The sequence below is a fragment of the Kribbella sp. genome (genome assembly GCF_035687465.1).
GTDB lineage: Bacteria > Actinomycetota > Actinomycetes > Propionibacteriales > Kribbellaceae > Kribbella.
In genome coordinates, this window is record NZ_DASRXP010000449.1 from 1 (window position 1) to 42,323 (window position 42,323).

Sequence of the window (42,323 nt, forward strand, 5' to 3'; positions counted from 1 at the left end):
GGCCTCGGCCTCGGGAGACGGCCGCCTTGGGGGCTCTGCGGGAGTGGTGCCGGGCTCGGACGAGGATTGTGCCGTCCGGGTTCACGATCCAGGTGCAGGTGCTTGATCCGGCCGCGCCGTCGTACCGGTTCGATCTGGAACCGCCGGAGGTCGACGACCCGCAGTACGGGGCTGAGTTGTTGAGTGAGTTGCTCGGTGAGCTGTGGCTGGCGGAGGCCGAGGACGTGCAGGGCGGTTGGTTGTTCGCGCGGATCGATGCGGCGGGGCGGACCTTGCGGATCGATCGGTGGTACGACCAGGTGCCGGACTGGTGGGACAACCCGATCGCGCCGCGGCTCGACGTCCAGGGGCTGGTCCGGCGGCTCTACCGGCGCGGGCCCGACTGGCAGCCGTCGTACCTGGAGAAGCTCTACATCACTGCGAGATAGCGGGACCGTCGAGGGAAGCGGTACGTCCTGCGAGATCGCTGGGTTGGTGTCCGGCGGCACGGGATAACGTTGTCAGCATGCTTCTCAGGATCTTCACCGAACCCCAGCAAGGTGCTTCCTACGACGATCTGCTCGCGGTCGCGCGCAAAACGGAGGAGTGCGGCTTCGACGCGTTCTTCCGTTCCGACCACTATCTGGTGATGGGCGACTCCGACGGGCTGCCCGGGCCGACGGACTCCTGGATCACGCTGGCCGGCCTGGCGCGGGAGACCAGCCGGATCAAGCTCGGCACGCTCGTCAGTTCGGCGACGTTCCGGAACCCGGGCGTACTGGCGATCAGCGTGGCCCAGGTGGACCAGATGAGTGGCGGTCGCGCCGAACTCGGGCTGGGCGCGGGGTGGTACGAGGCCGAGCACGCGGCGTACGGGCTGGACTTTCCGGACACGGTCGGGCGGTTCGAGCTGCTGAGTGAGCAGCTCGAGCTGATCACCGGGCTGTGGGACACGCCGGTGGGGGAGAAGTACAACTTCGCGGGCGAGCACTACCAGCTGAAGGATTCGCCGGCGCTGCCGAAGCCGGTGCAGCAGCCGCACCCGCCGATCATCGTCGGCGGCGCGGGCAAGAAGCGGACGCCCGCCCTCGCCGCGCAGTACGCGAGTGAATTCAACGCCGGGTTCAAGTCGATCGAGGAGACCGGCGTGCTGTTCGAGCGGGTGCGGGAGGCGTGCCGGGTGGCCGGCCGGGACCCGGGGACGCTGGCGCTCTCAGTGGCGAACACCGTTGTCGTGGGCAAGGACGACGCCGAGGTGCGGAGGCGGGCGGCGGCGATCGGGCGGGATGTCGATCAGATGGCGGACAACCCGCTGGTCGGTACTCCGGCCCAGGTGGTCGACCGGCTCGGGCAGTTGGCGGAGCTCGGCACGGACCGGTCCTATCTGCAGGTGATGGACCTGTCGGACCTGGACCACCTGGACCTGATCGCGTCCGAGATCCTGCCGCAGGTTTCCTGACCCGCTCCCTGCAGCGGCCCTGTTCGGGGTGCCGGAAGTGGCTCGATGTCGTGTATCTTGATGTCGAGAGAGTTTGGTGAGCGAGGTTAGGGCATCCTGACCTCGCGGCCGGGTGGGATGCTCGGCAGGATGTGCTTCAGCGGATACAGGACCGGATAGAGGAGCAGGTTGATGGCCAGCGTCGACAGCTTCGGTGCCAAGGGTGCACTCGAGGTCAGCGGACAGTCGTACGAGATCTTCAGGTTGGCGGGTATCGAAGGAGCCGAGACGCTCCCGTACTCCCTCAAGGTGCTGCTCGAGAACCTGCTGCGCACCGAGGACGGCGCGAACATCACCGCCGAGCACATCACCAAGCTGGGCAACTGGGATGCGAACGCGGTGCCCGACACCGAGATCCAGTTCACCCCGGCCCGGGTGATCATGCAGGACTTCACCGGCGTGCCGTGTGTGGTCGACCTCGCCACCATGCGCGAGGCAGTCGCCGAGCTGGGCGGTGACCCGGCCAAGATCAACCCGCTGGCGCCGGCCGAGCTGGTGATCGACCACTCGGTCATCACCGACGTCTTCGGCCGCGCGGACGCGTTCGAGCGCAACGTCGAGTTCGAGTACCAGCGCAACGGCGAGCGGTACCAGTTCCTCCGCTGGGGCCAGACCGCGTTCGACGACTTCAGGGTGGTGCCGCCGGGCACGGGCATCGTGCACCAGGTGAACATCGAGCACCTGGCCCGGACCGTGATGGTTCGTGACGGCGTGGCGTACCCCGACACCTGTGTCGGCACGGACAGTCACACCACGATGGTGAACGGCCTCGGCGTCCTGGGCTGGGGCGTCGGCGGTATCGAGGCCGAGGCGGCCATGCTCGGTCAGCCCGTCTCGATGCTGATCCCCAAGGTCGTCGGCTTCAAGCTGACCGGCTCGGTCCCCGCCGGCGCCACCGCGACCGACGTGGTGCTGACCATCACCCAGCAACTGCGCAAGCACGGCGTGGTCGGGAAGTTCGTCGAGTTCTACGGCGAGGGCGTCGGGGCGGTGCCGCTGGCGAACCGCGCCACCATCGGCAACATGAGCCCGGAGTTCGGTTCGACTTGCGCGATCTTCCCGATCGACGACATCACCCTGGACTACCTGCGGCTGACCGGTCGCTCGGACGCCGATGTCGCCCTGGTCGAGGCCTACGCCAAGGAGCAGGGCCTGTGGCACGACGTGTCGGTCGAGCCCCGCTTCTCGGAGTACCTCGAGCTGGATCTGTCCACCGTCGTCCCGTCGATCGCCGGCCCGAAGCGGCCGCAGGACCGGGTCTCGCTGTCCGAGGCCAAGGAGGCCTTCCGCGGCGCGCTGGACGACTACGCGACCGAGGAGCTCGAGGTCGACCCGTCGGAGACCGGTAGCTTCCCGGCCAGCGACGCGCCGAACGGCCACGGCAACGTGAACGACGAGCCGCACGTGCCGCACGGTGGCGCGGGCCGTCCGTCCAAGAAGACCAAGATCACCCTGAACGGCGCCGAGACCGAGCTCGACCACGGCCACGTGGTGATCGCCAGCATCACCTCCTGCACCAACACCTCGAACCCGTCCGTGATGATGGCGGCCGCGCTGCTCGCGAAGAACGCGGTCGACAAGGGTCTGTCGAGCAAGCCGTGGGTGAAGACGTCGCTGGCGCCGGGCTCGAAGGTCGTCACGGACTACTACGAGAAGGCCGGCGTCACGCCGTACCTGGACAAGCTGGGCTTCCAGCTGGTCGGCTACGGCTGCACCACCTGCATCGGCAACTCGGGCCCGCTGCCCGAGGAGGTCTCGGCCGGGGTCCAGGAGGCCGACCTGGCCGTCGTCTCGGTGCTGTCCGGCAACCGCAACTTCGAGGGCCGGATCAACCCGGACGTGAAGATGAACTACCTCGCCTCGCCGCCGCTGGTGATCGCCTACGCGCTGGCCGGGACGATGGACTTCGACTTCGAGACCGATGCCCTGGGCAAGGACACTGCTGGCAACGACGTGTTCCTGAAGGACATCTGGCCGGCTGCGGACGAGGTGGAGAAGGTGATCGCCTCCTCGATCAGCAAGGAGATGTTCACCAAGGACTACGCCGACGTGTTCGCCGGTGACGAGCGCTGGACGTCGCTGCCGACGCCCGAGGGCAAGACCTTCGCCTGGGATGCCGACTCGACGTACGTGCGCAAGCCTCCGTACTTCGACGGGATGGCCAAGGAGCCGTCGCCGGTCACCGACATCGCCGGCGCCCGGGTGCTCGCGAAGCTCGGCGACTCGGTCACCACGGACCACATCTCCCCGGCCGGTTCGATCAAGGCCGACGGCCCGGCCGGCAAGTACCTGGCCGAGCACGGCGTGGACCGCAAGGACTTCAACTCGTACGGCTCGCGCCGCGGCAACCATGAGGTGATGATCCGGGGCACGTTCGCCAACATCCGGCTGCGCAACCAGATCGCACCGGGCACCGAGGGCGGCTTCACCCGCGACTTCACCAAGGACGACGCGCCGGTCACGAGCATCTACGAGGCCGCCGAGTCGTACGCCGAAGCCGGTACGCCGCTGGTGATCCTGGCCGGCAAGGAGTACGGCTCCGGCTCTTCCCGTGACTGGGCAGCGAAGGGTACTGCGCTCCTTGGGGCGAAGGCGGTCATCACCGAGTCGTTCGAGCGGATCCACCGGTCGAACCTGATCGGCATGGGCGTGCTGCCGCTGCAGTACCCCGAGGGCGAGAACGCGGAGTCCCTGGGCCTGACGGGCGAGGAGACCTTCGACATCACCGGAGTCACGGCGCTGAACGACGGCGACGTTCCCCGCACGGTGCACGTGAAGGTCACCGGCACGGACGGTTCGGTCAAGGAGTTCGACGCGGTGGTCCGGATCGACACTCCCGGCGAGGCGGACTACTACCGCAACGGCGGCATCCTGCAGTACGTGTTGCGCTCGCTGATCGCCAACTGACCTACAGAGAGGCCGCCTACAGCGTGGAGTTACACATCCTGCTGTTAGGCGGTCTTTCTATTGTCATCGCGGCACTCGTGCAGGGGACGCTCGGGCTCGGACTGTCGCTGGTAGCGGCTCCCGTGGTCGCGCTGCTCGATCCGTCCTTGATGCCGGGCGGGATGCTCGTGCTCGGCATGGTGATGCCGGCAATGACGCTGGCGCACGAGTGGCGTCACGTCGCGTGGAACCAGGCCAGCTGGCTCACCGGCGCAAGGGTGGTCACCACTCCGCTCGGTGTGCTGGTGCTCGGCTGGCTGTCGGCCCGGGCGATCGGGGCTGTCGTCGGTGTGGTCGTGCTGGCTGCTGTCTGCCTGACCGCCTGGCGGTTGGAGGTCCGGGCCACCCGGCGGAACCTGGTGATCGCGGGTGCGGTCGCCGGTGTCTCGGCGACTGCCGCGTCGATCGGTGGGCCGCCGGCCGCGGTGGTTTTACAGCACGAGCAGGGCTCCCGCTTGCGGGCCACACTGGCTGCGTTCTTCCTGATCGGCTCGATCGTTTCGCTCGCAGCGCTGGCGATTGGTGGCCAGTTGACCGGCCACCAGTTGCTGTACGGCGCTACGTGGGTCCCGGCGTTGGCGGTCGGCTTCGGACTCGCAGTTCCGCTGCAGAAGCGGCTCCGAGGGCCTCGGCTTCGTCAGGCCGTCCTGCTGCTGGCCGCGCTGTCGTCTGTGGCGGTCATCCTGCGCTCGGTCCTCTAGGCAGGGCCGGGGCGACACCCGTAGTAGGTGCCGCCCCGGCTTGTCAGTTTGCTACGTGCTCAGGTGCCGGACAGCGGGTAGATCCGCTTCAGGAGCTCGTAGTCGTAGATGTTCGGGCGTAGCGAGATGTAGGTACCCGATTTCAGACAGCTCCCGCTGGCAGTGTTGTGGTGAAGGGACAGCGCGTGGCCGAGTTCGTGGCAGGTGACGGTGCGGTGCTCGTTGGCCGTCAGCGAGTAGCTGTCGTTCAGCCGGACGGTGACCGGGCCCTGGGTGCCAGGTGCCCAAGTGGTCTGGCCGTACCAGTCGTTGATGCCATAGCGTCCGTTGTAGACGTTGACACAGTGCCTGCCGCTTGGGCAGCCCGCGGTGTACCAGCGGTAATAGGAGTCGATGCCGACTGCTTCGTTCCAGACGTTCACCGCAGCATTGACCGGCCAGGCCGACGATGTGTGGTCGAGGAAGTAGACCTGCGGGTCACGGAAGCCGCCGTAGTTCCAGCGGCGGTCGCACCACTGGTGGGCGGTGCCGAAGCTGAGACAGGCGACCAGCAGGCCCTGCTTCTGGTTGGGCTGTGTGGTGGGCGGCTCCTGTCCCTTGTCGAGTACTCCGGTGACCCCGCTGCGGCGGAGCTTGTCCCGGAGCTGATCCGGTGTCACTCCCTTGGCCGGGTCGTAGATCGTCACGCTGACCGTGCCGTCCTTGGCCTTGCTGGTGACGTAGACGGTGTCGCTGTGATCGTCGTCGGCGGCCGCCGCAGCGTGGCGGGCCGCACTCAGGTTGGCCGCCTGGACGCTCTGATCGTTCACTGACTGGGCGTTGCTGCTGGTGGTCAGGGCCACGACGGCCATCCCTCCAGCGGCGAGTACTGCGGTGACGCGTACTGCTTGCCTCATCTGGTTCCCCTCAACACACTGGCCGCTCGACACGCGGCTTCGCACCGAGGTTAGGAATCGCCACTGTCACCGCGCTGCCCGTACTTCACCCGTAGTTGTCGGTGCTTTACTTCGGGCATGGCCGACGAGAGGCATCCGCGTGAAGTGATCAGTGCCGCCTGTGCGGAGCACGGCGAGGACGAGGTGATCGACCTGTGCATCGCGTTGATGACCGGTCGGATCTCCGGCCAGGAGGCTTTCGGACCGGAGGCGGTGAGAGTCCGCTGGATCGCTCCGGACATGGGTGGGTGGAAGTACGACGATCCGGTCAATCACTACTGGGTTCGGGTGTGGGCGGCCAGGGCGTTCCTCTACGTCTGGCGAGACGACGTGGTCGATGCGCTGCTCGTGGCAGCGGACGATTCGCATTGGCGGGTGCGGGAACACGTTGCCCGGATCACGGCTCAACGTGAGCTCGGGCAATTGGTGGACGCGTTGCTGCCGATGCTCGACTACGAACTCCCTCGCGTCCGAGTGGTCGCCGTACGGGCTGTCGGTGCGGCGGGGGAGTACGAGCATGTGGCGGCGATCGAGGAGCTCAGGGACGATCCGGATGCCGCCGTTCGCGCCGCGGTCGAGCGTGCGCTGGAGAGGCTGGAGCGCAGGCTCGACCGCGAGCTGACCTGATTGCTTAACAGGCCGGTTGCCAGGAGTTGCAGGTCAGCGTGGTCTTGAAGGTGCTCGCCGAGTCGTTCTGATAGGGAATCTTGCCTGCGAGCAGGTTCTGCACGGTGTTGCGGGTGAAGTTGCCGGTGCCGGTGACTCCCGACCTGATCAAGATGCCCTGCTGGGCCGGACGGTCGATCACGTTGTTCGTCAGAGTCACGTTGTTGCGGGTCAGATCGACGAACAGGCCCGCCCGCAGGGAGCCGCGGATGACGTTGTCGGACATCGTGACGTTGGTGAAGGCGGTTGGGAACAGCGAAGTGGGTGACGGCGAGCCGATGTGGACGCCGTACCGGACGCTGTTCCAGCCACCACCGCCGATCAGCACGTTGCCGCTGACCGTCGAGGACTCCAGCGGGTGACCTGTGTCCCCGAACACCGAGATGTCCATCGCATTGTTCGAGGACACGCTGTTGACGAGGTTGTTCTTCACCTCGACGTTCCGCCCGCCGGCGATGCGGATGCCGTTCGCCCACCAGGGAGCGACCGCGGTGTTGTTGAGGATCTTCGTACCGATCATCTGGCCGTTGGTGCCGCTCGCGCCCGCGTCGGAGTACGTCGCGAAGGAGTCGTCGCCGGTACCGCGGGCGAAGTTGTTCCGGATGGTGATGTTGTGGCCGAGCTTGTCCGGGTTCGCGGTGTTGCCGTTGTTGGCGTTGAAGCCGTCGCCGTAGCTGTCCGCGGTCCGGCTGTTCTGGGCGATCCCGTTGGTGCCGGACAGCCAGTTCGCGTCGATGTGGCGGGTCCAGATCCGGTCGACCAACCAGCCACCCGCGCCGCTGGCGTTGACTCCATAATCGGAACCACCAGCCCCGCCGATGCCCCGCCAGATGGCATTCGAGTCGATCTGAAGGTCGGTCACCGTGGTTCCCGAGCCCACCAGGATCTGGGAGCGCCACGTCGCCGGGAGGGGAACCTTGCGGTAGATGGTCGAGTACCACATCCCCGCGCCCTTCACCGTCGCGCCGGTGAAGTTCAACAGGCTGGAGGACAGGCTGTTCGTCAGGTACTTGCCCGGCGGAATCCACACCGACTTGCCCTGCGACTTCGCCGCATTCACGGTGTTCTGGATGGCGGCGGTCGAATCCTTGCTGAAGTTCGGGTCCGCGCCGTACGTGACGACGGACAGCGAGTTGGCGGGTTGGGCCAGCGCGGGCCCGACGTTCTCCAGGTCGACGGAATCGACGTCGTACACCGCTGCCGTGTTCGCGGCGTCCTTCTGGAGCTTGAGGGTGCTGCCCGGGGCGATGGGAGCACCCGTGACCCGGAGGGGGAACTCGTTGTAGAAGCGGTAGGGCATTCCGCCGGCGTTCGGGTCGTCCGGATTCGTGGTCGCGTTGCGGTAGTTCCAGGCCTGCGCCGAGCTCAAGGTGATCGCCTGGCGGAAGGCTGCATTGACGTACAGGTTCAGCGACGCGGTGATGCCGCCGCCTGCCGGTGCGTCCGGAATCGAGGCACGGACCACGAGCGTGTTGGCGGGTTTGCCTGTGTTGTTCGGTAGCGTCACCGAATCGCCGGTGTTCTTCAACTCGACCAGCCCGTAGCCGGACGCCTCCAACTCCAGGGTGGCGACGGTCGGAGGCGTCGTGCCGGGGCTGACGGAGCGTTTGCGGGCGGCGCCGCCGAGCGTTCCGGTTTCGGCTTCGACGGTGACGAAGGGTGTCGTGGCACCGGCCGTGACCGCGGCGCGAGATTCTGTCCTGGGAACCACCACCAGGACACACGCGGCAATCACGGCGATGGTGAGCAACAGGTACAACGGTCGTGGGCTTCTGCGAAGTGAAAGGGGGGCGTCGGTTTTCACTGCATGGGGATTCATGGGCCTCACTGCCAGTGGGGGGCGGGCTGACGGGTTTAACATACTAAGCGGGCATAGCATGTCAAGCTCTGGGCAACCGACCGATCGGAGGATCTGTGAGCGAGAGGGCGCCGCTCTATCAGCAGATCAAGCAGGCCCTGCTTGCGGAGATCGACGAGGGGCTTTTCGATCCCGCGGTTCCGTTCGTGACCCAGCGCGAGGTCTGTGAGCGGTTCGCGGTCAGCACGATCACCGCAGTACGGGCACTCAACGATCTCGTGGCCGACGGCGTGCTGGTTCGGCGGCGCGGCCAGGGGACATTCGTGGCCGAGCCGGCCGCCCGGCGCCGGAACGCCGGCACCCGCGACCATGCGACGGTCGCTTGCATCGTGAACGGCCTGCATGGCCTGCGAGGCGCCCACCTTGCGCACATCCTGGTCACCGTCGAGGCGAGCTGCGCCGAGCAGGGCTACCAGCTCCTCCTCTTCAACTCCGGCGAGTCGACCGCACGCGAGGAAGACGCCTTGCGGCGCGCCTACGAGCAAGGCGTCGACGGCATCGTCCTCTATCCCGTGCAGGGACGCGCGCACGCCGACGTGATCGCCGAGGCCTGCCAGCGACGGGTGCCGCTGGTGATGCTCGACCGCTACCGACCGGACGTCCCGACCGACGCGGTGGTTGCGGACAACCAAGACCTCGGCCGCCAGCTCACCGAGCGCCTGATCGCGCAGGGGCACGAGCGAATCGCCACGCTCTGGGGAGAAACCGAGTGCACCAGCGTGGTCGAGCGGCAGGCCGGCCACGTTCAGGCCCTGCGGGACCACCAACTGCCGATCCGGCCGGCTCTCGCGGTGCTCGGTCCGTACGAGTCGTTGCCGGAGGAGGAACGGCTTGCCGCGCTGAAGGGTCTCCTCGGCTCGGCCGAGCCGCCGAGCGTTCTGCTGTGCGCCAACGGCTACGTGCTGGCGGCGGCCGCCAAGGATCTGTCGGTGCTCGGGCTGCGGGTGCCCGAGGACATCGACCTGGCCTGCATGGATGACAGCGGGCCCTACGATCTGCTCCGGCTCGCCGCCGTCGAGGGCATCCTGCCGTCGGAGGAGATGGCACGACAGGCGGTGGAGCTGCTGGTCCAGCGAATGAGCAGCGGCCGTCCGTACGCCAGACCCGCGCGACGTGTCGTCCTGCCGGTAGCGGTCCGTGAGCGGGAGGCCGCGAACCCTCGCTGAGTGGTGGTTGTGCTGAGCTGTTCACGGAACGGGCGATCGGGCGTAACACGGGGCTGGGACGCTGATGCTCGCTCAGGCCGACGGAGGCCGGGCCCGTTTCCGGGGGGAAATGTTGGAAATCACTACTGGATCACGCCGATCCCGCGGCTCGCTGGTTTCGTCGGCCGTGCTGGGTCTGGCGCTGATCCTGACGGGGTGCGCGGCTGAGGAGACCCGTACGTACGGGCCGACGAGCGCCGGACCCACCAAGACGTCAGGGCCGAGGACTTCGTCGCCGACGGACGTGCCGACGACCGAGGATCCGGCGCTGGCCCCGGTGCGGGTCACCGGGTCGGCATTGTGCGAGCTGTTCAGCACCGCCGAGATCAGCGACGTCCTCGGACTCGCGGTGGGCAAGGTCGTGGTGAGCAAGCAAGGTGCGTACTCGGTCTGCACCTGGAAGACGACGAAAGCGGTGAACGCCAAGGTGCCCGGCGGCGGCATCGTCACGATCACGCGAGCCGACGGCAACCGCTATACGGAGTTCTCGAAGAAGATCACCGCGATCGCCACGGCCAAGAAGGCGAAGGGGCGCAAGGTGCTCGACGGGGTCGGAGATCAAGCGTTCGCTATCGGCGCGTCCGTCAGCGGCGTGCCGATCTGGAATGCAGCAGTCGTACAGGGCGGTCTGCTGACCGGCGTCGAGGTAAGCGGTGCGAAGAGCAAGGCGAGCATCGCCACCGTGAAGGCGTTCATGATCGAGATCCTCGCCCGCGGTTGAACCCGCAGCTCCGGCGACCTGTGGGGGACCGCCGGAGCGCGGTGGTTGAAGCGGCGGAAGGTTGTTCCCTCGTTTAGCACTGTAGGCCCATCTTCACCGGCGTGCTTCAGAAAGCCTTAAGAACGCGGGTGTCGCGTGGTGTCACTTGTTGTCCATCTGGATGTTGGGCGCTGCTTGCCCCGGGTGGAGACGGTCAAGGCATGGAGACCTCCCGTAGATCCGTCCTGAAAGCCGGCCTGGCTTCCACTGCGGCGGTGGCCGGCCTGTCCGCCTCTGCTCTCACCACTGCGACCACTGCCGCCGCGACGCCGGTCCGGCAGGATCCGTTCACCCTCGGCGTCGCGAGCGGCGACCCCTGGCCGGACGGGTTCGTGCTCTGGACCCGCCTTGCCGTCGACCCGCTCGCCGACGACGGCTTGGGTGGCGTGCCGAACCGCGCGTACGCCGTCCAGTGGCAGGTCGCCACCGACGAGCGGTTCCATCGCATCGTGCGTTCCGGGGTTGCCGTCGCCCGTCCCGAACACGCTCACTCGGTGCACGTCACGATCGACGGCCTCTCGCCGAGCCGCGAGTACTGGTACCGCTTCCGCTCCGAAGGCCACGTCTCCGGAACGGGGAGAGCGCTCACTGCCCCGGCCCGCGGGACCACCCCGCGGGAGCTGGCGATGTCGTTCGTCTCTTGCTCGCAGTTCGAGCACGGCTGGTTCACGGCGTACCGGCGGTTGGCTGAGGACCGCCCCGACCTGGTATTGCACCTGGGGGACTACCAGTACGAGTACACCAAGAACACCTACGTCGCGCCCGGCGGGAACATCCGCGATCATGATGGCCCGGAGACCACGGACCTCGCGTCGTACCGGCAGCGGCATGCGCAGTACAAGAGTGATCTGGACCTGCAGGCGGCGCACGCGGTCGCGCCCTGGCTGGTCGTGTGGGACGACCACGAGCTCGACAACAACTGGGCCGACGAGACGCCGGAGAAGCCGGAGGAAGGTTTCCTGGAGCGCCGCGCCGCGGCCTTCCAGGCGTACTACGAGAACATGCCGCTGCGGGCCTCGTCGAAACCGCGTGGCATCGACATGCAGCTCTACCGCCGGGTGAAGTGGGGCGAGCTGGCGACGTTCCACATGCTCGACACCCGGCAGTACCGCGACGACCAGGGCTGCAATGACGGGTACAAGGACTGCCCGGCAGCGGTCGACCCGAAGCGGTCCATCACCGGCACCCGGCAGGAGAAGTGGCTGATCGACGGGTTCCGGCGGTCGGAGGCGCGCTGGGACATCCTCGGCCAGCAGGTCTTCTTCGCCCAGCGCGACAACACCGAGGGCCCGGTCAAACTGACCTCGATGGACTCCTGGGACGGGTACGTCGCCTCCCGGGACCGGATCACCCGCGGCTGGGTGGACGCCCGGGTCCGCAACCCTGTCGTCCTGACCGGCGACGTGCACGCGCACTGGGCCTCGGACCTGAAACTGAACTACGACGACCCGACCTCCCGCACGGTCGGCTCGGAGCTGGTCTGCTCGTCGATCAGCACCGGCGGCGACGGCGCTGACTCGGCCTCCGGGTCCCACCCGTGGCTGCGCTGGAACCCGCACCTGAAGTTCCAGAACAACCTGCGCGGCTACGTGAACACCACCATCACTCGCGAGTCGCTGGTCGCCGACTTCCGTACGGTCCGCGCGGTCAAGACCAAGGACGCCGAGGTCTTCACCCGCGCGTCCTTCACCATCGAGGACCGCAACCCCGGCCTCCAGCAGACCGGTGACACCCCGCCGTCTCTCCCGGCCGCAGCCCGTACGGCGACCGCCGATGACATGACGTCGGCCAACACCATCGCCTGGGAGACCGCCCGGCCGTAAAGCGTCCCGGCGGCGAGCCCGCCGAGCTCACTCAGAGAGCGCTTCCCTGAGTTTCTCGGCGTAGCTCGCCGCCTCGGCGTCGTCGGCGTACTTCGTCCGCGGCCAGAAGAACCCGCGCAACCCGTCGCCCTTGGTCCGCGGTACCACGTGCACGTGCAGGTGCGGCACTGACTGTGAGACAACGTTGTTCACGGCAACGAACGACCCCTGCGCCGCGAACGCCGTACGGACTGCTGCCGCGACCGAGCGGGCGGCTCCGAAGAACGGGAGCATCAGCTCGTCCGGCAGTTCGACCAGCGTCGCGATGTGCTCGCGAGGCACGATCAGGGTGTGGCCCTTGAACACCGGCCGGACGTCCAGGAACCCGACCACCTCGGGCGTGTCCAGGACGATCTGGGCCGGGGTCGAGCCGGCGATGATCGAGCAGAACAGACAGTCCGCCATCAGCCGAGTTTCTCGTCCACGAAGCACCAGCGCCAGTTCTCACCCGGTTCGAAGCTGCGCATCACGGGGTGCGAGGTGGCGTCGTAGTGCTTGCTGGCATGCCGGTTGGGGGACGAGTCGCAGCACCCCACATGACCGCACCCCAGACAGAGCCGCAGGTGCACCCAGGTGCTGCCCGTCTCCAGGCATTCTTCACACCCGTCGGGTGTGTTGGGCGTCCGGACCAGCGGCGCCGCCGCCAGGTGTTCGCACTCGCCGCCGGGATGCGGTGGGAGCCGAAGGTCCTCCGACTGCCCGCCGACGTCGTCGGACTCCGCGCGATCCAGGATGGACTCCTCGATATCAAGGACGACCTGGGCCCGCTGCAGGACTTCGTCGGCGACCTGCCCCTCGTCCCGGACCTCCAGGATGTGGGCGCGCTCGGCTTCCAACATGGCCATCCGCAGCCGGCGATAGGCCTCGCTCGGGGTCTCGTACTCCGATTCCGGTCGCCCGAGTCGCTCCCAGGCAGCCAGCGCCCGAGCCTCCCCACGCTGCCGGAGCATCGCGATCACCTCTTCTGGCACCTCCGGGGTGAGGAGTGCCTCGAGTTTCTCCTCGGCGGCCTTGTGAGCAGCCTGCAGTACTGCGGCCTCCTGCAGTGCGTCCTCCGCGGGATCCGGGCCGGGCAGCCGCATCCGGCGTACCAGCCAAGGCAGCGTGGAACCCTGCAGCAGGAGGGTGCCCGCGGTCACCGCGAGCGCTATGAAGACGAGCACCTCGCGATGCGGCGTGTCCTCGGGGAGCGCGAAAACGGCCGCCAGCGTGACCACGCCGCGCATACCGGCCCACGAGACCACCACCAGGCTCTGCGCGGTCACCGGGCCGGGGCGGGAACGGCCGAGGATCATGCGGGACAGGTAGGTGGTCGGGAACACCCAGATCGGCCGGAGCAGGACGACTGCGAGGAAGACGCCGATCGTGGCCACGGCAATCGTCATGGTCGAGAGCGGGCTGTTGGTCAGATCGTCGAGGATCCAGCGGGTCTGCAGCCCGATCAGCAGGAAGACCGTGTTCTCGAGCAGGAACTGGAACGTCCGCCAGTTGGTCCGTTCGGAGATCCGGGACGCGGCCGACTGGATCAGCGGCGCCTTGTGTCCGAGGATCAGGCCGGTCACCACCACCGCCAGCACCCCGGAAGCATGCACGGGCTCGCTCTCCGCCGCGATGTAGGCGATGAACGGCGCGGTCAGGCTGAGGGTGGTGTCGAGGACCGGATCGGTGAACCGCTTGCGGACCTTGGCCAGAACGATCGCGACGATCATCCCGACCGCGACACCGCCGCCGGCCGCGCGGAGGAAGTCGAGCCCGACGTCCAGGACAGTGGGGGTCGCCGCGGCTGCTGCGATCGCGGCGCGCAGACAGACGAGCGCCGTCGCGTCGTTCACCAGGCTCTCGCCTTCGAGGATGGTGACGATCCGGCGGGGGAGGCCGACCTTCTTCGCGATCGCAGTGGCGGCGACGGCATCGGGCGGGGCGACGACCGCGCCGATCGCGAAGGCGGCCCAGAGCGGAAGGCGTGACTGCCCGTCGGCCTCCGCGCCCAGGTTGATCAGCCAGTAGGCGACCAGCCCGACGCCGACCGTGGTGAACGCGACCAGGCCGACGGACAGCAGCCCGATGGACCGGCGGTGCTTGGAGAAGTCGACCCAGCTGGTCTTGAGGGCCGCCGAGTACAGCAGCGGCGGCAGGAACCCGATCAGAACCACTTCGGGCGAGAGTTCGAACCGCGGTACGAACGGCAGGTAGGACACCGCGATCCCGATCACGACCAGGAGCAGGGGCGCCGAGATCCCGAGCCGCCGGGCCAGTGCGGCCCCGGTCGCGACCACGGCGACGAGGCAGACGATCTCGATCGCGATTTCCACGCGCACAGTCTGGCAGGCGTGTGCCGGTGCGGCGGAAAGGTTCGCCCACGGCTTAGCTCCGAGGGTTTTCGAGAGAGCGCGATCTGGTTCTCTCGCGGCGGTTGGCCTAGCGTGTGGCGCATCGGGGTCTGTCGATCACAGGGAGTCACAGATGCGCCTTCGCGCGGTTATCCGTAGTACGTGCGCACTTGCTTTGCTCGGGTCGGTGGCGCTGGTGCCCTTAAGCGGCTCTGCCGTCGCAGCCGACGTCACCACGACGAACGGTTGCGTGGCCAGCGTTCCAGAGCCCGGTACTACGGTCCCGGTGCGGATCTGCTATTCCCTTTTCCAGCCGGCAGGTTCTTCCGCTGACAAAACCGTGCCGCTGATTTTCCACAGTCACGGCTGGGGTGGCAGCCGCACGAAGGACCCGGCCGCGTTCAAGTCCTGGCTCGACGACGGCTACGGAGTACTGAGCTTCGACCAGCGCAGTTTCGGCGAGAGCACCGGTGTGGCGCACGTGATGAACCCGGATCTCGAAGGACGCGACGTGGTCAAGCTGGTCGACCTCGTCGCCGGTCTTGACTGGGTGACCAAGCAACGACCTGGTGATCCGCTGATCGGCGCGATCGGTGGTTCGTACGGCGGCGGCTACCAGTTCGCCGGCGCCTTCACCGAGGTGCGGGACAAGGGCCGGACACGCTTCGACGCACTCGCGCCCGAGATCACCTGGTGGGATCTCAAGCAGAGCCTGGCCCCGGCGGAGGCGGCTCGGACGATGTGGTTGGCGAGCTTGTTCGCAGTCGGTGGAACGCATCTGCCGCCGGCGGTTTCCGGGGCATTCGTGGCACTTTTCACCACCGGCACCTGGCCGACGGGTCAGGCCGGTCGGGACTTGGACGCGTTCTTCGCGAAGAACGGTCCGGCCTGGCACGTGAAGAACGGCCGCAAACTCGACATCCCGGTGCTGCTCGGCCAGGGCCTGCCGGACAACCTCTTCAACCTGAACCAGGGGCTGCAGAACTTCGAGAGAGCGCTCACCCCGCGTTCCCGGGCGCGCTCGCTGTTCGTCGGTTACAACGCCGGTCACACCTTCCCCAGCGTGGTGCCGCCCGGATTCGTGACCCCTGGCGATCCCTGCTCGATCGCGCTCGGCAGCGCCAACTTCGCCGCGCTGGAGCAGCGGTTCATGGCGCTGCGGTTGAAGAACGAAAGCAGCGGTCTCTCGGGCTTCGGCAGCTACCACCTCGCGACCGCGGACGGCCGGTGCCTGACCCAGCGCAGTCTGGCGCCGAACAAGCAGTTCCAGGTCGGCAAGGTGGTCACCAGCGCGAACGCCGGTCTCCCGATCAACATCGAACTCGCGAAAGGGCCCATCACCGTTGCCGGAGTACCGCGGCTCGACGCCAAGGTCAGCAGCCTGCTCCCGGACGCGGGCGCCTACTTCGCACTGAGCGTCGGAACCACCCCCCTGGACGCCAAGATCGTTCAGAACAACACGATGCCGCTCCGGGAGAAGAAGGTCGTCAAGGGCGTCCGCCGCTCGATCGACCTACCGGGGATCGCGGTCGACGTACCAGCGGGCAAGTCCCTCTTCCTGACCGTCTCGCCGGTCGCCGACATGTTCGCCGGTCAGAACGGCCGCGTGCCCACCATCCTCAAACTCGATCACCTGAAGGTCTCCGTGCACCGAGTCCCCTGAGGTCAGCGCATCTTGTCCAGGTAGGTCTTGTAGATGGTGAGAAAGGGCTCCTCGGCGGCGACGGCGGGGACGAGCCAGTCGCAGGAGGCCTGCGCGGCGGCGATCACCTCGGCCGGATAGGCGTACTTGACCTGGTGGTCGGCGAACTCGTCCTCGTCGTCGACGAAGACCGTGCCGTCCCGGCGCTTGATCACGTCCAGATCGAGATCGATCATCCGGATCTCCTCCTCGCCGAACTCCACCGGCGTGGTGATATCGCAGTAGATCTCGGTCGAGCGCGGCTCGTCGTTGAAGATCGCGGTGAACCAGCGGTCCCGCGGGAACAGTTGGACGTAGGCCGAGGCATGCGTCACCTCCGGCTCCGAACCACGCTGCGACACGGAGTTCGCCAGTGCGCCGAGCCAGACGCCGTACTGGTCCTCACCCAGGTACTGCATCCACTGGTGCCAGTGGAGTTTCCCGTCGTACTTGCGATAGACCACCCGCACGTTGCGCATGCCGTCACCGTACCGGCGCCACCGGTCACAGCCCGGGCGGTGGGGGTCGGCCGCGTGCTCGCTATCCTGTGCCGATGCAACGGATGCTCATCACCGGCGGAGCCGGGTTCATCGGCTCGAACTTCGTGCAGGACGCCGTGCGGCGCGACCCCGACACCGAGATCACGGTGCTCGACGCGCTCACGTACGCCGGCAGTGAGAGCAACCTGACCCCGGTGGCCGACCAGGTCACCTTCGTCCACGGCGACATCTGCGACGCCGAACTGGTCGACAAGCTGGTCGCGGCCACCGACGTGCTGGTCCACTTCGCCGCCGAGTCGCATGTGGACAACTCGCTGAACGATCCGTCGCCGTTCATCAAGAGCAACATCATCGGCACCTTCACCCTGCTCGAGGCGGTCCGCAAGCACGACAAGCGGATGCACCACATCTCCACCGACGAGGTGTTCGGCGACCTCCCGCTGGACTCGGTCGACCAGTTCACCGAGACCACGGCGTACGACCCCTCCAGCCCGTACTCCGCCAGCAAGGCGAGCTCGGACATGCTGGTCCGCGCCTGGGCCCGTTCGTACGGCGTGGCCGCCACCCTGTCGAACTGCGCGAACAACTACGGCCCGTACCAGCATGTCGAGAAGCTGATCCCGCGGCAGATCACCAACGTGCTGATCGGTGACAAGCCCAAGCTGTACGGCGCCGGCGAGAACGTCCGCGAGTGGACCCACGTCGACGACCACAACGACGCGGTGCACCGGATCATCGCCGACGGCCGGCTGGGCGAGACCTACCTGATCGGCTCCGGCGACGAGCGCAGCAACAAGCAGATCATCGAGAAGATCCTCACCCTGATGGGCGAGCCGGCCGACGCCTACGTGCACGTCAACGACCGCCCGGGCCACGACCTGCGCTACTCGAACAACTCCACCAAGATCCGCGCCGAACTCGGCTGGCAACCCCGCTACGCCGACTTCGACGCCGGCCTCTCCGCCACCATCGACTGGTACAAGTCCAACACCGCTTGGTGGGAACCCCAAAAGTCCGCAGCCGAAGCAAAATACAAGGTCCTCGGCCGCTAGACCGCCGGGGTCAGGGCGCGGACCTGGGACAGGTAGGTTTCGTAGACCTTGAGGAAGGGTTCTGTGGTGGTGATGTTGTCGACCACCCAGGCGCAGGAGGCGCGGGCGGCGGCGATCACCTGGGGTGGGTAGGCGTAGGCGAGTTGGTGGGCCTCGAACTCGTCCTCGTCCATCACCCGGACCGCGCCGTCGCGGTACCGGCGGATGTCCAGGTCGAGGTCGACCGTGGTGACGGTGTCGACGCCGAACTCGGCCGGCATGGTGATGTCGCAGTACACCTCGGTCGGGTGCGGGGAGTCGTTGAACAGGGCGCTCCACCACTGGCCGCGGGGGAAGAGCCGGACCCGGGTGTGGTCGATGGTGACCCAGCTGCCGTCGGCGCGCTGGCCGCGGGTGCCGGGGAGCGAGCCGGTCCACAGGCCGTACTCGTCCTCGCCGAGGTTGATGGATTCGAGCAGCCGGTGCGGGTGCCCGTCGTACTTGCAGAAGAGCGTCCTCACCATGTCCATACTTGCCCCACCCCACCGCCCCGGTCTGGCTCCATACCGCTCACTGTAGGTGAGGTCCAAATCACATGCGAGCAAGCGCGCCCCGAACCCATCCCGGAGTGTGAGATTTCTCCGGGCCCCCTTGCCGCGTTCGGCTTCGAACCCCGTGGTGCATAGACTCGTTGCTTCGAGGACAACCTGCGGAGGAGCTCGATGCGTGTGCTGGACTCGGTCGGCGGACCAGAGGACCTGAAGGGCCTGACCGATCATCAGCTCGAGGAACTCGCCGCGGAGATCCGCGACGTGCTGGTCGAGACGGTGTCGCGGACCGGCGGTCATCTGGGCCCGAACCTGGGCATGGTGGAGATCACCCTGGCCATGCACCGGGTGTTCGACTCGCCGCGCGACCGGCTGGTGTTCGACACCGGCCACCAGACCTACGTGCACAAGCTGCTCACCGGCCGGGCGCCGAAGTTCGACACGCTCCGTCAGCAGGGCGGCCTGTCCGGCTACCCGAGCCAGGCCGAGTCCGAGCACGACATCGTGGAGAACTCGCACGCCTCGACCTCCCTGTCGTACGCCGACGGCCTGGCCAAGGCGTACCGGCTGCGCGGCGAGGACCGGCACGTGGTGGCGCTGATCGGCGACGGCGGCCTCACCGGCGGGATGGCCTGGGAGGCGCTGAACAACATCGCCGCGGCCAAGGACCTCAAGCTCGTCATCATCGTGAACGACAACGGCCGCTCCTACAGCCCGACCGTCGGCGGCCTCGCCACCCACCTGACCAGCCTCCGCACGAATCCGCGGTACGAGCGGGTCCTGGACCTGATCAAGAAGAACCTCGGCCGTACTCCGTACGTCGGCGCACCGATGTACGAGGTGCTGCACGGGGTGAAGAAGGGCCTGAAGGACATGCTTGCCCCGCAGGGCATGTTCGAGGATCTCGGCCTCAAGTACGTCGGTCCCGTGGCCGGCCACGATCGCCAGGCGATGGAGGACGCGCTCGCCAAGGCGAAGGCGTTCGGCGGTCCGGTGATCGTGCACGCGGTGACCCAGAAGGGCTTCGGGTACGCCGCTGCCGAGCAGGACGAGGAGGACAACTTCCACCAGGTCCGCCCGGCCAACAAGCCGCGCGGCTGGACGGACGTGTTCGCCGAGGAGCTCGTCGAGATCGGCCACCGCCGGCCGGACGTGGTCGCGATCACCGCGGCGATGCTGCACCCGACCGGGCTGGCCCCGTTCGCGGCCGAGTTCCCGGACCGGATCTTCGACGTCGGCATCGCCGAGCAGCACGCGGTCACCAGTGCCGCGGGTCTCGCGATGGGCGGTATGCACCCGGTCGTCGGGCTCTACGCCACCTTCCTGAACCGCGCGTTCGACCAGCTGCTGATGGATGTCGCGCTACACAAGTGCGGTGTCACGTTCGTACTGGACCGGGCCGGCGTCACCGGCGACGACGGCGCCAGCCACAACGGCATGTGGGACATGTCCCTGCTGCAACTCGTCCCCGGGCTCAGACTGGCCGCGCCTCGCGACGGTGCCCGGGTGTCTGAGCTGCTGAACGAGGCGATCGACGTCGCCGACGCCCCCACGGTGATCCGCTATGCGAAGGGCGAGGTGTTCCCCGACATCGAGGCGATCGACCGCGTCGGCGGCTGCGACATCCTGAGCCGGAGCGGCAACGACGTCCTGGTGATCGGGATCGGGTCGATGGCCGCGACCGGCATGGACGTGGCCAGGCGCCTCGGCGCCCAGGGGTTCGGCGTCACCGTGGTCGACCCGCGCTGGGTGAAGCCGGTCGACCCGAAGCTGATCGAGCTGGCCGCGGCGCACAGGTTCGTCGTCACGATCGAGGACAACGGGCGGGTCGGCGGCTGCGGCGCGACGATCGCCCAGGCGATCCGCGACGCCGGGGTCACCACCCCGGTCCGCGATTTCGGCATCCCGCAGCGGTTCCTCGACCACGCGAAGCGGCCCGCGGTGCTGCAGGAGATCGGGCTGACTGGTCAGGAGCTTGCCCGAGACGTGATAGAGATGATCGCGAGTCACCAAGGGGACGCGATCAGTAATGAGCCAGACACCGCGAGCGGCAGGCAGGGCGGAGCCTGAGCTGATGGAGCCTGCGCCGGGACCGGTGCGGGGCCGTCACTCAGCAGCCCCGCGGCGCCGGGTCGGGCCGCTGCTCGGTTCGCTGGTCCTGGTCGCCGGGACGGTCGCCGGTGGTCTGTACCTCCAGCGCTCGGGCACAGACGGCCCACCCGAGACACCCGCCGCCGCGGACGGAGCCTCCGGTACCGCGGAGCTCGACCTGACCGCGAGAGCCGCAGGAGTGGACAAGGTCCTCGGTCGCCGGGCGGAAGCGGTCCGCCTGAACAAGCCGGCCCAGTTCGTCGCGGACGTCGATCCGGACAACAAGACCCTCCTCGCCAGGCAACAGGCGTTGTTCCGCAACCTCCGGCAGTTCGGCTTCTCGACGCTGCGCTACGAGCGGCTGTCGGAGCAGTTCGACGAGTCCCTGACCGACAAGCACGGCCCGACCACGTACGTCGTGGCGGTGGCGATGGACTACCAGATGAAGGGCATCGACCTCGCCCCGGTCCGGACCATGCTCGGCTACACCTTCACCGAGCGCGGCGACGGCCGCTGGATGCTGGTCTCCGACACCGATCTCGACCGCCGGCTGCCACGCGGTTCCCACCAGGAGCCGTGGGACGTCGGTGACGTCCTGGTCAAACGCGCTTCGCGGGTCCTCGTCGTCGTCGAGCGGGACCAGACGAAGCTGGCGAGCAGCCTGGTGACCAAGGCGAGCAGCGCGGTGAAGGCGGTCAGCAATCGCTGGCCCGGCGGCTGGACCGGCTCGGGCGTGGTGATCGCCCTCGACGACAAGGTCGTCCGCGGTGCCGACTACACCCTGCCGAAGAACGCCGAGGACGCGCTGGCGATGGCGACCTGGGTGTACCGGACGTTGCCGGGCGAGGTGAACAGCACGGGGGAGCGGGCCGACTCGTACGTCGTGGTGAACCCGCGCAACCGGGCCAAGGTCGACGCTCGCACGCTGGCGCACGAGTTCACCCATGTCGCGACCGCGCCGTACGGCGTGAACGCGCCGAGGTGGCTCGTCGAGGGAGCCGCGACGTACGTGGAGTTCCTGCCGATGGACGGTGCGTCCAACCTGGCGCTGCCGACGTACCGGCGGGACGTGGAGACGAAGTACCTGGCCAAGGCGAAGAGCCTGCCCACGGACTCGCTGTTCTTCAAGAACTCGACCAGCTCGTATCCGCTGTCCTGGCTCGCGGTGGATTACCTGTTCACGAAGTACGGCGCGACCGAGGTCGGCACGCTCTACCAGGAGATGGCCGCCCTGGGCTCCACCCAGGCCGAGCGCAACCGGATCATGCTCGAACACCTCGGGATCACCGAGGCCGGCCTCTTCCAGGCCCTCCGGGAGCGCACGACCTGAGTCGGCTTGCCTCAGGCCAGCCGCGCCCCGCCGTCGAGGTGGAGGGTGGTGCCGGTCAGGAAGGGGTTGGTCAATGCCAGCAGGGCGGCGGACGTGATGTCGCCGAGCTGACCGATGCTGCCGGTCGGGTTCTTGGCAGCGGTGGTGGCGAAGAAGCCGTCCTTCTTCTCACCCATCGCGTCCCAGGCGCCGGAGTCGACGATGCCCGGTGAGAGAGCGTTCACCCGGATCGGAGCGAGTTCGACGGCCAGAGCCTGGGCCAGGAAGCTCACGGCGCCGTTCGTGGTCGCCGTCGCCACGCGTCCGGCCGACGGTCGCCAGCCGACGATGCCGGAGAACAGCAGGATCGCGCCGTCCTGGTGCAGCTTCGGGGCGAGGTGTTTGACCAGCAGGATCGGACCGAACACTTTGGCGTCGAAGGCGCCGACCAGCGCGGCACGGTCCAGCTCGACGACCGGCCCGTTCGCCGGGTTGTTGGCCAGGGACACCACGTAGTCCAGCTCGCCGACCTCCTTGGCCAGCCGCTCGATCGACGCTTCGTCACCCAGATCGACCTGGGCGTAGGTGATCGAGTGCTGATCGCCCGTCGCCGAGCTGGAGCCGGTGTCGGAGTCGGAGTCGGAGCCGGTGATGTGGCGCCCGGCGATGATGACCGACGCGCCCGCTTCCGCCGCTTCCGCCGCGAGTTGTCGGCCGATACCGGAACCTCCGCCGACGATGAGCAACTTCTTGCCGTCCAATTGCACTGTCATGACGTCCTTCCTCGGGATTTCTCGTCTTGCTTCCATTCAGCACTGTCCGGCGGCCGAATAGTCCCGTCGCGCGATGAATGTCTCAACTGGATCCGATAGGATTCGCGAATGCCAACGCTGCGTGGACTGGAGTGTTTCGTCGCCGTTCTCGACCACGGCTCGGTGACCGAGGCGGCTGCCCGGCTGCACATGTCGCAGCCCGCGTTGTCGCATCAGTTGGCTGCGTTGGAGCGGGAGATCGGCGCGCCGGTGGTCGAGCGGCTGCCACGCGGCGTACGGGCGACCCCGACGGGGCAGGCGGTCGCCGCCGACGCCAGAGCAGCACTGGCCGCAGCAGAGAGCGTGGTCGCGACCGGGAGAGCGATCACCTCGGGCACGGCCGGCCGGCTCCGCATCGGCTGCGCGGCGAGCATGACGGGAAGCCTTCTAGCTCCCGTACTGCGGACCTGGCGCCGGCGCCACCCGGCCGTGCAGTTGGAGCTGGACGAGTTGACCAGTGCGGACGCCCTCGCAGACCTCGTGGCAGCTGGTCGCGCGGACCTCGCAATCGGGCCGCGCCCGTCCACCTTCGACGGACACCTCGACCTGATCGGCGAGGAACAGATCGTCGCGGTGATGGCAGCCGACAGTCCGGCCGCTGCAGGCGGGAGCCGACCGATGACGTTTGCCCAGCTTGCAGAGCAGCCGGTGGTGCACTACCACCCGGAGAACGGCCTCGGCGGCTGGCTCGACGGCATCGCTGCCGGGCAGGGCGTGACGCTGAACGCTGTGACCCGCACCCGGCAGACCGCCACAGCGGCTCAACTCGCCGCAGCCGGCCTCGGTGTGGCTCTGGTGCCGACGACCGCGTTGCCTGCCACCTACTCCGGGGCGATCCGCCGCCTCGACCCGCCCCTGAGCAGGGACATCGTCACCATGACGGCCGCACCCAGTGATCCACTCGTGAGCCGGTTCGGCGCCGAGGTGCGCCGCCGGGGCATCCCGGTGCCCAGGCCGATCGCCGCCCAACTCGGCTGAGCCCGGGCGTGTCGGTGGTGGATCTCACAGGAGCGAGTAGGGTAGCCGGGCTGTAGCAGACGGGCGGACCGGAGGAATCGACCCGACGTGACTGTGATGCCACCTAGCGCCGACCCGCCAGGCGCTCAGGTTCCGCCCCACGGGCCCCGCCGCTGGCTGGGCCTGCTTGTTGTCGTGGCGCTCGTCTCCGGCGGTGTCGTCTACGCGGTCGAGGACCGCCAGCAGGACGCCCGCAGCCGCCCAGCCGCGACCGTCACTCCACCGGCGCCGCCGAACCAGGGAACCAAGCCCCCGTCGAAAACGGCCGCCGCGGTCGCGGCCCGCCGGCTGGCTGTCGACACGATCCTGCTGCGCCGCGCGAAGGCAGTCCGGACCGTCAACGAGAAGATGTTTCTCCAGGACGTCGATCCGGCGAACGCGAAGCTCCGCCAGCAGCAGAAGACCCTGTTCGCGAACCTGGTCGAGCTCGATTTCACCGAGATCGGCTACAGCCAGGCCGAGGAGCGGTTCGACGCGGCCGCGGTCCGCGAGCACGGCGCCTCGACGTACCTGGTCCGGGTGCTGATGCGGTACCAGATCCCGAAGGTCGACGAGACCCCGGTGACCACCGAACTCGGCTACAGCTTCGTCAGCCGGGCCGGCCGCTGGATCATCGCCGACGACAACGACCTGGACAAGGACCTCGGGCCGGGCGCGCACCACGAGGTGTGGGACCTGGGCCGGATCGAGGTCCAGCGCGGGCCGCGGGTGCTGGTGATCGTCGAGAAGGGTGACACCAGGACGGGCCGCGCGATCGTCGCCGAGGCGGACGAGGCGCTCACCCAGGTGGCGGCGTACTGGCCGCGGAAGTGGTCCGGGTCGGCGCTGATCGCGGCGCTGGACGACACCGAGATCCGGGATGCCCGGTTCGCCGACGAGGACGTCGAGTCGGCCGCGAGCGCGGGATCGACGTTCTCCTCGCTGCCGGGTCAGGAGACCGCTGACGGCACCGTGGCCGGCGCCTACATCGTGGTCAACCCGAAGGAACGCGACCGGGTCGACGAGATCCTGCTGTCCCACGAGCTCACCCACGTGGCCACCGCCGACCTGGGCGGCTACGAACCACTCTGGCTGGCGGAGGGCGCCGCGGAGTACGTGTCCTGGCGGGGGATCGAGGAGATCAGCGGCGAGGGCGAGGTCGTCCAGTGGGAGCAGGAGGTCGTCGACGACGCGCTGCCCGGGCTGTACGCGCTGCCGTCCGATCTCGGCTTCTACCAGAACAACGCGGACGTGTACGGCGTGAGCTGGCTGGCGGTCCGCTTCCTGGTCAAGCGGTTCGGGCTGACCCTGGTCGAGGCCCTGTACGAGGACCTCGCGATGCACGGCACGGATCAGGCCAATCGCGACCGCATCCTCCTCAGCCGGACGGGGTACACGGAGGCAACCCTCTGGCTTGCGCTCAAGGACTACGAACCGCAACGCTGAGTGGCGGTTTGACCTCGTGGGGTCAAGGACGGCACGCTCGAGGGGTGTTCCGTCCGAGTTCAAGGAGGCGTACCAGATGAGTCTGTTGCGGACCAAGACGATCGAGCAGTCGATCGCGGACACCGACGAGCCGGAGTACCAGCTCAAGAAACGCCTCACGGCCCTCGACCTCACCGTGTTCGGCATCGGTGTCATCATCGGCGCGGGCATCTTCACCCTGACCGGCCGCGCGGCCCAGGCCTACGCGGGCCCCGGGATCGCGATCTCGTTCATCTTCGCCGCGATCTGCTGCGGGCTGGCGGCACTCTGCTATGCCGAGTTCTCGTCGACCGTGCCGGTCTCCGGGTCGGCGTACACGTTCTCGTACTTCTCGCTCGGTGAGATCTTCGCCTGGATCATCGGCTGGGACCTGCTGCTCGAGCTGATGCTCGGCGCCAGTGTCGTGGCGCAGGGCTGGTCCACCTACGCGGCGCTGTTCCTGGACCAGATCGGCCTCGGCTGGCCTGACTCGATCGGGCCCGAGAGCGACGTGAACGTCCTCGCGATGCTGCTGGTGATCGTGCTCACGATCCTGGCGACGATCGGGATCAAGGAGTCGCTGCGGGTCAACCTGGCGCTGGTCGCGGTCAAGCTGTTCGTGGTGCTGTTCGTGATCATCGCCGGCCTGTTCTACATCAAGAGCTCGAACCTGACCCCGTTCATCCCGCCGAGCGTGCCGGCCCCGGACGGCGACGTGACCATCACCACCCCGCTGTTCCAGGCCATGTTCGGGTTCACCCCGTCGACCTTCGGCGTGATGGGGCTGGTCTCCGGTGCGTCCCTGGTGTTCTTCGCGTTCATCGGCTTCGACGTGGTCGCGACCACCGCCGAAGAGGCGAAGAACCCGCAGCGCGACCTGCCCCGCGGCATCATCGGCTCGCTCGCGATCTGCACGGTGCTCTACGTGGCGGTCTGCATCGTCATCACCGGCATGGTCAAGTACACCGATATCAGCAGTGAGGCGGCGCTGGCCGAGGCGTTCCGCTCGGTCGGCAGGCCCGGCTTCGCCACCCTGATCTCGGCCGGTGCGGTCGCCGGTCTGACCACCGTGGTGCTGACGCTGATGATCGGGGCGGCCCGGGTCGTCTTCGCGATGAGCCGGGACCACCTGGTGCCCGCCAAGCTGGGCAAGACGCACCCGACGTTCGGTACGCCGTACCGGCTGACCCTCGGCATCGGTGTGGTGGTCGCGATCGTCGCCGGCGTCACCCCGATCGGCAAGCTGGAGGAGATGGTGAACATCGGCACGCTGGCCGCGTTCACCCTGGTCTCCCTCGCGGTCCCGCTACTGCGCAAGCGGCGGCCGGACATCAAGCGGTCGTTCACGGTGCCGGGCAACCCGGTGGTGCCGATCCTGGCAGCGCTGATCTGCATCTACCTGATGCTGAACCTGTCGATCGAGACCTGGCTGCGGTTCGCGATCTGGATGGTGCTCGGCTTCGTCGTGTACGCCCTCTACGGCTACCGCAAGAGCCGCGTCGGCCAGACCGAGCGCACCGGCGAGGTGACGAAGGCCTGACCACCGCGGCGGCTCACTCCTCGATCGGGGGCAGGGCCGCGCGCACCACGACGAGGCCGAACAGCACCAGCGTGAGCGCGTGGACGACCGTGCACCACAGGCAGATGGCGTCGATGCGGAAGAGCTCCGCCCAGATCAGGTAGCAGACGAAGACGACTCCGACGATGACGGCGGCCAGGCGAAGGCGGCCGGGCCACGGGGACGGCGTACGCCAGAGCGGCGGCAGCGACAGCACCGTCATGGCGGCGAAGAAGCCGAGCCCGAGCAGCGCGACGGGGACGCCGAGCAACTTCGAGTACTCGCTGCTGGTGACCTTGACGCAGTTCACCACGCCCGTGTTCGGGCAGGCGAGGGTGCTGCCCGCCGTGAAGTGCTCATAGGTCAGGTACGCCGCGACCGCGACGCCCGCGATCGACAGCGCCAAGGTGGTCCAGGGCAGCCAGCCCAGCGGCCTGCGCTCTGTCACGACCCCTGACCGGGTGGTTTCGCTCACGGCTCAGCTTTTCCCGAGCTTGCCGGCCGCCGCCTTGACCGCGTCAGTCGTGCACACTGCGCCCGGCTGGTTGTTGGTGAGCTGGCACAGGGCAGCCGTGTAGACGTTCGCGGAGCCGTCAACGGCCTTCGCGATGGGGCTCGCCGGGTCCTTGAGCGCGTCGGCGATCTCGGTCTGGGTCTTCCCAGCCAGCAACTCCGGACTGTACGAGGCACCCGAGGTGACGAACTTCCCACCGAGGTCGACGAACGGGATCGAGCCCGCGCTCTGCACGTACGGCGGCTTGTTGTAGGTGTCGAAGGTCGACTGGTCGGCGGCCGCCGGTGTGTCCAGCGGGGCGTACTGACCGTTCACCTCTTCGTTGGTGGTGGTCTCGACCCCGGTGAAGGCCAGGTACTGACTGGTGTAACTGGCACCGTGGAACGACAGCGTCGCCGTGTTGGGGAACACGTCGTTACCGGCGGAGTGGGTCGTGCCGAGGTTGCTGAAGTTCCCGAAACGGGACAGCGCCACCGTGACGGGCCACCGCTCGGCGGCGCAGTACGGGCAGAACTCGGCGCCGATGTAGAGCACCTTCGGCTTCCCGTCGGCGGTCAGTGCCGGGGCGGTGATCGCCGACGGGGCGGCCTGGACGCCGTCACTGCCGACCGCGGCGAATGTCGACGCCGGGATGGACTTCAGCGCGGTGATCAGGCTGGTGTCGGCCGCGCCCGAGGGGCCGGTGCTGGTTTCCTTGCCGCCGCCGGCCAGGCGCACGGCTACCAGCCCGCCTACCACGATGATGACGACCGCGACCGCGCCGAGCGCGAGCAGGAGACGCTTTCGCCGTTCGGCGCGTAATTCAGCGGCGCGCTGTGCGGCCACCCTTTCCCGCGCTCGCGACTTCTGCTCGACCCGCTTACTCATGGTTCTCCCTGCCTGTCGCGAACTTTCGGGCAGGACACAACGCCCTGTCCACCCTGAACAACTGTTGATCAGGGCCCGAAGTTCCGCAGCAGTGCTGGCTGGGGGCCGGACCGGGTGCTGGCCCCCAGCAGACCTACTGCGTCAGGCTGGCGACGCCTTGGGGGAGGAACCGCGAGCCGTTGACCTTCTCGGCGATGCCGCTGCGGTCCAGGTACGGCGTGATCCCGCCGAGGTGGAACGGCCAGCCGGCGCCGAGCAGCAGACACAGGTCGATGTCCTGCGCCTCGGCGACGACGCCCTCGTCGAGCATGATCCTGATCTCCTCGGCCAGGGCGGTGAGCACCCGGCTGCGGAGCTCCTCGGCGGTGGACGGCTTGTCCCCGACAGCGACGAGCGCCTCGACCTCGGGATCGACCGACGGCTTGCCCTCGGCGCTCCAGACGTAGAACGAGCTCTTGCCGGCGGCAACGACCTTGGCGAGGTTCTCGGAGACGGCGAACCGGTCCGGGTAGGCCCGGTTCATGGTCTCAGCGACGTGCAGCGCGACCGGCAGGCCGACCAGCTGCAGCAGGACGAACGGCGGCATCGGCAGACCGAGCGCGGACAGCGCCTTGTCCGCCGCCGGGATCGGGGTGCCCTCGTCGACCGCCGCGCTGACCTCACCGAGGAAGCGCGTCAGTAGCCGGTTCACCACGAAGGCGGGCGCGTCCTTCACCAGTACACAGGACTTCTTCAGCGTCTTGCCCACCGCGAACGCCGTGGCCAGGCTGGCGTCGTCGGTCTGGCCGGCCCGGATGATCTCCAGCAGCGGCAGCACCGCGACCGGGTTGAAGAAGTGGAACCCGACGACCCGCTCCGGGTGCTCCAGATCGGCCGCCATCTCGGTGATCGACAGCGAGCTGGTGTTGGTCGCGAGGATCGCGTCCGGCCGGACGATCTTCTCCAGGTCGGCGAAGATCGTCTTCTTCAGCTGCAGTTCCTCGAACACGGCCTCGATCACGAAGTCGGCGTCCGCGAAGACAGCGCGATCCACCGACCCCGTCACGAGTGCCTTCAGCTGGTTGGCCTTGTCCGGACGGATCCGGCCCTTGCCGAGCAACTTGTCGATCTCGCCGTGCACATAGCCGACGCCGCGATCCACGCGCTCCTGGTCGAGGTCCGTCAACACCACGGGCACCTCAAGGCGGCGTACGAACAGCAGCGCCAGCTGACCCGCCATCAGGCCGGCGCCGACGACGCCGACCTTGGTCACCGGTCGGGCCAGCGACTTGTCCGGCGCACCGGCCGGGCGCTTGGCGCGCTTGTTCACCAAGTCGAAGGCGTAGAGGCCGCTGCGCAGTTCCTCGCTCATGATCAGGTCGGCGAGCGCCTCGTCCTCGGCCGCGAAACCACGATCGCGGTCGTTGTCCTTGGCGGCAGTGATCAGGTCGAGTGCCCGGTACGGCGCGGGCGCCGCGCCACTGACCTTGAGATCCGCAAATCCCTTGCCTCGGGCAACGGCGGCGTCCCAGTCCTCGCCACGGTCGATCTCGGGCCGCTCGACGGTGATCTCGCCGGTCAGCACCCGGCTGGCCCAGAGCAGGGACTGCTCGAGGAAGTCGGCCGAGTCCAGCAGCACGTCGCCGATGCCGAACTTCACCGCCTCCGGACCGCTCAGCATCTTGTTCTGGTTGAGGGCGTTCTCGACCACGACCTTGACGGCCTTGTCGGCGCCGATCAGGTTCGGCAGCAGGAAGTTGCCGCCCCAGCCCGGGATCAGGCCGAGGAAGACCTCGGGAGTGGAGATCATCCCGGCCGCGACCGAGATCGTGCGGTACGTCGAGTGCAGCGCGACCTCGAGGCCGCCGCCCAGCGCGACCCCGTTGACGAAAGCGAAGCTCGGCTTGCCGCCGTCCTGCAGCTTGCGCATCACGCCATGGCCGATCTTGCCCAGGTTCAGCGCCTGCTCGCGATCGGTCAGCTTCGGGACGCCGGTCAGGTCGGCGCCGGCGGCCAGGATGAACGGCTTGCCGGTGATGCCGATGGCAACGACCTCGTCGCGCCCGAGCGCGGCGTCGATCGCCTTGTTCAGTTCGGCCAGACCCTTCGGGCCGAAGGTGTTCGGCTTGGTGTGGTCGTGGCCGTTGTCGAGGGTGATCAGCGCCATCGTGCCGGCCCTGTTCGGCAGCACCACGTCGCGGCTCGGCGCCAGCGTGACGACCTCGTCGGTCTCGATCGCCACGGCCTCGTCGATCAGGTCCTGGAGAGTCATGCGGCGGTCCCTTCGAAGTTCGGGTTCTCCCAGATGACGGTTCCGCCCATGCCGAGACCGACGCACATGGTGGTCAGTCCGTACCGGACCTCCGGCCGCAGCTCGAACTGCTTGGCGAGCTGGTTCATCAGCCGGATGCCGGAGGACGCCAGCGGGTGCCCGTAGGCGATCGCACCGCCGTACGGATTCACCCGCGGGTCGTCGTCGGCGATGCCGTAGTGCTCGAGAAACGCCAGCACCTGGACGGCGAACGCCTCGTTCACCTCGAACGCCTGGATGTCGTCGATGGTCAGTCCGGCCAGCTTCAGCGCCTTCTCGGTGGCGGGGATCGGGCCGACGCCCATCACCTCGGGCTCGACACCCACGAAACCGTAGGACACCAGCTTCATCTTCGGCTTCAGGCCGAGCTCCTCGGCCGCCTCGGCGGAGGTGAGCAGGCATGCGGTGGCTCCGTCGTTGATACCGGCCGAGTTGCCCGCCGTCACCCGGCCGTGCGGGCGGAACGGCGTCTTCAGCTTGGCCAGGTCCTCCATCGTGGTGCCCGGGCGCATCGGCTCGTCGGTGGTCGCGTAGCCCCAGCCGAGCTCGGCCGAGCGGGTCGCGATCGGGACCAGGTCCGGCTGGATCAGGTCGTTCGCGTAGGCCTTGGCGGCACGCTCCTGCGAGGCTACGGCGAAGGCGTCCGTGCGCTGCTTGGTGATGCTCGGATACCGGTCGTGCAGGTTCTCCGCGGTCGACCCCATCACCAGGGCGGAGGTGTCGACCAGCTTCTCGGAGATGATCCGCGGGTTCGGGTCCACCCCTTCGCCCATCGGGTGCCGGCCCATGTGCTCGACCCCACCGGCGACGACCACGTCGTACGCGCCGAAGGCGATGCCGGCGGCGGTGGTCGTGACAGCGGTCATCGCGCCCGCGCACATCCGGTCGATCGCGTAGCCGGGGGTCGTGTTCGGCAGACCGGCCAGCAGGGCGGCGGTCCGCCCGATGGTCAGGCCCTGGTCGCCGATCTGGGTGGTGGCCGCGATCGCGACCTCGGCCACCTTCTCGCCGGGCAGCGACGGATTGCGCCGCAGCAGTTCCCGGATGCACTTGATCACCAGGTCGTCGGCGCGCGTCTCGGCGTACTGGCCTTTCGCCTTGCCGAACGGGGTGCGGACGCCGTCGACGAACACGACATCGCGGATCTCACGGGGCACGAGGGCCCTCCTCTGGGGTTCAGGGAGTTGGAGCACCTCCGATGCTACCCGTCGGTAACACATCGCCCCAACCAGCCACGCCTGTGCCGCTGCTCACAACGTCCTGACGGTTACCCGTGGCGTCCGGCAGCGATTCGGCGCATGCTGGAGCGAGGCACGTCCCTGGAGCCGTTCAATGAAGAAAAACGACAGCTTTGATCTCACCGTCCCGGTGTTGTCCCGGGGCAAACACAGAAACCCCCGCAAGGGCGCCTGCTTCATGGAGTTCGCGTCCTACCTGGCGGGCGCGCCCTGGTCGGATCACCCGGACTGCACCCATCCACTGCTGGCCGGAGTGGCCCGTGACGTCAACGACTGCACGTCGGATGCCGGCCGCGGACGGCTCGCTCCACTCATCCCGTCGGTGATCGGGCTGACGCCGGACGACCCGCGCGTCGTACCGCGGGTGACGGCCAAATGCATCCAGCTCGCGCTGCCCGTGGTGTCGCAGGAGCGGCAGTACATCCTCGCTGTGGCTTTGATGGTGGGGGAGCGGACCCTGGCGAAGATGGAGGGCCGTCCGATCGACAGCATGCAGCCGGAGTCACAGGCGGCGCTTGAGGGGGTTCCCGCGGCCACCAAGTGGGCTCGGGCCTTCACGGCGCGGCCGCACCGCAGTGCTCCGGACTTCGCCCGGCGTACAGCGCCACGGGCAGTGTCCTGTGCAGTGGAGGGCATCTCCCAGGCCTGCGTGCCGAACCCGGACGAGCGTCTGTACGAGTTGCTGAACGCGTCCATCGCGGAATGCAAGCTCTGGATGCCACCACCAACGCCTTTTCGCACGACTCCGCGCGAGGCTGTCGAGGCTCACTAACAGGCGTTGGCGGGTCGCAGTAGGCTACCTGCGTGGCCTTGGAGATTGACACCGGCACGGGGCTGATGCCGGCACACGTCTGGGAACCTGCCGGCGGTACTGGACCGGGGCTACTGCTGCTCCAGGAGATCTTCGGGGTCTCCGACTACATCAAGCAGCGCGCCTCCGAACTGGCCGAGCTGGGGTACTACGTCGTGGCGCCGGAGATCTACTGGCGGCTCGACGACCTCTCGATCGACCAGTCGGCTCCTGACGCTCTCGAGCAGGCTCGGGCGGCGATGAACCGGCTCGACTGGAACACTGCGGTAAGCGACTCGGTCGCCGCACTGGAGTACCTGCGCGGGCGGCGCACCGGCGTCGGAGTGATCGGGTTCTGCTTCGGTGGAGGGCTGGCCTTCAACGTGGCCGCAGCGTCCTCGCCGGACGTTCTGGTCAGCTACTACGGGTCGGCGCTGCCCAGGCTGCTCGAGCTCGCCCCGCAAGTGGACGCCGCCAGCCTGCATCACTTCGGCGACGAGGACCGCCTTCTTCCGCCCGCAACCGTCGACCAGATCGTCGCGGCGCTCGGCAGTGGTGCCGAGGTCTATCGGTATCCCGGCGCCGGTCATGGTTTCGACAACCCGATGCCTGCCTTCCACCACGCCGAGGCCTCCGCCCTGGCGTGGGAGCGCACCACCTCCTTCCTTGCCCGTCACCTACCCCCTGGGGACTCTCAATGAGCTTGTACGACATCCCGCTGCACACCCTGTCCGGCACCGACACCTCGCTCGCGGATTACCGGGGCAAGGCGGTGCTCGTGGTCAACGTCGCCTCCAAGTGCGGCCTGACCCCGCAGTACGAGGGTCTGGAGCGCCTCCAGAAGCGCTACGAGGACCGCGGCTTCACCGTCCTCGGCGCGCCCTGCAACCAGTTCGGTGGTCAGGAGCCCGGCACCAACGAGGAGATCCAGGAGTTCTGCTCGATGACGTACGGCGTCACCTTCCCGATGCTGGACAAGCTCGAGGTGAACGGCCCGGACCGCCACCCCCTGTACTCCGAACTGACTGCCACCCCGGACGCCGAGGGCGCCGCCGGCGACGTGCAGTGGAACTTCGAGAAGTTCCTGGTCACCCCGGAGGGCACCGTAGCGGCCCGCTTCCGCCCGCAGACCCAGCCGGAATCGGCCGAGGTCGTCGCAGCCATCGAGGCGCAACTGCGGTAGCACGTCCTCAAGCTGTGAAGGCTCCGGCGATGGGCCAGGCGCCGGGGGAGGTGTTGGAGAGCACGGTGCAGGTGGTGCTCGTGTGCGGGTCGTGCGTGGACTTGAACGAAGCGCCGGCGTCGTACCCGATCAGGATCGCCGTGTCGGTGCTCTCGTGCAGCCAGAAGCCGAGACCGTAGCGCATGGACTCCTCGGGGACGTCGCGGCGTGGCCGGACGACCTCTTCGACGGAATCCACGATGTCGCCGGCGAAAAGCGCGCGCCAGAAGGTGGAGATGTCGGCGGCGGTGGTGTGGATGCCTCCGTCGCCGTTGGGGAGTATCGGTAGGTGGAAGATGTTGGAGCGGTCCACCCCGTCCAGGGGCAGGTAGCCAACGGCCGCGTCAGCGGGTAGCTCGTCGGAGCGGAGGAAGTCGGTGCTGGTCATTCCGGCCGGCCGGAGCACCCGCTCCCGGACCAGCTCGTGGTAGCCGACGCCGCCGGCCCGCTCCGCCAATAGGGCGAGGACCACGAAACCACCGTTGCAGTAGGCGAACCGCTCACCGGCCCGGAACTTGGTGGGATGCCCGTCCAGCAGGGGCAGGAACGCCTCGGTGGTGGTCAGCTCGTGCGCCGCGCCCATGAAGTAGTCGGTGATCTCGGTGTCGGCGTCTTCGTCCAGGTAGTCGCCGATGCCGGAGGTGTGCGTGAGGAGATGTTCGACGGTCACGTCGTCCGCGATCAGCGGTAGGTCCTCGCCGAGCAGGGATCGGGCGGTGGTGCTCAGCCCCAGCACGCCGTCCTGCACCAGCGAGAGCACGGCCAGGGCGGTGAACCCTTTGCTGCCGCTGGCGATGCCGAATCTGGTGTCCAGGGAGTTGGGCACGCGATAGGCGCGGTTGGCCAGCCCGTAGGCGTTCGCGAACTCGATCTGGCCGGCCCGGTCGATCTGGACCACACCGGAGAAGCCGGTCTCTTCAGCGATCTTGTCGATATCCCCCTGCGCCATGCCGCAGACTAACCCGGGCCCGCGCCAACGCCGAACCTATTTCATCAGGCCAGTGGTTCTGCGGGTGGGGCTTCGGTCGCGAGGGCATCGGTCAGGACCTGGGCGGTGAGGGCGATCTGCCATTCGCGGGCCGCGTGTTCGCGGAGGAAGTCGCTGACCACTGCCAGGTCCGCGTCGGCCGGCGGCGTCCAGGCGAGGCGGCGGATGGTGTCGGGGGAGAGCAGGTTCTCCGTCGGCAGGCGATGAGCCTCGGCGATCTCGCTGACGCCCGACCTCGCGGCGGACAACCTGGCCGCCGCGTCGGGATCACGGTCGGCCCAGGCTCGCGCCGGCGGCGGCCCGTCGTACCGGGGGCCCTGCTTCGGGAGTTCGGAGTCGGGCAGGCGGCGGGCGTGTTCGATCGCCTCCCACCACGTGCGCATGTGCCGGTGGGCGCCGCGTCCCTTGAAGGCGGTCAGGCGCTGCAGCGTTTCGCGATCCACCGGCATCGCCGCGGCGGCCTCGACGATCGCCGCGTCGGGCAGGATCCGCCCGGGCGAGATGTCCGCGCTCTCCGCGATCTGGTCCCGTGCTTCCCACAGCGCCCGTACTACGGCCAAGCTGCGGCGGTTGCGGACGCGATGCATCCCGGAGGTCCGTCGCCACGGATCGGGCTTCGGCTCCCGGGGCGGCGCGGCCAGGATCGCCGCGAACTCCTGCTCGGCCCACTCCCACTTACCCTCGCGCCTGAGCTCCGCCTCGATCGCGTTGCGCAGTTCGATCAGCATCTCGACGTCGAGGGCCGCGTAGATCAGCCACGGGCCCGGCAGCGGCCGGGTCGACCAGTCCGCCGCCGAGTGTTCCTTGCGCATCTTGTAGCCGAGCACCTCGCTGACCAGCGAGGCGAGCCCGACCTTCGGATAGCCGAGCAGCCGGCCGGCGAGTTCGGTGTCGAAGACCTTTCGCGGCACCATGCCGACCTCGGCCAGGCAGGCCAGATCCTGGTTCGCGGCGTGAATGATCCACTCGGCGTCGACGATCGCGTCACCGAGCCCGGACAGATCGCCGAAGGGGATCGGGTCGACCAGCGCGGAGCCGGATCCCTCCCGGCGGAGCTGGACCAGGTAGGCGCGGTGCGAGTAGCGGTAGCCGGAGGCCCGCTCGGCGTCGACGGCGACCGGGCCGGTGCCGGCGCGGAAGGCGTCGATCACCTCGGTCAGCGCAGTGTCGGTGTCCACGACGTCGGAGAGTCCGTCGCGCAGTTCGAGCAGTGGCAGGTTCTCGGTCGGATCGTCCGGGACGGGCGGCTGCTGCGTCTCGGCCGGGCTCATCGGCCCCGCTGACCGCGCCGGGTCGGCATCGCGACCACCCCCGGCGGTACCGGCGGCAGTCCTGCCGCCGTGCAGAGCACCTCGCCCCAGGCCTCGGCATGGTGCGTCACGTCGACCGTCCCGCCCGGGCCCGGTACGGGGCTCCAGGACGCGCGGATCTCGATCTCCGCCGTCGCGTCGTCATCGGCCATCCCGCCGAAACTCTCGGATACCACCCGAGTGACGGTACCGCTCGGTGCCAAGAAGTCGGCGCCCCGGTCGGTCAGGGCCTCCATCAGCCAGGTCCAGCCCACGCCGCCGAGCAGCGCGTCCGTCACCATCTCCGGTTCGACGGCAGCGCGCACGTACGCGACACAGCGGAAGGTCGACTGCCAGGCGTCGTTCCCGGCCGGGTCGTAGAGGACGACCAGACGGCCGGTGGCGACATCGTCACCGTCGACCGTCACGTCGGCGCTGACCGCGGCCGCGTGCGGTGCGATCCGCTGCGGTGCGGGCATCTCCTCGACGAAAACCTCGGGCCGGAACCGGGCCTCACGCAACTGCGTCAGGGCCTCGGCGAACTCCGCGGGTGGCGCGTCGACCTGCTTGCGGGCACCCATGCTTCGCAGCCTACGACTGATTACTCACCGACGCCGGTGACGACGCGCCGGGAACGGCTTCCGGGCATGGGATCATCGGTCCTGTGCCCGTGAAGCAAACCTCCCCATCGCCCAGCGCTCCCGAAGCTGTTACGAAGTCCCCTTCGGCGCAGTCCGCCTTCCTGAGAGCCGCCCGGGGTGAACCGGTTCCGCACACACCCGTCTGGTTCATGCGCCAGGCGGGGCGCTCGCTACCGGAGTACCGGGCGATCCGCGAGGGCATCACGATGCTCGAGTCCTGCAGGCGACCCGACCTCGTCGTGGAGATAACGCTGCAGCCGGTACGCCGTTACGGCGTGGACGCGGCGATCTTCTACTCCGACATCGTGCTGCCGCTGAAAGCCGTCGGCGTGGATCTGGAGATCAAGCCCGGTGTCGGTCCCGTGGTGGCGTCGCCGGTGCGGTCACTCGGTGATCTCGAGGCGGTACGGCCGGTGACACCCGCGGACGTGTCGTATGTGACGGAGTCGGTGCAGCAGTTGGTGTCGGAGCTCGGTGCGACCCCGCTGATCGGATTTGCCGGGGCGCCGTTCACCGTGGCGTCGTACCTGGTCGAGGGTGGACCGAGCAAGGACCACGCGAAGACGAAGGCCCTGATGCACGGTGATCCGGGTCTGTGGCACGCGCTGGCGGACCGGCTGGCGGATGTGGCGATCGCGTACCTGTCGGTGCAGATCGAGGCGGGTGCGTCGGCGATCCAGCTGTTCGACTCGTGGGCGGGAGCGTTGTCGCCGCGGGACTACGAGGAGTTCGTCCAGCCGCATTCGGCGAAGGTGTTCGCCGCGCTGGCGTCGTACGGCGTGCCTCGGTTGCACTTCGGGGTGAACACCGGCGAGCTGCTCAGCTTGATGAGCGCGGCCGGCGCCGACGTGGTGGGCGTCGACTGGCGAGTCCCCCTGGACGAGGCCGTACGCCGGATCACGGCCGACGGCACTCCGCCGAAGCCGGTCCAGGGAAACCTCGACCCGGCGCTGCTGTTCGCCGGCTGGAACGCCCTCGAACCCGAGATCGACCGCATCCTCACCGAAGGCCGAGCAGCCCCCGGCCACATCTTCAACCTCGGCCACGGCGTCCCCCCAACCACAGACCCCGAAGTCCTCCACCAAGTAGTCCAGGCTGTCCACACCAAGTCCACCCGCACCTAACCGCACCCACCGGCTCGTTGGTTCACGGGGCGGGTGAAGATGGTGGGTGTGGAGGATTTGCGTGGTTCACGAATGCACGTGGTGGTCGTCGGTGGTGGGGTCAGTGGGTTGGCGGCGGCGTACGAGTTGGTGACTGGACCCAATCCGCCGCGGATCACCGTGCTTGAGGGATCGGCTCGGCTTGGTGGGAAGTTGGCCGGGGGCGTGGTGGAAGGCGTGCCGGTTGATCTGGGCGCCGAGTCCGTGCTGGCCCGGCGGCCTGAGGCAGTCGACCTGATCAAGGCGGTCGGGCTCGCTGACGATCTGGTGCATCCGGCAACGACTTCGGCCGGTTTGTGGATCGGCGACCGGATCCGCGCGATCCCGCCGACTGTGATGGGCGTCCCGGTCGACGCCGCCGCGACGATCGATGTCCTGGGCAAGGAAGCGGCCGACCAGGTCGCCCACGAAGCCGACCTGCCCGAACCCGCCCTCACCGAAGACGTCGCGATCGGCCGGTTCGTTGCCGAGCGCATGGGTTCCGCCGTCACCGACAAGCTGATCGACCCTCTGCTCGGCGGTGTCGACGCCGGCCGCGCCGACGAGATCTCCCTCGCGGCCGCAGTACCCGAGCTGTACGCCAAGCTCCGCACCGCGCCCACCCTTCTCGCCGCAACGGCCGAGCTCCGCGAAGCCGGCCAGCGCCGCGCCGCGGACGGCGTCCCCGTCTTCGCCGGCATCCGCGGCGGCATCAACCGCCTCATCTCCGCCTTGGAAGCAGACCTGACCGCTCGCGGCGTCGAGATCCGCCGCAACACGACCGTACGGCGAATCAGCCGTCGCCCGGGTGGTTACGACCTGGAGACAGGACCCGTACCAGCCCCGCGCCTCGAGCAAGCCGATGCCGTCATCATCGCGACCCCGGCGACCCCAGCCGCACGGATGCTGGCCGACCTGGTCCCGGCCGCATCCACCGAGCTCGCCACGATCGACTACGCAAGCATGGCGATCGTCACCCTCGCAGTGCGCAAACAAGATTGGCCCGCGGCTGCCACCGGCTCGGGCTTCCTAGTACCAAGTGTCGAAGGCCGGACCATCAAGGCCTCGACCTACTCGCACGCCAAGTGGCAGTGGACCGCCGAAGCCGGGGGAGATCTTGCAGTACTGCGCTGCTCGGTCGGGCGACTCGGTGAGGAGTACGTGCTCCAGCGGTCCGATGAGGAGCTAGTCGCACTCGCCGCTGCCGATCTACGCAAGGCTGTCGGCTTGGAGGCACCAGTAGTCGGCTCGCTGGTAACACGTTGGGGCGGGGGACTTCCGCAGTACGCGGTGGGTCATCTAGGTCGGATAGACCGGGTGGAGGCCGCTATAGCGGAACAACCCGGGCTGGCGGTCTGCGGCGCGGCGTACAGGGGTGTGGGGATCGCTGCTTGCGTCGCCTCGGGCAGCAAGGCGGCAACCCGGGTGCAGGCTCACCTGGATGCATTGGCGACAATGGAATCGTGACCGAGACGCCAGCCGACCCGCAGCCCGACAGCAGCCAGCCCGCCAAGCCCAAGGCGCGGGAGCTGAACAACGTCATCCGCTACACGATGTGGTCCGTCTTCAAGGTGCAGACGCCGCTGGGTGATGCGGACCGGGCGGAGCTGGCCGCTGAGCTGGCAGACCTCGTCGGCAAGCTCGCGGCCGATGACGTGGTGATCCGCGGCTGGTACGACGTCGAGGGGTTCCGTGCGGACGCCGACTTCATGGTCTGGTGGCACGCGCCGACCTCGGACGCGCTGCAGAAGGCGTACCACGCGCTGCGGCGTTCGGGGGTGGGCAGGCATCTCGCGCCGATCTGGTCGCAGTTCGCGCTGCACCGGCCGGCCGAGTTCAACAAGAGCCACATCCCCGCGTTCCTGGCGGACGAGGAGGCGCGGGCCTACGTCTGTGTCTACCCGTTCGTGCGGTCGTACGAGTGGTACCTGCTGCCGGACGAGGAGCGCCGGTTCATGCTGGCCGAGCACGGCAAGATGGCGCGCAGTTACCCCGACGTACGGGCGAACACGGTGGCTTCGTTCGCGCTCGGCGACTACGAGTGGATGCTGGCGTTCGAGGCCGACGAGCTGCACCGCATGGTCGACCTGATGCGCGACCTGCGCGCGTCCACGGCCCGGCGGCATGTCCGTGAGGAAGTCCCGTTCTACACGGGCAAGCGGACCGAGCTCAGCGACCTGGTCGCGAACCTGGCCTGATCGGATGCAGCGCAAGGCATTCCCGGTGCTCTACGTGAGCAGCGTGCGGCGAGCAGTGGAGTTCTACGCATTGCTCGGCTACAAGTCGGTCTACCAGTTCCCGCTCGAAGGCGACCCGCACTACGTCGGCCTCGAGCGGGGCGACTCGTCCCTCGGCATCGCCGACACCAGCTGGCCCGAGGCCCAACTCGGCATCACCGTCGGCACCGCGCCACGGTTCGAACTCTTCGTGTACGTCGACGACGTCGGAGCCGAGGTGGAAACCTTCCGCGCAGCCGGCTACGAAGTACTCCAGGAACCCGCCAACATGCCCTGGGGCGAACGCCAGGCCTACGTCCTCGACCCCGACCGCAACCCAGTAGCCCTCGCCACCCCGATCTGATCGTGTTCGAGCGCGGCTCTGCTCCAACGGTTGGTGGGTTACGATCGATTCGGAAGTAGGCGCACTTTGGTGCGTTGGGCTCCTGACGGGAGAGACGGATGACCACCACCGCGAAGCCGGCGCGCCAGATCGAGCCCGGCACGTACGAGGCCTACATGCATGACTGTCCCGCGGTGGCGTTGCTCTCGACGATCAGCAACCGGTGGGTCAGTCTGACGATGTGCACCCTCGGGCAATTCGGCGAGGCGATGCGCTACAGCCAGATCAGCCGGGAGATCCCGGGCGTCAGCCAGAAGATGCTGACCCAGACCCTGCGCATGCTCGAGCGCGACGGCATGGTGAAGCGGACGGTCACACCGACCGTGCCCGTCCGTGTCGACTACGAGTTGACCCCGCTCGGGCAAGGCTTGTACGGCCTGCTGTCCCAGGTGCGCGACTGGGCCGCCGACAAGACCGACGAGGTCGACGGGGCGCGAGCACGCTACGACACCCTGAAGTCCGACCAGTAGCCACGGAGAGTAACGCACTTTGAGGTGCCTACTTACTGATTGATCGTAACGCGCCTAGCGTTCGTAGCGTTCACAGCGTTTCGGATAGCCAAGGGAGAACAACGTCATGCGCGCAGCGGTCGTGAGGAAGGTCGGCGGACCCGAGGCTGTCGAGGTGTTGGAGGTCCCCCTGCCGGAGCCAGGTCCCTTCGAGGTCCGTATCAAGGTCGCGGCTGCCGCGCTCAATCCCGCGGACGCCGCAGTCTGGGCCGGGATCTTCAAACCGTTGGAGGAGGTCGACCACACCGGTCTCGGTCTGGACGCTGCCGGGACGATCGATGCGGTCGGTCCGGGTGCCACCGTGGTGGTCGGAACCCCGGTGATCGCGTTCGATGCCCCCGTGCTGCGCCGGACGAAGGCCCAGGCCGAATACCTGGTGACCGACGTCAACTCCATCGCCCCCGCCCCGCAGGGGATGGACCTGACGCTCGCGGCGACGATCCCGCTCAACGCGATGACCGCCTCACTGGCGCTGGACCAGCTCCCGCTACGCCCCCGCGACACCTTGCTCGTCACGGGTGCCGCCGGGGCCGTCGGCGGTTACGCCGTCGAGTTGGCCCGGACGCGTGGGGTGCGGGTCGTGGCGCAGGGAAGGCTTGAGGACGAGGAGTTCCTCCGCGGTCGTGGCGCCACCTGGTTCGTGTCGCGCGACGACGAGCTGGGTGAGGCGGTGCGCCGGTTCGTGCCGGAGGGCGTGGACGGCGCGCTCGACGCGGCGGCGCTGGGTGCCTCTGCGCTGGCGGCTGTCCGTGACGGCGGCATCTTCGTGAGCGTGAGGGGAGACGTGCTGCCGGCCCCGCAGCGGGGCGTGGTGGTGCGGCACATCGCTGCCGGCCCTGACGCGACCCGGCTCTCATATCTCTCCGCGCTCGCCGAGGTTGGAGTACTGACGCCGCGGGTCGCTCAGATCTACAACCTGTCTCAGGCAGCCGAAGCCCACGCCCAGCTGGCCCGGGGCGGCCAGCGCGGCCGGATCGTGCTGGTGCCGTGAACGCCGAGACCGGCACCGGGGAAGGCCCTGTTGTCACAGCGGTGACCAGGATCTCCGCTCCGGTGGAGGATGTATGGCGCGTGCTCGTGGCGTTCGACCAGTACGCGCAGTGGCACCCGGTTCTCTCTCTTGACGCGAAGCCCGAACAGGTCGTGGTCGGGGCGGAGATTCCCGGCCGCGTAGCGGGCGGTGACGCCCCTGAGCAGGACGTCACCATGAGGATCGTCGAGGTGGAGGCCCCCCGTCGGCTGGTCTGGGAGGGCGGATCGCTGGCCGCGATCCTCGGCAGGCACTCCTTCGTGCTCACCCCCCAGCCGGACGGCACCACCGAGTTCACCGACTCCGAGGAGTTCTCCGGCGCCGCTGCTGCCGAACTCATCCCGGCACTCGGCCGGCTGAGGAAGGAGTACGCCCGGTACGGCGCCGCCCTGCACGAACGCGTGGAGGCGCTTACTCCGCCGGGGTCAGGGACAGGCTGACGGAGTTGATGCAG

39 protein-coding genes are annotated in these 42,323 nt (G+C 68.2%); 25 read left to right on the top strand and 14 right to left on the bottom strand.

From position 1 onward, the window contains the following. From VFG33_RS23215 to VFG33_RS23230, 4 genes are all read left to right on the top strand, one after another. Nucleotides 1-428: hypothetical protein (locus tag VFG33_RS23215; RefSeq protein WP_325055037.1), on the top strand; the 428-nt coding region annotated here is incomplete at its 5' end. A 77-nt stretch (nt 429-505) separates the two neighbouring features. Next, entirely contained in the window at nt 506-1,438 is a 933-nt protein-coding gene (locus tag VFG33_RS23220) for an LLM class F420-dependent oxidoreductase (RefSeq protein WP_325055038.1), read from the top strand. 171 nt (nt 1,439-1,609) lie between these two features. Further along, nucleotides 1,610-4,384, top strand: a complete 2,775-nt coding sequence (gene acnA / locus VFG33_RS23225) for an aconitate hydratase AcnA (RefSeq protein ID WP_325055039.1) — start codon at nt 1,610-1,612, stop codon at nt 4,382-4,384. 23 nt (nt 4,385-4,407) lie between these two features. Continuing rightward, nucleotides 4,408-5,124: a sulfite exporter TauE/SafE family protein gene (locus VFG33_RS23230; protein ID WP_325055040.1), complete on the top strand. Its 717-nt coding sequence runs from the start codon at nt 4,408-4,410 to the stop codon at nt 5,122-5,124. A gap of 59 nt (nt 5,125-5,183) precedes the next feature. Here the strand turns inward: VFG33_RS23230 and VFG33_RS23235 are convergent, their stop codons facing one another. Next, the gene (locus VFG33_RS23235; protein ID WP_325055041.1) at nt 5,184-6,020 is read right to left on the bottom strand and encodes a zinc metalloprotease; all 837 of its coding nucleotides are present in this window, start codon (nt 6,018-6,020) and stop codon (nt 5,184-5,186) included. Between the two features lie 117 nt (nt 6,021-6,137). Between VFG33_RS23235 and VFG33_RS23240 the strand changes: the two genes are divergently transcribed. Continuing rightward, nucleotides 6,138-6,686, top strand: a complete 549-nt coding sequence (locus tag VFG33_RS23240) for a HEAT repeat domain-containing protein (protein WP_325055042.1) — start codon at nt 6,138-6,140, stop codon at nt 6,684-6,686. 4 nt (nt 6,687-6,690) lie between these two features. Here VFG33_RS23240 and VFG33_RS23245 read toward each other — a convergent pair whose 3' ends face one another. Then, a complete protein-coding gene (locus tag VFG33_RS23245; protein WP_325055043.1) occupies nt 6,691-8,475 on the bottom strand; it encodes a glycosyl hydrolase family 28-related protein in 1,785 nt (594 codons plus the stop codon). A gap of 164 nt (nt 8,476-8,639) precedes the next feature. Between VFG33_RS23245 and VFG33_RS23250 the strand changes: the two genes are divergently transcribed. The 3 genes from VFG33_RS23250 (at nt 8,640) to VFG33_RS23260 (ending at nt 12,371) form a co-directional block, all read left to right on the top strand. Beyond that, nucleotides 8,640-9,749 carry a LacI family DNA-binding transcriptional regulator gene (locus tag VFG33_RS23250; protein WP_325055044.1) on the top strand — a complete coding sequence of 370 codons (1,110 nt, stop codon included), beginning with the start codon at nt 8,640-8,642 and terminating at the stop codon, nt 9,747-9,749. Nucleotides 9,750-9,858: 109 nt separating this feature from the next. Then, entirely contained in the window at nt 9,859-10,509 is a 651-nt protein-coding gene (locus VFG33_RS23255; RefSeq protein ID WP_325055045.1) for a DUF3558 domain-containing protein, read from the top strand. Nucleotides 10,510-10,709: 200 nt separating this feature from the next. Further along, complete coding sequence (locus VFG33_RS23260; protein ID WP_325055046.1) at nt 10,710-12,371, top strand: alkaline phosphatase D family protein; 1,662 nt, start codon at nt 10,710-10,712, stop codon at nt 12,369-12,371. Nucleotides 12,372-12,398: 27 nt separating this feature from the next. Here VFG33_RS23260 and VFG33_RS23265 read toward each other — a convergent pair whose 3' ends face one another. Further along, a complete protein-coding gene (locus tag VFG33_RS23265) occupies nt 12,399-12,815 on the bottom strand; it encodes an HIT family protein (RefSeq protein ID WP_325055047.1) in 417 nt (138 codons plus the stop codon). Beyond that, nucleotides 12,815-14,722 (bottom strand): Na+/H+ antiporter, encoded by a 1,908-nt coding sequence (locus tag VFG33_RS23270; RefSeq protein WP_325055048.1) that lies wholly within the window; start codon nt 14,720-14,722, stop codon nt 12,815-12,817. Before VFG33_RS23270 ends, VFG33_RS23265 begins: the two co-directional genes overlap by 1 nt. A gap of 151 nt (nt 14,723-14,873) precedes the next feature. Between VFG33_RS23270 and VFG33_RS23275 the strand changes: the two genes are divergently transcribed. Continuing rightward, complete coding sequence (locus tag VFG33_RS23275; protein ID WP_325055049.1) at nt 14,874-16,403, top strand: alpha/beta hydrolase family protein; 1,530 nt, start codon at nt 14,874-14,876, stop codon at nt 16,401-16,403. A gap of 2 nt (nt 16,404-16,405) precedes the next feature. On the opposite strand, the gene VFG33_RS23280 is transcribed toward VFG33_RS23275, so the two are convergent. Then, complete coding sequence (locus VFG33_RS23280; protein ID WP_325055050.1) at nt 16,406-16,900, bottom strand: DUF402 domain-containing protein; 495 nt, start codon at nt 16,898-16,900, stop codon at nt 16,406-16,408. A 74-nt stretch (nt 16,901-16,974) separates the two neighbouring features. Between VFG33_RS23280 and rfbB the strand changes: the two genes are divergently transcribed. Then, a complete protein-coding gene (gene rfbB / locus VFG33_RS23285) occupies nt 16,975-17,973 on the top strand; it encodes a dTDP-glucose 4,6-dehydratase (protein WP_325055051.1) in 999 nt (332 codons plus the stop codon). Here rfbB and VFG33_RS23290 read toward each other — a convergent pair. After that, nucleotides 17,970-18,482: a DUF402 domain-containing protein gene (locus VFG33_RS23290; protein ID WP_325055052.1), complete on the bottom strand. Its 513-nt coding sequence runs from the start codon at nt 18,480-18,482 to the stop codon at nt 17,970-17,972. The genes rfbB and VFG33_RS23290 overlap by 4 nt on opposite strands. Nucleotides 18,483-18,674: 192 nt before the next feature. Here VFG33_RS23290 and dxs point away from each other — a divergent pair, with 192 nt between their 5' ends. After that, nucleotides 18,675-20,570: a 1-deoxy-D-xylulose-5-phosphate synthase gene (gene dxs / locus VFG33_RS23295; protein WP_325055053.1), complete on the top strand. Its 1,896-nt coding sequence runs from the start codon at nt 18,675-18,677 to the stop codon at nt 20,568-20,570. A gap of 4 nt (nt 20,571-20,574) precedes the next feature. After that, nucleotides 20,575-21,921: a gluzincin family metallopeptidase gene (locus VFG33_RS23300; protein ID WP_325055054.1), complete on the top strand. Its 1,347-nt coding sequence runs from the start codon at nt 20,575-20,577 to the stop codon at nt 21,919-21,921. A gap of 11 nt (nt 21,922-21,932) precedes the next feature. On the opposite strand, the gene VFG33_RS23305 is transcribed toward VFG33_RS23300, so the two are convergent. After that, a complete protein-coding gene (locus VFG33_RS23305) occupies nt 21,933-22,673 on the bottom strand; it encodes an SDR family oxidoreductase (protein WP_325055055.1) in 741 nt (246 codons plus the stop codon). A gap of 108 nt (nt 22,674-22,781) precedes the next feature. On the opposite strand from VFG33_RS23305, the gene VFG33_RS23310 reads away from it, so the two are divergent. The 3 genes from VFG33_RS23310 to VFG33_RS23320 all read left to right on the top strand — a co-directional run bounded on the left by VFG33_RS23310 (nt 22,782) and on the right by VFG33_RS23320 (nt 26,712). Next, entirely contained in the window at nt 22,782-23,690 is a 909-nt protein-coding gene (locus VFG33_RS23310) for a LysR family transcriptional regulator (protein ID WP_325055056.1), read from the top strand. A gap of 96 nt (nt 23,691-23,786) precedes the next feature. Next, nucleotides 23,787-25,154, top strand: a complete 1,368-nt coding sequence (locus VFG33_RS23315; RefSeq protein ID WP_325055073.1) for a hypothetical protein — start codon at nt 23,787-23,789, stop codon at nt 25,152-25,154. A 76-nt stretch (nt 25,155-25,230) separates the two neighbouring features. Beyond that, nucleotides 25,231-26,712: an APC family permease gene (locus tag VFG33_RS23320; protein ID WP_325055057.1), complete on the top strand. Its 1,482-nt coding sequence runs from the start codon at nt 25,231-25,233 to the stop codon at nt 26,710-26,712. Nucleotides 26,713-26,725: 13 nt separating this feature from the next. Here VFG33_RS23320 and VFG33_RS23325 read toward each other — a convergent pair whose 3' ends face one another. The 4 genes from VFG33_RS23325 to VFG33_RS23340 form a co-directional block, all read right to left on the bottom strand. Further along, the gene (locus VFG33_RS23325; RefSeq protein WP_325055058.1) at nt 26,726-27,178 is read right to left on the bottom strand and encodes a vitamin K epoxide reductase family protein; all 453 of its coding nucleotides are present in this window, start codon (nt 27,176-27,178) and stop codon (nt 26,726-26,728) included. 30 nt (nt 27,179-27,208) lie between these two features. Further along, nucleotides 27,209-28,111, bottom strand: coding sequence for a DUF929 family protein (locus VFG33_RS23330; RefSeq protein ID WP_325055059.1), 903 nt, complete (start codon nt 28,109-28,111; stop codon nt 27,209-27,211). Nucleotides 28,112-28,244: 133 nt separating this feature from the next. Continuing rightward, nucleotides 28,245-30,362 (bottom strand): 3-hydroxyacyl-CoA dehydrogenase NAD-binding domain-containing protein, encoded by a 2,118-nt coding sequence (locus tag VFG33_RS23335; protein WP_325055060.1) that lies wholly within the window; start codon nt 30,360-30,362, stop codon nt 28,245-28,247. Further along, the gene (locus VFG33_RS23340; protein ID WP_325055061.1) at nt 30,359-31,558 is read right to left on the bottom strand and encodes a thiolase family protein; all 1,200 of its coding nucleotides are present in this window, start codon (nt 31,556-31,558) and stop codon (nt 30,359-30,361) included. The genes VFG33_RS23335 and VFG33_RS23340 overlap by 4 nt, the downstream gene beginning before the upstream one ends. 175 nt (nt 31,559-31,733) lie before the next feature. Here VFG33_RS23340 and VFG33_RS23345 point away from each other — a divergent pair, with 175 nt between their 5' ends. From VFG33_RS23345 to VFG33_RS23355, 3 genes are read left to right on the top strand one after another with little or no spacing between them, the layout of a single operon-like run. Then, nucleotides 31,734-32,411, top strand: a complete 678-nt coding sequence (locus VFG33_RS23345; RefSeq protein ID WP_325055062.1) for a hypothetical protein — start codon at nt 31,734-31,736, stop codon at nt 32,409-32,411. Between the two features lie 32 nt (nt 32,412-32,443). After that, entirely contained in the window at nt 32,444-33,130 is a 687-nt protein-coding gene (locus tag VFG33_RS23350; RefSeq protein ID WP_325055063.1) for a dienelactone hydrolase family protein, read from the top strand. Beyond that, nucleotides 33,127-33,612 carry a glutathione peroxidase gene (locus VFG33_RS23355; RefSeq protein ID WP_325055064.1) on the top strand — a complete coding sequence of 162 codons (486 nt, stop codon included), beginning with the start codon at nt 33,127-33,129 and terminating at the stop codon, nt 33,610-33,612. The genes VFG33_RS23350 and VFG33_RS23355 overlap by 4 nt, the downstream gene beginning before the upstream one ends. A gap of 7 nt (nt 33,613-33,619) precedes the next feature. Here VFG33_RS23355 and VFG33_RS23360 read toward each other — a convergent pair whose 3' ends face one another. From VFG33_RS23360 to VFG33_RS23370, 3 genes are read right to left on the bottom strand one after another with little or no spacing between them, the layout of a single operon-like run. Further along, a complete protein-coding gene (locus VFG33_RS23360; protein ID WP_325055065.1) occupies nt 33,620-34,600 on the bottom strand; it encodes a serine hydrolase domain-containing protein in 981 nt (326 codons plus the stop codon). A 44-nt stretch (nt 34,601-34,644) separates the two neighbouring features. Further along, a complete protein-coding gene (locus tag VFG33_RS23365; RefSeq protein ID WP_325055066.1) occupies nt 34,645-35,910 on the bottom strand; it encodes an HRDC domain-containing protein in 1,266 nt (421 codons plus the stop codon). Then, the gene (locus VFG33_RS23370) at nt 35,907-36,509 is read right to left on the bottom strand and encodes a DUF3000 domain-containing protein (RefSeq protein ID WP_325055067.1); all 603 of its coding nucleotides are present in this window, start codon (nt 36,507-36,509) and stop codon (nt 35,907-35,909) included. The genes VFG33_RS23365 and VFG33_RS23370 overlap by 4 nt, the downstream gene beginning before the upstream one ends. A gap of 161 nt (nt 36,510-36,670) precedes the next feature. Here VFG33_RS23370 and hemE point away from each other — a divergent pair, with 161 nt between their 5' ends. From hemE to VFG33_RS23405, 7 genes are all read left to right on the top strand, one after another. Further along, the gene (gene hemE, locus VFG33_RS23375) at nt 36,671-37,693 is read left to right on the top strand and encodes a uroporphyrinogen decarboxylase (RefSeq protein ID WP_325055074.1); all 1,023 of its coding nucleotides are present in this window, start codon (nt 36,671-36,673) and stop codon (nt 37,691-37,693) included. Between the two features lie 72 nt (nt 37,694-37,765). Then, nucleotides 37,766-39,178, top strand: a complete 1,413-nt coding sequence (gene hemG, locus VFG33_RS23380; RefSeq protein WP_325055068.1) for a protoporphyrinogen oxidase — start codon at nt 37,766-37,768, stop codon at nt 39,176-39,178. Continuing rightward, nucleotides 39,175-39,909: a hydrogen peroxide-dependent heme synthase gene (gene hemQ / locus VFG33_RS23385; RefSeq protein ID WP_414672980.1), complete on the top strand. Its 735-nt coding sequence runs from the start codon at nt 39,175-39,177 to the stop codon at nt 39,907-39,909. Before hemG ends, hemQ begins: the two co-directional genes overlap by 4 nt. 4 nt (nt 39,910-39,913) lie before the next feature. Then, nucleotides 39,914-40,291 carry a VOC family protein gene (locus VFG33_RS23390; protein WP_325055069.1) on the top strand — a complete coding sequence of 126 codons (378 nt, stop codon included), beginning with the start codon at nt 39,914-39,916 and terminating at the stop codon, nt 40,289-40,291. Between the two features lie 98 nt (nt 40,292-40,389). Then, nucleotides 40,390-40,800: a winged helix-turn-helix transcriptional regulator gene (locus VFG33_RS23395; protein WP_325055070.1), complete on the top strand. Its 411-nt coding sequence runs from the start codon at nt 40,390-40,392 to the stop codon at nt 40,798-40,800. Nucleotides 40,801-40,906: 106 nt separating this feature from the next. Further along, complete coding sequence (locus tag VFG33_RS23400) at nt 40,907-41,830, top strand: zinc-binding dehydrogenase (protein WP_325055071.1); 924 nt, start codon at nt 40,907-40,909, stop codon at nt 41,828-41,830. Next, complete coding sequence (locus VFG33_RS23405; protein ID WP_325055072.1) at nt 41,827-42,309, top strand: SRPBCC domain-containing protein; 483 nt, start codon at nt 41,827-41,829, stop codon at nt 42,307-42,309. Before VFG33_RS23400 ends, VFG33_RS23405 begins: the two co-directional genes overlap by 4 nt. Nucleotides 42,310-42,323: the final 14 nt, after the last annotated feature.

What these genes read in the sequence shown, in the direction of transcription:
- VFG33_RS23305 (WP_325055055.1), bottom strand. Translation starts at nt 22,673, where the DNA reads ATGACAGTGCAATTGGACGGCAAGAAGTTGCTCATCGTCGGCGGAGGT.
- VFG33_RS23275 (WP_325055049.1), top strand. Translation starts at nt 14,874, where the DNA reads ATGCGCCTTCGCGCGGTTATCCGTAGTACGTGCGCACTTGCTTTGCTC.
- VFG33_RS23290 (WP_325055052.1), bottom strand. Translation starts at nt 18,482, where the DNA reads ATGGACATGGTGAGGACGCTCTTCTGCAAGTACGACGGGCACCCGCAC.
- acnA (WP_325055039.1), top strand. Translation starts at nt 1,610, where the DNA reads ATGGCCAGCGTCGACAGCTTCGGTGCCAAGGGTGCACTCGAGGTCAGC.
- VFG33_RS23300 (WP_325055054.1), top strand. Translation starts at nt 20,575, where the DNA reads ATGGAGCCTGCGCCGGGACCGGTGCGGGGCCGTCACTCAGCAGCCCCG.
- dxs (WP_325055053.1), top strand. Translation starts at nt 18,675, where the DNA reads ATGCGTGTGCTGGACTCGGTCGGCGGACCAGAGGACCTGAAGGGCCTG.
- VFG33_RS23315 (WP_325055073.1), top strand. Translation starts at nt 23,787, where the DNA reads ATGCCACCTAGCGCCGACCCGCCAGGCGCTCAGGTTCCGCCCCACGGG.
- VFG33_RS23345 (WP_325055062.1), top strand. Translation starts at nt 31,734, where the DNA reads ATGAAGAAAAACGACAGCTTTGATCTCACCGTCCCGGTGTTGTCCCGG.
- VFG33_RS23330 (WP_325055059.1), bottom strand. Translation starts at nt 28,111, where the DNA reads ATGAGTAAGCGGGTCGAGCAGAAGTCGCGAGCGCGGGAAAGGGTGGCC.
- VFG33_RS23370 (WP_325055067.1), bottom strand. Translation starts at nt 36,509, where the DNA reads ATGGGTGCCCGCAAGCAGGTCGACGCGCCACCCGCGGAGTTCGCCGAG.
- VFG33_RS23365 (WP_325055066.1), bottom strand. Translation starts at nt 35,910, where the DNA reads ATGAGCCCGGCCGAGACGCAGCAGCCGCCCGTCCCGGACGATCCGACC.
- VFG33_RS23265 (WP_325055047.1), bottom strand. Translation starts at nt 12,815, where the DNA reads ATGGCGGACTGTCTGTTCTGCTCGATCATCGCCGGCTCGACCCCGGCC.
- VFG33_RS23395 (WP_325055070.1), top strand. Translation starts at nt 40,390, where the DNA reads ATGACCACCACCGCGAAGCCGGCGCGCCAGATCGAGCCCGGCACGTAC.
- VFG33_RS23235 (WP_325055041.1), bottom strand. Translation starts at nt 6,020, where the DNA reads ATGAGGCAAGCAGTACGCGTCACCGCAGTACTCGCCGCTGGAGGGATG.
- VFG33_RS23355 (WP_325055064.1), top strand. Translation starts at nt 33,127, where the DNA reads ATGAGCTTGTACGACATCCCGCTGCACACCCTGTCCGGCACCGACACC.
- VFG33_RS23220 (WP_325055038.1), top strand. Translation starts at nt 506, where the DNA reads ATGCTTCTCAGGATCTTCACCGAACCCCAGCAAGGTGCTTCCTACGAC.
- VFG33_RS23390 (WP_325055069.1), top strand. Translation starts at nt 39,914, where the DNA reads ATGCAGCGCAAGGCATTCCCGGTGCTCTACGTGAGCAGCGTGCGGCGA.
- VFG33_RS23335 (WP_325055060.1), bottom strand. Translation starts at nt 30,362, where the DNA reads ATGACTCTCCAGGACCTGATCGACGAGGCCGTGGCGATCGAGACCGAC.
- VFG33_RS23360 (WP_325055065.1), bottom strand. Translation starts at nt 34,600, where the DNA reads ATGGCGCAGGGGGATATCGACAAGATCGCTGAAGAGACCGGCTTCTCC.
- VFG33_RS23240 (WP_325055042.1), top strand. Translation starts at nt 6,138, where the DNA reads ATGGCCGACGAGAGGCATCCGCGTGAAGTGATCAGTGCCGCCTGTGCG.
- VFG33_RS23320 (WP_325055057.1), top strand. Translation starts at nt 25,231, where the DNA reads ATGAGTCTGTTGCGGACCAAGACGATCGAGCAGTCGATCGCGGACACC.
- VFG33_RS23255 (WP_325055045.1), top strand. Translation starts at nt 9,859, where the DNA reads ATGTTGGAAATCACTACTGGATCACGCCGATCCCGCGGCTCGCTGGTT.
- hemG (WP_325055068.1), top strand. Translation starts at nt 37,766, where the DNA reads ATGCACGTGGTGGTCGTCGGTGGTGGGGTCAGTGGGTTGGCGGCGGCG.
- VFG33_RS23260 (WP_325055046.1), top strand. Translation starts at nt 10,710, where the DNA reads ATGGAGACCTCCCGTAGATCCGTCCTGAAAGCCGGCCTGGCTTCCACT.
- VFG33_RS23310 (WP_325055056.1), top strand. Translation starts at nt 22,782, where the DNA reads ATGCCAACGCTGCGTGGACTGGAGTGTTTCGTCGCCGTTCTCGACCAC.
- rfbB (WP_325055051.1), top strand. Translation starts at nt 16,975, where the DNA reads ATGCAACGGATGCTCATCACCGGCGGAGCCGGGTTCATCGGCTCGAAC.
- VFG33_RS23400 (WP_325055071.1), top strand. Translation starts at nt 40,907, where the DNA reads ATGCGCGCAGCGGTCGTGAGGAAGGTCGGCGGACCCGAGGCTGTCGAG.
- VFG33_RS23280 (WP_325055050.1), bottom strand. Translation starts at nt 16,900, where the DNA reads ATGCGCAACGTGCGGGTGGTCTATCGCAAGTACGACGGGAAACTCCAC.